Origin of the sequence: Synechococcus lacustris Maggiore-St4-Slac (assembly GCF_024345595.1) — a bacterium.
GTDB classification, from domain to species: Bacteria; Cyanobacteriota; Cyanobacteriia; order PCC-6307; family Cyanobiaceae; genus Synechococcus_D; species Synechococcus_D lacustris.
Window position 1 is genome coordinate 221,032 of record NZ_JAGQBK010000001.1, and the last position, 55,543, is coordinate 276,574.

60 protein-coding genes, 2 tRNA genes and 1 pseudogene (2 of these 63 running past the window's edge) are annotated in these 55,543 nt (G+C 49.3%); 33 read left to right on the plus strand and 30 right to left on the minus strand.

Annotation, left to right across the window (positions count from 1 at the left end):
* The 5 genes from htpG to KBY68_RS01235 form a co-directional block, all read right to left on the minus strand.
* Positions 1–157 carry the start of a molecular chaperone HtpG gene (gene htpG / locus KBY68_RS01215; protein WP_255095666.1) on the minus strand. Its footprint begins 1,769 nt before the window's first position, so the window shows 157 of its 1,926 coding nt (coding positions 1–157); its start codon is at positions 155–157; its stop codon lies beyond the left edge, outside the window.
* Between the two features lie 86 nt (positions 158–243).
* The gene (locus tag KBY68_RS01220; RefSeq protein ID WP_106498969.1) at positions 244–468 is read right to left on the minus strand and encodes a ferredoxin family protein; all 225 of its coding nucleotides are present in this window, start codon (positions 466–468) and stop codon (positions 244–246) included.
* Between the two features lie 81 nt (positions 469–549).
* On the minus strand, positions 550–1,731 hold the full coding sequence (locus tag KBY68_RS01225; RefSeq protein ID WP_255095593.1) for an ATP phosphoribosyltransferase regulatory subunit: 1,182 nt from the start codon (positions 1,729–1,731) through the stop codon (positions 550–552).
* Positions 1,732–1,758: 27 nt separating this feature from the next.
* Positions 1,759–2,580, minus strand: coding sequence for an inositol monophosphatase family protein (locus tag KBY68_RS01230; protein ID WP_255095594.1), 822 nt, complete (start codon positions 2,578–2,580; stop codon positions 1,759–1,761).
* A 3-nt stretch (positions 2,581–2,583) separates the two neighbouring features.
* The gene (locus KBY68_RS01235) at positions 2,584–2,952 is read right to left on the minus strand and encodes a 2Fe-2S iron-sulfur cluster-binding protein (RefSeq protein WP_255095595.1); all 369 of its coding nucleotides are present in this window, start codon (positions 2,950–2,952) and stop codon (positions 2,584–2,586) included.
* 54 nt (positions 2,953–3,006) lie between these two features.
* Here KBY68_RS01235 and KBY68_RS01240 point away from each other — a divergent pair.
* Positions 3,007–3,093 (plus strand) — tRNA-Ser (locus KBY68_RS01240).
* Positions 3,094–3,186: 93 nt separating this feature from the next.
* A complete protein-coding gene (locus KBY68_RS01245) occupies positions 3,187–4,218 on the plus strand; it encodes a PstS family phosphate ABC transporter substrate-binding protein (RefSeq protein ID WP_255095596.1) in 1,032 nt (343 codons plus the stop codon).
* Between the two features lie 60 nt (positions 4,219–4,278).
* Here KBY68_RS01245 and pstB read toward each other — a convergent pair whose 3' ends face one another.
* The 4 genes from pstB to pstS form a co-directional block, all read right to left on the minus strand.
* Positions 4,279–5,094 (minus strand): phosphate ABC transporter ATP-binding protein PstB, encoded by an 816-nt coding sequence (gene pstB, locus KBY68_RS01250; RefSeq protein ID WP_106498965.1) that lies wholly within the window; start codon positions 5,092–5,094, stop codon positions 4,279–4,281.
* Between the two features lie 45 nt (positions 5,095–5,139).
* On the minus strand, positions 5,140–6,033 hold the full coding sequence (pstA, locus tag KBY68_RS01255; RefSeq protein ID WP_255095597.1) for a phosphate ABC transporter permease PstA: 894 nt from the start codon (positions 6,031–6,033) through the stop codon (positions 5,140–5,142).
* Positions 6,034–6,071: 38 nt separating this feature from the next.
* On the minus strand, positions 6,072–7,028 hold the full coding sequence (pstC, locus tag KBY68_RS01260) for a phosphate ABC transporter permease subunit PstC (RefSeq protein WP_106498963.1): 957 nt from the start codon (positions 7,026–7,028) through the stop codon (positions 6,072–6,074).
* 181 nt (positions 7,029–7,209) lie between these two features.
* The gene (gene pstS, locus KBY68_RS01265; RefSeq protein ID WP_255095598.1) at positions 7,210–8,199 is read right to left on the minus strand and encodes a phosphate ABC transporter substrate-binding protein PstS; all 990 of its coding nucleotides are present in this window, start codon (positions 8,197–8,199) and stop codon (positions 7,210–7,212) included.
* Between the two features lie 116 nt (positions 8,200–8,315).
* Here pstS and dnaK point away from each other — a divergent pair, with 116 nt between their 5' ends.
* From dnaK to murQ, 4 genes are read left to right on the plus strand one after another with little or no spacing between them, the layout of a single operon-like run.
* Positions 8,316–10,271: a molecular chaperone DnaK gene (gene dnaK, locus KBY68_RS01270; RefSeq protein WP_255095599.1), complete on the plus strand. Its 1,956-nt coding sequence runs from the start codon at positions 8,316–8,318 to the stop codon at positions 10,269–10,271.
* A gap of 8 nt (positions 10,272–10,279) precedes the next feature.
* A complete protein-coding gene (locus KBY68_RS01275) occupies positions 10,280–11,134 on the plus strand; it encodes a DnaJ domain-containing protein (RefSeq protein ID WP_255095600.1) in 855 nt (284 codons plus the stop codon).
* A gap of 9 nt (positions 11,135–11,143) precedes the next feature.
* On the plus strand, positions 11,144–11,524 hold the full coding sequence (locus KBY68_RS01280) for a DUF3110 domain-containing protein (RefSeq protein WP_106498959.1): 381 nt from the start codon (positions 11,144–11,146) through the stop codon (positions 11,522–11,524).
* Positions 11,521–12,447: an N-acetylmuramic acid 6-phosphate etherase gene (murQ, locus tag KBY68_RS01285; RefSeq protein ID WP_255095601.1), complete on the plus strand. Its 927-nt coding sequence runs from the start codon at positions 11,521–11,523 to the stop codon at positions 12,445–12,447. The genes KBY68_RS01280 and murQ overlap by 4 nt, the downstream gene beginning before the upstream one ends.
* On the opposite strand, the gene mtnP is transcribed toward murQ, so the two are convergent.
* Positions 12,426–13,340 carry an S-methyl-5'-thioadenosine phosphorylase gene (gene mtnP / locus KBY68_RS01290; protein WP_255095602.1) on the minus strand — a complete coding sequence of 305 codons (915 nt, stop codon included), beginning with the start codon at positions 13,338–13,340 and terminating at the stop codon, positions 12,426–12,428. The genes murQ and mtnP overlap by 22 nt on opposite strands.
* A 44-nt stretch (positions 13,341–13,384) precedes the next feature.
* Between mtnP and KBY68_RS01295 the strand changes: the two genes are divergently transcribed.
* Entirely contained in the window at positions 13,385–13,822 is a 438-nt protein-coding gene (locus KBY68_RS01295; protein WP_255095603.1) for a peptidylprolyl isomerase, read from the plus strand.
* Between the two features lie 16 nt (positions 13,823–13,838).
* Here KBY68_RS01295 and ribBA read toward each other — a convergent pair.
* Positions 13,839–15,068: pseudogene (ribBA, locus tag KBY68_RS01300) on the minus strand (bifunctional 3,4-dihydroxy-2-butanone-4-phosphate synthase/GTP cyclohydrolase II); the annotation flags it as partial.
* A gap of 80 nt (positions 15,069–15,148) precedes the next feature.
* On the opposite strand from ribBA, the gene argC reads away from it, so the two are divergent.
* Positions 15,149–16,228: an N-acetyl-gamma-glutamyl-phosphate reductase gene (gene argC, locus KBY68_RS01305; RefSeq protein ID WP_255095604.1), complete on the plus strand. Its 1,080-nt coding sequence runs from the start codon at positions 15,149–15,151 to the stop codon at positions 16,226–16,228.
* Here argC and purN read toward each other — a convergent pair.
* Positions 16,219–16,800: a phosphoribosylglycinamide formyltransferase gene (gene purN, locus KBY68_RS01310; protein ID WP_255095605.1), complete on the minus strand. Its 582-nt coding sequence runs from the start codon at positions 16,798–16,800 to the stop codon at positions 16,219–16,221. The two genes, argC and purN, sit on opposite strands and share 10 nt — an antisense overlap.
* Positions 16,801–16,883: 83 nt before the next feature.
* Here purN and KBY68_RS01315 point away from each other — a divergent pair, with 83 nt between their 5' ends.
* Both KBY68_RS01315 and KBY68_RS01320 read left to right on the plus strand, forming a co-directional pair.
* A complete protein-coding gene (locus KBY68_RS01315; protein ID WP_255095606.1) occupies positions 16,884–18,587 on the plus strand; it encodes a M61 family metallopeptidase in 1,704 nt (567 codons plus the stop codon).
* Positions 18,566–19,444, plus strand: coding sequence for an N-acetylmuramoyl-L-alanine amidase (locus KBY68_RS01320; protein WP_255095607.1), 879 nt, complete (start codon positions 18,566–18,568; stop codon positions 19,442–19,444). The genes KBY68_RS01315 and KBY68_RS01320 overlap by 22 nt, the downstream gene beginning before the upstream one ends.
* Here KBY68_RS01320 and KBY68_RS01325 read toward each other — a convergent pair.
* Complete coding sequence (locus KBY68_RS01325) at positions 19,441–20,184, minus strand: helicase DnaB (RefSeq protein WP_255095608.1); 744 nt, start codon at positions 20,182–20,184, stop codon at positions 19,441–19,443. The two genes, KBY68_RS01320 and KBY68_RS01325, sit on opposite strands and share 4 nt — an antisense overlap.
* 235 nt (positions 20,185–20,419) lie before the next feature.
* On the opposite strand from KBY68_RS01325, the gene KBY68_RS01330 reads away from it, so the two are divergent.
* Complete coding sequence (locus KBY68_RS01330) at positions 20,420–22,027, plus strand: glucose-6-phosphate isomerase (protein ID WP_255095609.1); 1,608 nt, start codon at positions 20,420–20,422, stop codon at positions 22,025–22,027.
* Positions 22,028–22,060: 33 nt separating this feature from the next.
* Positions 22,061–23,485, plus strand: a complete 1,425-nt coding sequence (locus KBY68_RS01335; RefSeq protein WP_255095610.1) for an MFS transporter — start codon at positions 22,061–22,063, stop codon at positions 23,483–23,485.
* 22 nt (positions 23,486–23,507) lie between these two features.
* Here KBY68_RS01335 and KBY68_RS01340 read toward each other — a convergent pair whose 3' ends face one another.
* Positions 23,508–24,191 (minus strand): HAD family hydrolase, encoded by a 684-nt coding sequence (locus KBY68_RS01340; protein WP_255095611.1) that lies wholly within the window; start codon positions 24,189–24,191, stop codon positions 23,508–23,510.
* Between the two features lie 89 nt (positions 24,192–24,280).
* On the opposite strand from KBY68_RS01340, the gene acs reads away from it, so the two are divergent.
* Positions 24,281–26,251, plus strand: coding sequence for an acetate--CoA ligase (gene acs, locus KBY68_RS01345; protein WP_255095612.1), 1,971 nt, complete (start codon positions 24,281–24,283; stop codon positions 26,249–26,251).
* Here acs and KBY68_RS01350 read toward each other — a convergent pair.
* Together KBY68_RS01350 and KBY68_RS01355 are read right to left on the minus strand one after the other, a co-directional pair.
* On the minus strand, positions 26,230–26,946 hold the full coding sequence (locus KBY68_RS01350) for a DUF1350 family protein (RefSeq protein WP_255095613.1): 717 nt from the start codon (positions 26,944–26,946) through the stop codon (positions 26,230–26,232). The two genes, acs and KBY68_RS01350, sit on opposite strands and share 22 nt — an antisense overlap.
* A complete protein-coding gene (locus tag KBY68_RS01355; RefSeq protein ID WP_255095614.1) occupies positions 26,946–27,401 on the minus strand; it encodes a peroxiredoxin in 456 nt (151 codons plus the stop codon). Before KBY68_RS01355 ends, KBY68_RS01350 begins: the two co-directional genes overlap by 1 nt.
* Positions 27,402–27,491: 90 nt before the next feature.
* Here KBY68_RS01355 and KBY68_RS01360 point away from each other — a divergent pair, with 90 nt between their 5' ends.
* Entirely contained in the window at positions 27,492–28,220 is a 729-nt protein-coding gene (locus KBY68_RS01360; protein ID WP_255095615.1) for a 3'-5' exonuclease, read from the plus strand.
* Positions 28,221–28,243: 23 nt separating this feature from the next.
* A complete protein-coding gene (locus KBY68_RS01365) occupies positions 28,244–28,471 on the plus strand; it encodes a hypothetical protein (protein WP_255095616.1) in 228 nt (75 codons plus the stop codon).
* On the opposite strand, the gene KBY68_RS01370 is transcribed toward KBY68_RS01365, so the two are convergent.
* The 7 genes from KBY68_RS01370 to KBY68_RS01400 form a co-directional block, all read right to left on the minus strand.
* On the minus strand, positions 28,468–28,752 hold the full coding sequence (locus tag KBY68_RS01370; protein WP_106498944.1) for a 2Fe-2S iron-sulfur cluster-binding protein: 285 nt from the start codon (positions 28,750–28,752) through the stop codon (positions 28,468–28,470). The genes KBY68_RS01365 and KBY68_RS01370 overlap by 4 nt on opposite strands.
* An 87-nt stretch (positions 28,753–28,839) precedes the next feature.
* A tRNA-Pro gene (locus KBY68_RS01375) sits at positions 28,840–28,913 on the minus strand.
* Between the two features lie 31 nt (positions 28,914–28,944).
* Entirely contained in the window at positions 28,945–29,280 is a 336-nt protein-coding gene (locus KBY68_RS01380; protein ID WP_255095617.1) for a hypothetical protein, read from the minus strand.
* Positions 29,277–29,633: a hypothetical protein gene (locus tag KBY68_RS01385; protein WP_255095618.1), complete on the minus strand. Its 357-nt coding sequence runs from the start codon at positions 29,631–29,633 to the stop codon at positions 29,277–29,279. Before KBY68_RS01385 ends, KBY68_RS01380 begins: the two co-directional genes overlap by 4 nt.
* Entirely contained in the window at positions 29,605–30,276 is a 672-nt protein-coding gene (gene msrA, locus KBY68_RS01390) for a peptide-methionine (S)-S-oxide reductase MsrA (RefSeq protein ID WP_255095619.1), read from the minus strand. The genes KBY68_RS01385 and msrA overlap by 29 nt, the downstream gene beginning before the upstream one ends.
* A complete protein-coding gene (locus KBY68_RS01395) occupies positions 30,276–30,539 on the minus strand; it encodes a hypothetical protein (protein ID WP_106498940.1) in 264 nt (87 codons plus the stop codon). The genes msrA and KBY68_RS01395 overlap by 1 nt, the downstream gene beginning before the upstream one ends.
* Positions 30,540–30,634: 95 nt before the next feature.
* Positions 30,635–32,395: an ABC transporter ATP-binding protein gene (locus KBY68_RS01400; RefSeq protein WP_255095620.1), complete on the minus strand. Its 1,761-nt coding sequence runs from the start codon at positions 32,393–32,395 to the stop codon at positions 30,635–30,637.
* 55 nt (positions 32,396–32,450) lie between these two features.
* Here KBY68_RS01400 and KBY68_RS01405 point away from each other — a divergent pair, with 55 nt between their 5' ends.
* From KBY68_RS01405 to KBY68_RS01445, 9 genes are all read left to right on the plus strand, one after another.
* Complete coding sequence (locus tag KBY68_RS01405; RefSeq protein ID WP_255095621.1) at positions 32,451–32,792, plus strand: DUF3288 family protein; 342 nt, start codon at positions 32,451–32,453, stop codon at positions 32,790–32,792.
* A gap of 90 nt (positions 32,793–32,882) precedes the next feature.
* The gene (trpD, locus tag KBY68_RS01410) at positions 32,883–33,923 is read left to right on the plus strand and encodes an anthranilate phosphoribosyltransferase (protein ID WP_390634968.1); all 1,041 of its coding nucleotides are present in this window, start codon (positions 32,883–32,885) and stop codon (positions 33,921–33,923) included.
* Between the two features lie 31 nt (positions 33,924–33,954).
* Positions 33,955–35,100 (plus strand): glutamine-hydrolyzing carbamoyl-phosphate synthase small subunit, encoded by a 1,146-nt coding sequence (gene carA, locus KBY68_RS01415; protein WP_255095667.1) that lies wholly within the window; start codon positions 33,955–33,957, stop codon positions 35,098–35,100.
* Positions 35,101–35,114: 14 nt separating this feature from the next.
* A complete protein-coding gene (locus KBY68_RS01420; RefSeq protein ID WP_106498935.1) occupies positions 35,115–35,498 on the plus strand; it encodes an STAS domain-containing protein in 384 nt (127 codons plus the stop codon).
* A 13-nt stretch (positions 35,499–35,511) separates the two neighbouring features.
* On the plus strand, positions 35,512–35,883 hold the full coding sequence (locus KBY68_RS01425) for a Mini-ribonuclease 3 (RefSeq protein ID WP_255095668.1): 372 nt from the start codon (positions 35,512–35,514) through the stop codon (positions 35,881–35,883).
* 36 nt (positions 35,884–35,919) lie between these two features.
* Positions 35,920–37,278 carry a 23S rRNA (guanosine(2251)-2'-O)-methyltransferase RlmB gene (rlmB, locus tag KBY68_RS01430; protein ID WP_255095623.1) on the plus strand — a complete coding sequence of 453 codons (1,359 nt, stop codon included), beginning with the start codon at positions 35,920–35,922 and terminating at the stop codon, positions 37,276–37,278.
* 50 nt (positions 37,279–37,328) lie between these two features.
* Complete coding sequence (locus KBY68_RS01435; RefSeq protein ID WP_106498933.1) at positions 37,329–37,574, plus strand: DUF1816 domain-containing protein; 246 nt, start codon at positions 37,329–37,331, stop codon at positions 37,572–37,574.
* A 27-nt stretch (positions 37,575–37,601) separates the two neighbouring features.
* Positions 37,602–39,062 carry an Asp-tRNA(Asn)/Glu-tRNA(Gln) amidotransferase subunit GatA gene (gene gatA / locus KBY68_RS01440; RefSeq protein ID WP_255095624.1) on the plus strand — a complete coding sequence of 487 codons (1,461 nt, stop codon included), beginning with the start codon at positions 37,602–37,604 and terminating at the stop codon, positions 39,060–39,062.
* A 54-nt stretch (positions 39,063–39,116) separates the two neighbouring features.
* Positions 39,117–42,635: a DNA polymerase III subunit alpha gene (locus KBY68_RS01445; RefSeq protein WP_255095625.1), complete on the plus strand. Its 3,519-nt coding sequence runs from the start codon at positions 39,117–39,119 to the stop codon at positions 42,633–42,635.
* Here KBY68_RS01445 and KBY68_RS01450 read toward each other — a convergent pair.
* The 3 genes from KBY68_RS01450 to ruvA are packed head-to-tail and all read right to left on the minus strand — an operon-like array spanning position 42,586 to position 43,973.
* Positions 42,586–43,008 carry a PAM68 family protein gene (locus KBY68_RS01450; protein ID WP_255095626.1) on the minus strand — a complete coding sequence of 141 codons (423 nt, stop codon included), beginning with the start codon at positions 43,006–43,008 and terminating at the stop codon, positions 42,586–42,588. The two genes, KBY68_RS01445 and KBY68_RS01450, sit on opposite strands and share 50 nt — an antisense overlap.
* 5 nt (positions 43,009–43,013) lie before the next feature.
* On the minus strand, positions 43,014–43,283 hold the full coding sequence (rpsO, locus tag KBY68_RS01455; RefSeq protein ID WP_106499003.1) for a 30S ribosomal protein S15: 270 nt from the start codon (positions 43,281–43,283) through the stop codon (positions 43,014–43,016).
* Between the two features lie 54 nt (positions 43,284–43,337).
* Positions 43,338–43,973, minus strand: coding sequence for a Holliday junction branch migration protein RuvA (gene ruvA, locus KBY68_RS01460; RefSeq protein ID WP_255095627.1), 636 nt, complete (start codon positions 43,971–43,973; stop codon positions 43,338–43,340).
* A 21-nt stretch (positions 43,974–43,994) separates the two neighbouring features.
* On the opposite strand from ruvA, the gene KBY68_RS01465 reads away from it, so the two are divergent.
* Positions 43,995–44,423, plus strand: a complete 429-nt coding sequence (locus KBY68_RS01465) for a hypothetical protein (protein WP_255095628.1) — start codon at positions 43,995–43,997, stop codon at positions 44,421–44,423.
* Between the two features lie 34 nt (positions 44,424–44,457).
* On the plus strand, positions 44,458–46,482 hold the full coding sequence (gene dnaG, locus KBY68_RS01470; protein ID WP_255095629.1) for a DNA primase: 2,025 nt from the start codon (positions 44,458–44,460) through the stop codon (positions 46,480–46,482).
* A gap of 39 nt (positions 46,483–46,521) precedes the next feature.
* Here dnaG and KBY68_RS01475 read toward each other — a convergent pair whose 3' ends face one another.
* Positions 46,522–46,851, minus strand: a complete 330-nt coding sequence (locus KBY68_RS01475) for a hypothetical protein (protein WP_255095630.1) — start codon at positions 46,849–46,851, stop codon at positions 46,522–46,524.
* Position 46,852: 1 nt separating this feature from the next.
* Positions 46,853–47,338, minus strand: coding sequence for a pentapeptide repeat-containing protein (locus tag KBY68_RS01480; protein ID WP_255095631.1), 486 nt, complete (start codon positions 47,336–47,338; stop codon positions 46,853–46,855).
* Between the two features lie 57 nt (positions 47,339–47,395).
* Between KBY68_RS01480 and KBY68_RS01485 the strand changes: the two genes are divergently transcribed.
* The 7 genes from KBY68_RS01485 to secF all read left to right on the plus strand — a co-directional run bounded on the left by KBY68_RS01485 (position 47,396) and on the right by secF (position 53,441).
* Complete coding sequence (locus KBY68_RS01485; RefSeq protein ID WP_255095632.1) at positions 47,396–47,800, plus strand: YraN family protein; 405 nt, start codon at positions 47,396–47,398, stop codon at positions 47,798–47,800.
* A 29-nt stretch (positions 47,801–47,829) separates the two neighbouring features.
* A complete protein-coding gene (gene rsmA / locus KBY68_RS01490; protein WP_255095633.1) occupies positions 47,830–48,633 on the plus strand; it encodes a 16S rRNA (adenine(1518)-N(6)/adenine(1519)-N(6))-dimethyltransferase RsmA in 804 nt (267 codons plus the stop codon).
* On the plus strand, positions 48,630–49,568 hold the full coding sequence (ispE, locus tag KBY68_RS01495; protein ID WP_255095634.1) for a 4-(cytidine 5'-diphospho)-2-C-methyl-D-erythritol kinase: 939 nt from the start codon (positions 48,630–48,632) through the stop codon (positions 49,566–49,568). The genes rsmA and ispE overlap by 4 nt, the downstream gene beginning before the upstream one ends.
* Positions 49,552–49,857, plus strand: coding sequence for a DUF3082 domain-containing protein (locus KBY68_RS01500; protein WP_315855635.1), 306 nt, complete (start codon positions 49,552–49,554; stop codon positions 49,855–49,857). Before ispE ends, KBY68_RS01500 begins: the two co-directional genes overlap by 17 nt.
* A gap of 187 nt (positions 49,858–50,044) precedes the next feature.
* Positions 50,045–51,022 carry an alpha-ketoacid dehydrogenase subunit beta gene (locus KBY68_RS01505; protein ID WP_106498923.1) on the plus strand — a complete coding sequence of 326 codons (978 nt, stop codon included), beginning with the start codon at positions 50,045–50,047 and terminating at the stop codon, positions 51,020–51,022.
* Complete coding sequence (gene secD / locus KBY68_RS01510) at positions 51,019–52,476, plus strand: protein translocase subunit SecD (RefSeq protein WP_255095636.1); 1,458 nt, start codon at positions 51,019–51,021, stop codon at positions 52,474–52,476. Before KBY68_RS01505 ends, secD begins: the two co-directional genes overlap by 4 nt.
* Positions 52,473–53,441: a protein translocase subunit SecF gene (gene secF / locus KBY68_RS01515; RefSeq protein WP_106498921.1), complete on the plus strand. Its 969-nt coding sequence runs from the start codon at positions 52,473–52,475 to the stop codon at positions 53,439–53,441. Before secD ends, secF begins: the two co-directional genes overlap by 4 nt.
* A gap of 147 nt (positions 53,442–53,588) precedes the next feature.
* On the opposite strand, the gene KBY68_RS01520 is transcribed toward secF, so the two are convergent.
* Positions 53,589–54,656, minus strand: coding sequence for an AI-2E family transporter (locus KBY68_RS01520; RefSeq protein WP_255095637.1), 1,068 nt, complete (start codon positions 54,654–54,656; stop codon positions 53,589–53,591).
* On the minus strand, positions 54,653–55,543 hold the 3' portion of the coding sequence (locus KBY68_RS01525; protein ID WP_315855636.1) for an AI-2E family transporter. 138 nt of this gene lie beyond the right edge of the window; the window shows 891 of its 1,029 coding nt (coding positions 139–1,029); the start codon falls outside the window, past its right edge; its stop codon occupies positions 54,653–54,655. Before KBY68_RS01525 ends, KBY68_RS01520 begins: the two co-directional genes overlap by 4 nt.

Below are 55,543 nucleotides of genomic sequence, written 5' to 3' on the forward strand. Positions count from 1 at the left end.
CCATGGCAGCCATGCGCCTTTTGCTGATGGCATCGGTGCCATTACTAACTAATTCCCTAAGGAAAACCTCGTGGCCGCTATAAACTGCCTTCTTGATTATTGGAAAAATATTTTCGGTGTGAATCTGTATCTGACCTTTTTCTTCTAGCACCGTCATGGGTAGATCAATTAAAAACTTTTCAACCTTAGGCAGCTGCTCCTCCAAAGCTCAAGGCCCCTTGAGGGTGGGTTCTCCGAACCGGCTTAGCTGATTTGCTGTAGTTCAGGGCGTTCCTCAGGCAAAATTGCACCCTCAACCGGGCACACCTGCAGGCAAATGCCACAATCGATGCAGGTTTGAAAATCAATCCAATAAAAGGCTGTTCCCTTGGGATTTGCCCCTTTGCCGGGGTGTATGCAGGCAACGGGGCAGGCATCAACACAGTCGGCAATGCCTTCACACACGTTGCTGATGATCGTGTGGGCCATCGGATTAATCCTCGTTAATGAAACTCTAAAATCCCAAAAGCAAAAATGCTTGTTGGTTGATTAAAGATTGGAATCGAGCTTTTAGCTGAGCCAGTTGAGCAAGCTGATGCCTCGGGCCGCAGCATGATTTTCTGCCTCCTCTTTTGTGTTGCAGGGGTGAGGCCAAAGTTCAGCCTGTTCGCCGCGGCGGTGGCACTGCTGCTGGAGGTTTAGGGCTTGGTTCAGCAGCTCAGATCGCTGAAATGCCACGAGCCAACAGTTTTTGTTTGGAAGGGGGGCATGGCCGCTGGCATTGCCAAGCAAAACCCGCACCTCGCCAACGGAGAAACTAAAGCCCACCCCTGTGACCTCGGCATCTAGAGGGCTGAATTTTTTCAATAATTTGTTGTAGCGGCCACCGTTGGCAATGGCCACTGGTGCATGGGGCCCCTGGCACACCAATTGCATTACCAAGCCGTCGTAGAGGGCGAATTGGGGTTGAAAGGTTGGATCTAGTTGCAAGCGAATTCCAGCGCTGGCAGCAAGGGGCGCTATCGCCGAAAGCAACTCCTCAAGCTCATCCAGCAGTGCTGCAGGGCCAAGCAAGTTTTTAAGTTTTTCCAACACCAGCTTTGGCGTTCCCCTCAATTTGATTATTTGCAGCAGCAGTTGCAGTTGATTGTTGTTTATGGCTATTTGTTTTAAACCCAGCTGATCCCCATGGCAGAGGGCCCGGCGGCAATTTTGCTGAACAGATGGCTCAATTTTTTCAAGCACTAGTTCAAGCAGCCCTTGGTGACCGATTAATAAACAGGGGGCGTGCTTTTCGTTTAGGGGGAGATGCCCTGCGGCATCAAGCAAAAGCCTGAGCAATTCAGCATCCCCAGCTGGGCTGGCGCTACCCATTAATTCAACGCCGCTTTGTAGTTGCTCGTTGATTTTTGGATTTTCGCCATCAAGCCTTTCAGCCAAAAAGATCGAGCCGCTGTAATGCAGTCGTAAAGGCCTTTGCAGCGCCTCGAGCCGAGTGCAAGCGGCCCTGGCAATGCTGGCTGTCATCTCTGGCCGCAGGCCTAAGGGCTCATCTGCAACAACCTGTAAAACCTGGGCTGAGGCGATAGCCCCCCCAGCTTCAAGGGTGTCTAAACGTTCGATGCTGGGGGGTGTTACCTCGCTGTAACCCCATAGCTGATAAACCTCAGCGAGGCGATCACAAATCCATCGGTTTGCCCCCACATCCTGGGGCAAAAGATCGCGGGCGCCGCTGGCGGGCTGCAAGGCCATGGGTGCTTACGCAACATCGGCCAAATCCTATGCTTTGTAAATCTCTTTAGGCATCGGTTGGCAGCTAGATAAACCAGCCAATAAAGGCTCCATAAGCCCTGGGCTGGATGCCACAACCCTGCCACTAGCAAGATCCAGCCCTGAACCGTTGTAATCACACACAACTCCTCCGGCCGCCTCAATTAGGGCAACACCTGCTGCCAGGTCCCACGGCTGCAAACCCCTTTCCCAGTAGCCGTCTAGCCGCCCTGCTGCCACAAAGGCCAAATCAAGGGAGGCGGCGCCACCGCGTCTAACCCCATGGCTGCGGTGGGAGAAATAACAAAATTCGGTGTAGTTGTTGTTTTGCACTTCAAAGCGGTCGTAGGCAAATCCAGTTACCAGTAGTGATTCGCTTAAATCGTTGCAACCGGAAACTTGAAGCAGATCGCCGTTGCAATAGGCGCCTAGGCCATGGCCCCCCCAATAAGACTGCTGCAGGGCTGGGGCTTCAATGGCACCAAGAATTGGCTTGCCATTTTTTAGAAGCCCAACTGAACAGGCAAATAGGGGAAACCCATGGGCGTAGTTCGTGGTGCCATCAAGGGGATCTACGCACCACTGCAATTCGCCAAGGGGGCCTTGCAGGCCTGCTTCCTCGGCCAACACACCTATGAGCGGGCTGCGCTGATGCAGCACAGCAAGAACGGCTGCCTCAGCTGCTAGATCAGCTTCCGTAACCAGGTCGCCGGGCCTGCCTTTGCTACGCACTTGCTCAAGCTTTCCCCAGTGCTTCTCTAAGGCATTGGAGCCAGCGGCCGCCGCTTCTTTGGCTATTTCAAGCAGTTCTAAGGGGCTTTGAGTGGGCATTGATCAATGGTCCTCAAGGGGGATTGCTTTGCGCACCCTGCCGCGGGCGAAGGCTTGGCCAAATTGCAATAAATAAACCTCATCCTCGGCTTGGGTTTCTGCAACCAAGGCGCCGCTCACCTGGGCAACGCAAAGGAGGGCATAGCCCTTTTGCTTAAGAGCGCGCGAAAGGCCAAGGGCTTCCGGCTGCTCCAGGTTGCCCTCAAGCACCCTTACGGCGCAAGCGGTGCAACAGCCATTCCTGCAGCTGAAGGGCAATGGCGTGCCAAGGGCTTCAAAGCCCTGGAGCACGTAGGAACCCTCTGGCAGATTGGCACTATGGGTTTCCCCCCGTTGCCGGTCGTGGATGGTAACCCGATGAAGAACAGCCATGGGGAGTTAAGGGTTCAACTGCTAGGTTGCCACGGGCTATTCAAAGCCAGTTAAGGAGAGGTGGCCGAGTGGTCGAAGGCGCAGCACTGGAAATGCTGTATAGGGGCAACTCTATCGAGGGTTCGAATCCCTCCCTCTCCGTTTCAATTTGCAGCATGGCTACCTTGCCTTAAAGAAGCCACAAAGAAAGCTGCCCATTATTCGGATACAGATTTTGTGGGAATTGTGGTTCTAGTGAGCAGCCGATCCGGATCAGTTGTTTTTGGTGTGGCAATTGGTTTGTTGCTAGCCCCCCTATCCGCAAGGGCCCAAATCGGTTCAATAAGCAGCAGTGGCTCCAGCACCGTCGCCCCCATAACAGACCTGGCGATCAAGGAATATCGCAAAACTAGTGCTGCTGGCAAAGCATTATTCACGCCCGTAGTTGTTAATGGAACTGGGGCTGGTTTTAGGGATTTTTGCTCTGGAAAAACTGCAATTAGTAATGCATCACGGCCCATTAACACAAAGGAACTAAAAGCCTGTGCTGCAGCAAAAATTGATTTTTATGAACTGCCTATCGGCTTTGATGCGCTAACGGTAGTAGTTAATTCTGCAAACACCTGGGCAAAGGATATTTCCTTGATCGAACTTAAAAGACTTTGGTCCCGCGACGCCCAGGGCAAGGTGGAACGCTGGAATCAGGTGAATTTAGATTGGCCTGCAAAGCCAATTAATCTTTATGGACCTGGCAAGGATTCAGGTACATACGAATATTTTAACAAGGCTATTAATGGCGATGCTGATAATTCTAGGGCCGACTATAGCAGCAGTGAAGATGATAATATTATCGTAAAGAATATCAGCTCAGATCCCAATGGCCTCGCCTATTTCGGCTTTGCCAATTACAAGGCTAATCAAGCCAAACTCCGCGCCCTAGCAATCGAGGGAGCAAAGGGCAGTGTTCTGCCATCTATCAGAAATGTTCAAAATGAAACCTATCAACCACTTTCAAGGCCAATATTTATTTATATTAATGGCAATCAAATAAAAAATAATCCATCCCTTAGGGCATTCATTGGCTTTTATTTGAGAAATGCAGCTGGTTTTGTTGCCAAAGAAGGCTACATTCCCCTATCTAATTCGCAATATCGAATCGTAGAAAATAAGCTGTTCCGTGATGTTCGCGGTAGTTCTTTCGCTGGTGAACTCCCCGTGGGAGCTGGCATAGGTGAATTACTTAATAAAAGCATCGATAGCAATAAAAGGCCAGAATTCCGCAATTAAAAAACCTCCCCTTGGGGAGGTTTTTGTATCTAGCTTGTGGGGATAGCCTATATATTTAGATCAACCAAACCTACCGCTCACATATTCTTGGGTTGATTGTTGCTTTGGATTATTGAAGATGTTGGCTGTTTCATCAAATTCAACTAAGTAGCCCACCTTGCCACTGCCACCTTCAACGGCAACGGCATTGTAGAAGGCGGTCATGTCTGATACACGCACAGCCTGTTGCATGTTGTGGGTAACAATCACAATCGTGAACTCTTTCTTCAGTTCGTGCATTGTTTCTTCAACTTTTAGAGTTGAGATCGGATCGAGCGCTGAGCAGGGCTCATCCATCAGAATTACATCAGGTTGGGTGGCGATTGTGCGGGCAATACAAAGCCTTTGCTGTTGGCCACCAGAAAGGGAATAACCACTTTCTTGAAGTTTGTCTTTGCATTCGTCCCAAACTGCCGCCCGGCGCAGGGAACGCTCAACCAACTCGTCCATGTCGCCGCTGTAGCCGTTTATCCTTGCCCCAAAGGCAATATTTTCATAGATACTTTTTGGAAATGGGTTTGGCCTTTGAAACACCATGCCAATGCGCCTGCGCACTTCAACGGGATCCACCTTGGGTTCGTATAAATCCTGGCCTTCATAAATAATTCTGCCTTTTAGGCTAAAGCTTGGGATCAAATCATTCATCCGGTTAAAGCAGCGCAAAACAGTGCTCTTACCGCAGCCAGAGGGTCCGATGAATGCAGTAACCTTGCCGCGGGGCACCTCTAGAAAAACACTCTTAACAGCTTCAAAGGAGCCATAGCTGATCGTTACGTTGTCGCAGGTGATAGCAACCTGGTCGTCGGGAACGTCGGTGATGTGGGTGGTGAAGGTCATTTGAATTTCTTAGTGGAGATTTTTGTGTAGCTTGACAGTGGCTTGTTAACGCTGGGCAAAGCCAGAAATCCAGCGGGCAAAGATGTTCATTCCCAAGATCATAATTACCAAAACGAAAGAGGCCGCCCAAGCCAGAGTTATTTGAGCCTCGTAGGGCATGATTGCAAAATTAAATATCAAAACAGACATTGTGGCGAGCGGTTTGAAAATACCCTCTGGCCAGAAAGGTGAAAAGAGTGCAGTAAATATAAGTGGAGCTGTTTCACCGGCGGATCTGGCAATTGCTAAAACAATGCCGGTTGCAATGGGTGCTACCGCAGCGGGTAACACAACCTTCATTGTGGTAACAAACTTAGATGCCCCAACGCCAAGGGCACCCCATCTGAGTTCTTGGGGTACGAGCTTTAAACCTTCATCTGTGGTTTTAATAATTGTTGGGAGCATCAGCACAGATAGGGCCAAGCCGCCGGCTACAGCTGAATAACTATTACCAAACAAAACTCTTGTTGAAATTACCAAACCATAGATAAACACACCGGCGATAATTGAGGGTACACCCGCCAATACATTGGTACCAAATCTCACAAATTCTGCAAATTTATTGCCCTGGGAAAATTCAGCCAAATAAATGCCACCACCAACGCCTACTGGAACTGAAAATACAACCGAAATTAGGGTTACAAGTAGGGTGCCCAAAAGCGCATTTCCAATGCCACCGCCTTCAAGTCCTGGTGGGGGTGGCAATTGAACAAACATTAATGGCCTGATAACTGAAATACCCTTAAAGAGCACATAGGCAATAACAAAAATCAGCGGCAGAACGGCAATTGCTGCAAACGCGGAGGCCAGGCCAGTCATGAAACCGTTGGCCTGGTTCCTAAGTAGACCTGGTTTGCGGTGCAGTGACGTTGGACTGAAATTGGAAATTGATGATGTCATTTTAGTAAATTAAAGTTTTGGGTGAGATTGATTTGTTGTTACTCATATTTTAAGCTCAACCGCTTAACTATCCATTGGGCTAGCACATTAACAATAAAAGTTATTATCATTAAAACCAAAGCCGCATACATTAAAGCTGAAACCTGTACGCCATCAGCTTCGCCAAACTGGTTGGCAAGTAGTGCAGCAATAGTATTGCCAGGGGCAAACCAAGAAAGATTAAAGCTTGTTGAGTTGCCGATAATCATCGTTACAGCCATCGTTTCTCCCATGGCCCTGCCAAGGGCAAGCATGATTCCGCCGATAATTCCAGAAATGGCTGCTGGTAAGAGAACTTGAAAAATTGCAGTCCAGCGGGTTGCACCAATTCCGTAGGCGGCCTGGCGTAGATCAGGGGGCACTTGATTTAAGCAATCCCTTGAGATTGCCGTGATAATCGGCAGGAGCATAACCACCAAGATTAAAACGGCAGGCATAAAACCTGGGCCGTTGGCGGGCGTGCTGAAAAAAGGAATAAATCCCAAGTTGTTATGGATCAAGTTCAATACTGGCCTGATCGATGGCTCAAGAACAAATATCGCCCATAATCCCAAAACAACGGAAGGAATTGCAGCGAGCAACTCAACCATATTTGAAATGATCGTTCGATATTTCAAGGCGATAAAATTTTCAGTTAAGAATATTGCAGTGCCAACACCGAGAGGAACAGCTAAAACCAATGCCAACACAGAGGTTAAAATTGTGCCATATATGGCAGTGAAGGCACCAAATTTCTCTTCAACTGGATTCCAGGTGGTGCTGGTGAGAAAGTTAATACCAAATAATTTAATTGCCTCCCTCGCTTCCCAAAAAACAACAAGAAATATGCCAAAAAGAATAATTCCCACCAGAGCTGCCAGCGCAGTTACCAAAGAGCGGAAGCCGTTGTCTAGCAATTTGTCACTTGCTGGTCTGTGGCGCAGGGTGTAGAGCAGATCTCTGCGGGTTGCTTCCATAAATAAAATTGCAGAACCCTAAGCATGCTGGAGGATGCTTAACTGCAAGTTAAGCTATTTGGATAGAACAAAAAAAAGGGGGCATATGCCCCCTTTGGTAGAAAATTAAAAATTAAATTAAAACTAGATTTAAAAAACTAGATTTAAAAACTAGATTTAAATAATTAATTAAAAGACCTAACTATTTACCAATTTGCTTAACAGCAGCCTTTGCCTTGGTAAGAATGTTGCCTTCTAGGGGCACATAACCAAGATCATCTGCCAATTTCTGAGCCGCAGGGCTCAGGGCGTAGTTCAAAGCCTTTTGGATGGCTTGAGCTTTATCTTCGTTCCCGGTTTTGTAGGCCAGGATCCAAGTAAGAGTAACGATGGGGTAGCTCTTAGCACCAGCGGGATTGGGATCTTCGCCAGCATTCATCGCATCGAGCTTGATGTTGTCTAGGCCAGCGGCACCAGAAACAGCTGTGGGCTTAACGAATTGACGAGCTTTGTTTTGAACAGCCGCGGCTTTGATAACGCCACGAACATAGGATTGGTTGAGGTAACCAATTGAACCTGGGGTTTGTTGGATTACACCAGCAACTCCTTCGTTGCCCTTGCCGCCAACACCAACCGGCCACTGCACACTCTTACCTTCGCCAACTTTGCTCTTCCACTCAGGAGAAAAAGTTGAAAGGCTGTTGGTGAATGCAAATGTTGTACCTGAACCGTCGGAACGGTGGGCTACGGAGATGGGGCCCGCGGCACACTTAAGTTCCTTCCAGTCGGTAATGTTGCCAAGGAAGATATCAGCAACTTGTTTTTGGGTAAGCTTCAGCTCACAACCGGGCTTGTTGTAGGCAACGGCGATGGAGCCGCCAACCATGGGGATTTGAACAACGCCACGGCTAACTTTGGCAGCTTCTGATTCTTTGATTGGTTCGTCGGAAGCACCGAAGTCAACTGTTCCAGCTACGTACTGACGAACGCCAGCGCCAGAGCCAACAGACTGGTAATTAACCTGGCTACCGCCTTTTGTGTTGGCGTAGTCGGCAAACCAGCGTTGATAAATGGGGGCAGGGAATGTTGCTCCGGCACCACTGATGGTGGCTTGGGCAAGCACGGGCAAAATTGTGGCAGTGCTAAGGGCCGCAATGGCGCTAAAAGCAACCGCTTTCTTGGCGACAGGCATGGGAGCCAAATTTGGTTCAACCGATTCTTAAGTTCTTTTTCTTAAGGCTGAGTTATCGCCTCGGGGCTGACTGGTTTGCCATTGCCCGTTACCTTTGAATTCATTCGCTCAGGTCCATGGGGAGGATCGTTGGCATCGACCTCGGCACTACCAATTCAGTTTTGTCTGTTTTGGAGGGGGGGCGCCCAGTTGTTGTTGCCAATGCCGAGGGCTTGCGTACCACCCCATCGGTGGTGGGCTTCAACCGTGAAAAAGAGTTGTTGGTGGGCCAGGCCGCCCGTCGCCAATTGGTACTCAACCCACGCAACAGCTTCAGCAATCTCAAACGCCTTATCGGTCGTTTGTGGGTTGAGCTAGACGATGCCAGCCAGGCCGTTGCCTACACAATTCGCGCCAACGATCAAGGCCAGGTGCGGGTGGTATGCCCTGGCATGGAACGGGAGTTTGCTCCTGAAGAGCTAGTTGCCTGCCTGTTGAGAAAACTTGTAGACGATGCCACCACCTACTTGGGGGAACCGGTTGAAGCGGCGGTGATAACCGTTCCAGCCTATTTCGATGATGCCCAGCGCCAGGCCACCCGGGATGCGGGCCGCTTGGCTGGTTTCAGCGTTGAACGCATCTTGAATGAACCCACGGCAGCGGCCCTCGCCTACGGCTTTGATCGCAACCGTTCCCAAACGGTTTTGGTTTTTGATCTTGGTGGTGGCACCTTTGATGTTTCTGTTTTGAAGATTGCCAATGGTGTTTTTGATGTGAAATCCACCAGTGGCGACACCCAACTTGGCGGCAACGATTTCGACCAACGCATTGTTGATTGGCTAGCCGATGCCTTTCAGAAAAATCATCAGATCGATTTGCGCCGCGATCGCCAAGCACTGCAACGATTGTTAGAAGCGGCTGAAAAGGCAAAACAGGAACTATCGGGCACCCAGCAAACCCAGATCTCCTTGCCTTTTATCGCCACAGCTCCCGAGGGGCCCCTGCATCTGGAAATAAACCTGGATCGCCGCACCTTCGAGGGGCTTTGCCCAGATTTATTAGATCGTTTGCTCCGGCCTGTTCAAGAAGCGCTTCGCGATGCCGGTTTGGCCCCCGAAGACATCGATGAAGTTGTGCTGGTGGGCGGCGGCAGCCGCATGCCAATGGTGCAACAACTTGTGCGCACCTTGATACCTAAAGAACCAAGCCAAAACGTCAATCCCGATGAGGTTGTAGCCATTGGCGCCGCAGTTCAGGCCGGAATTCTCACCGGGGAACTGCGCGATTTAATGCTCAACGACGTAACCCCGCTTTCAGTGGGCCTTGAAACCATCGGTGGTGTGATGAAGGTGATCATCCCCAGAAACACCCCGATTCCGGTGCGCCGATCGGATGTATTCAGCACATCTGCAGCAAATCAATCAACGGTTGATATCCACGTGCTCCAGGGTGAGCGCCAAATGGGCAGTGATAACAAATCCCTGGGCCGTTTTCGTTTGGCTGGTATCCCCCCAGCCCCAAGGGGGGTACCCCAGGTTCAGGTTTCCTTTGATGTGGATGCAAACGGAATCCTGCAGGTTTCTGCCACGGATCGCACCACTGGAAGGCGTCAAAGTGTCACGGTTCAAGGCAGTTCCAACCTCAGCCAACAGGAAATCGACCAGCTTTTAGCCGAGGCAGCCAGCAAAGCCCTTGAGGATCGCCGCAAACGTTCGGAGGTTGATCGCCGCAACCGCGCTGAAACCCTTATCGCCCAAGCGGAACGGCGCCTGCGGGATGCCTCCCTTGAGTTAGGGCCCTACGGCGCAGAACGCCAGCAACGCAGTGTTGAGAGTGCCCTTAGGGATTTGCGTGATGGCCTCGAACAGGTGGATGAACGGGAGCAGGATCTTTTGGTAAGCCAGTTGGAGGAAGCCCTTTATGGCTTAAATCGCCGCTTGGCAGCTGAGCGCCGCGAGGGGGAGTCGGGGGGGCCATTACAGGGGCTACGCAGCACCCTTGGCTCGCTCAAGGATGAATTATTTGCCGACGACGACTGGGATGATTGGGATCGCTCAGGTAAAAGACCTGATGATCCCTGGGGGCGCTATTGAGTTCTTCCATGGTTTCGCCTAACCCCACCGACCACTGGGAAGTGTTGGGTTTAGAGCCCGGCGCCAATCAGCAGGCCCTAAAGCAGGCTTTTCGCCGCCTGGCGCGCCGCTGGCACCCAGATCTAAATGCCAATGATCCAGTAGCGGAAGAGCGTTTTAAACGAATAAACGAGGCCTACGCCGTATTGACTGACCCCAGCCGGCGTGGCTTGTGGGAAGGGGGCGAGCAGAAGGAAGAACAGGATCCCTTTGCCACTGGTTTTCCTGATTTTGAAACCTATTTGGAGGCCCTGTTTGGCAAGTTTCCTGAGCCTGAACCTGAACCCAGCGGCTGGCCCGCAACCACCCCAGGCCCACCGCCGCCACCAGTGCAGGCCCAAGGCAACCAGGAAACGCTGATAAAACTCACTCCCCAGCAGGCCCTTGATGGCACCACTGTTCAAGTGGCTTTACCCGATGACCTGGTGGTGGAGGTGCAAACCCCCGCTGAGGCCGGTGATGGGTGGCGACTGCGGCTAGAGGGGGTGGCTCCCGGAGGTGGCGACCATTTTTTGCTGCTGCAGGTGCGCACAGATGAAGATTTGCGCATCGATGGTTTGCGGGTGCTTTATCGGCTTGATCTACCCGCACCCCAGGGGGCCTTGGGTGCCCAGGCCGTGGTGCCCACCCTCACAGGACCGGTGCGGTTGAGGGTGCCTCCGGGCACATCAAGCGGCCAGTTGTTGCGCTTGCGGGGTAGGGGGCTTGAGCGCCAGGGCCGGGGGGGTGATCAAATAGTTGAGGTGAGGCTTGTGGTGCCGGATGCCTGCAGTGAAGCTGAAACAGCCCTTTATCGGCGTTTGGCTGAACTACTGGAAGAATGAGCTAAGTGAATGGGGGCTCAGTTGAGCGAAAAAGTGCACGTATTGCTTTTTGATGCTGGCAGCGATGCTGAAGGTATCCATTCCCTCGAACTAAATGGCCGCACTGTGGTGTTGTTATTTGCCGATCAAGACGATGCTGAACGCTATGCAGGCCTGCTCGAGGCCCAAGATTTTCCCTGCGCCACCGTTGAGATGATCCAGAGGGACGAGGTTGAAATTTTTTGCGCCCAGGCTGGTTACGAGGCCCGATTTGTGCCAACTGGCTTCCTACCAAAATCAGCTGAAGAGCGCCTACTGCTTGCCCCACCTGAGCACAACCTTGATACCAATAGTTGGAAGGAGCAAACAGATTTAGATGCCTTTCGCCGCTCCCTTGAAGGTTTGCTATGAACCTTGATCGAGGCCACCTTTTAACAGAACAGGCCAATGGTGCAAGCGAAAATCTTGATCAACTCAGTTCCCTAGAACTGGCGGCACTCTTTGCAAGCGAAGACAAATTGCCTCAACAGGCGGTTGAAGCAGCAGTTCCTCAATTAGCCCAGGCGATTGATGCCATCAGTTTGCGCTTAAAACAGGGCGGGCGTTTGTTTTATTTAGGGGCTGGCACCTCTGGCCGATTGGGGGTGCTGGATGCAGCTGAATGCCCGCCAACTTTCTGTAGCGATCCCAGCTTGGTACAAGGGGTTCTAGCCGGTGGGGCGGCCGCCCTGTTGCGCAGTTCTGAGGGGCTGGAGGATTTATTTGAAGGCGGCAAAGCTGATTTGCAAACCGCTGGATTCAATTCAAGTGATGCCTTGGTTGGCATTGCTGCTGGTGGCACCACCCCCTATGTGTTGGGGGGTCTTACTTATGCCCAAGAGATTGGTGCCCTTGCCATTGCCATGGCCTGTGTACCAGCAGAGCAAGCACCCATGCCTTGCCAGATCAACATTCGCCTGCTCACTGGCGCCGAATTACTCACGGGGTCTACAAGGCTTAAGGCTGGAACCGCCACCAAGATGGCCTTGAACATCATTTCCACTGGGGTGATGGTGCGGCTGGGCAAGGTGTTTGCTAACCGCATGGTTGATGTGGCTGTTACCAATGCCAAGCTTGAAGATCGGGCCATGCGCATACTGGCCCACCTGGCTGGCGTAGATCGCAGCCAAGGAAAACTGCTACTGCAACAGGCCGGTGGATCAGTGAAGGTTGCCCTATTGATGGCCGCTGCTCAGTTGCCAGCCGCAGATGCCGTTGCTCTGTTAGCCGCCTCGGCTGGAAATTTAAGGCTCGCTTTACAGGCAAGTGGCTTTCAATTGAACGGGCCCCAATAGGGAGTTGTGAATAGATCAAGCCGCTCCCGGGTTGGGGCGGGTACGTGTTCTTTAGCTGTCATCAAGGCATTGGCCAGGGCTGTGTGGGCTTTGCTGCTGGGCCTCAGCTGGTGGAGCTTTGCAGCCGCTTTTGCTACCACTTCTTGGGCAGTGGCAGCATTTGCCTTGAGATTTGCTATCACCATTTCCACGGTTACGGCATCGTGGTTGGGATGCCAGCAGTCGTAGTCGGTAACCATGGCAAGGGTGGTGTAGGCAATTTCCGCCTCCCGTGCTAGGCGAGCTTCCGTGTGGTTTGTCATGCCGATCACATCACAACCCAAGCTGCGATAAAAATTGGATTCTGCTTTTGTTGAAAAAGCAGGACCTTCCATACACAAATAGGTGCCGCCGCGGTGCAAATGCCGCTCGGTGGGCAACACCTCTTCAACCGCTTCGCACAGAAGTTTTGACAGCTCTGCACAGAAGGGTTCGGCCAAAGACACATGGGCCACAGCCCCCTCACCAAAAAAACTGCAGGGGCGCTGATGGGTGCGGTCTAGGAATTGATCGGGCACCACTAAATCAAGGGGCCGCAAAGCTTCCTGCAAAGAGCCAACCGCTGAACAGGAAATGATCCAGCGCACCCCAAGGGAGCGCAGGGCCCAAATGTTGGCGCGATAGGGCACCTCAGTGGGTAGAAAGCTGTGGTGGCGCCCATGCCTGGCCAAAAAAACCACCTGTGCATCGCCAAGGCGACCGCGGCGCAAACTATCCGACGGTTTGCCAAAGGGGGTGTTGAGCTGCAGTTCCTCCACATCACTCAGGCCCTCCATTGCATACAAACCACTGCCCCCCAATACGCCAATAAGGGCTTCGGGCATGGAGCTGGGGGAGGGGTTCGCAGAGGTCATCTCGATGTGCCAAGGTTCACCCATTCCACACTGGAACAGCACCAATGACCAAGGCTTTGATGGATACGGATGCGGGCCAACTCGAGATCGAGTTGTTCGACACCGATGCACCGCAAACAGTGGCTAATTTTGTGAAGTTGGCAAACGAAGGCTTTTATAACGGCCTTGCCTTCCATCGGGTGATCGATGGATTTATGGCCCAGGGGGGATGCCCAAATAGCAGGGAGGGGGCAAAAGGTGTTGCAGGCACAGGCGGCCCTGGCTACATGATCAACTGCGAGATCAATAAAAACAAGCATCAGGCAGGTAGTCTTTCCATGGCCCATGCCGGTAAGAACACCGGTGGCAGTCAGTTTTTTCTATGCCACGCCGCCCAACCGCATCTTGATGGGGTTCACACCGTTTTCGGTGTTACGGGTAATTTGGATGTGGTTCTTGCTATCAAGAATGGAGCACGTATTAATAAGGTAACTATTCAATAACTGCTAGGGTTTAACCCATTAAATGGCCCAGTTTTTTTGCTTTTGTACTTAGATAATCAGCGTTATGTTCCCCTGGATTTATCACCAGGGGGCAGCGCTCAACCACCTCGAGGCCATATCCGCCAAGGCCAGCGATTTTGCGTGGATTATTAGTAATAAGCCTTAGGCGATGCACTCCCAGATCAAAGAGAATTTGGGCGCCTACGCCATAGTTGCGTAGATCGGCCGCAAATCCCAAACTTTCATTCGCTTCCACCGTATCAAGGCCACCGTCCTGCAGGGAGTAGGCCTTTAATTTGTTGATCAAACCGATGCCGCGGCCCTCCTGGCGCAGGTAAACCACAACGCCACAACCTTCTGCTTCAATCATGCGCAAGGCAGCCTCCAGCTGGGGCCTGCAATCGCAGCGCAGGGAGCCAAAGGCATCTCCGGTGAGGCACTCGGAGTGCACCCTCACCAAAATAGGTGAATCAGATTCCTGAGGATTTCCCTTAACAAGGGCTAGATGGTCTTGTCCGTCAAGGCTATTGCGATAACCAATCGCTTCAAATTGACCAAATTGACTTGGTAAATTTGCAGATGCTTCGCGTACAACAAAGCGTTCGTTTTTCAGGCGATAGCTAATTAAATCTGCGATGGTTATTAAACATAATTGGTGCTCTTGGGCGTATTTGTGCAAGTCGGCTAGCCGCGCCATCGAACCATTGGCATTTTGGATTTCGCAGATCACCCCAGCTGGATATAGGCCCGCCAACCGCGCCAGATCAATTGCTGCCTCGGTGTGACCAGCCCGTTTTAAAACACCTCCATCTTTTGCCCTCAGGGGGAACACATGGCCAGGTCGGCGCAGGTCTTTGGGAAGGCTTTCAGGATGCAGAGCAACTTGAATTGTGCGGGCTCGATCTTCGGCGGAAATACCGGTGCTCACCCCCTGTTCAGGGCCCGCATCAATGCTCACGGTGAAGGCGGTTTGATTGGCATCGGTGTTGTTATCAACCATCAAGGGCAATTCGAGCTCATCTAAGCGGCGCCCCTCCATGGCTACGCAAATCAAACCCCGAGCTTCCGTTGCCATGAAATTGATCTGCTGCGGGGTTGCAAATTGAGCGGCGCAGATCAAATCGCCTTCGTTTTCACGATTTTCATCGTCTACCACCACCACGCAGGCCCCGGCCCGAATCGCATGCAACGCCTTTTCGATCGAATCGAATTGAATATCAAGGCCGTTGGCGGGTTGGGCAGCCATGGGAAGGGATAACTGATGTTTGTTATAAAGCTTCTTGCGTGCCTATCGATCACTAAAGTTTGCGCTAATCAAGTTGCTCCATGGCCGTAGCTAGTAGTTCCCCGCGGCGGGTTGCCGTTATTGGTGCCTCGGGTTATGGCGGTTTGCAAACCCTGAGGATTTTGCAAAATCACCCTGGCTTTGAGCTCAGTTTTCTTGGTGGGGAGCGCAGTGCAGGTAAAAGCTGGTTTGATTTATGCCCTTTTTTGCCACTGGCAGAAAATTTGGTGGTGCAGAATCCAGAGCCAGATGCCATAGCAGCTGCAGCAGATTTTGCTGTGCTCAGCCTCCCCAATGGTTTAGCCAGTGGCTTGGTGCCCCGGTTGCTCCAGTTAGGGGTAAGGGTTGTTGACCTATCGGCCGACTACCGATTTCCAAGCCTTAGCCAATGGGCGGCCACCTATAGCAACGAAGCAAAAGAGTTCGATCGGGCAGATCAAGAGTTTTGCTCCGAGGCGGTCTATGGCCTGGTGGAATGGGCCATGGAGCAATTACCTAAGGCTCGCTTAGTGGGGGCCCCTGGTTGCTTCCCAACGGCCAGTTTGCTGGCGCTGATGCCCCTGCTACAGCAGGGCTTAATTGAAGGGGAAGGAATTGTGATCGATGCCAAAACTGGCACCTCAGGGGGTGGTCGTGCCCCTAAGGAGCATTTGCTTTTGGCAGAAGCTGCTGAAGCGGTTGCCCCCTATGGGGTTGTGGGCCATCGCCACACCGCCGAGATTGAAATGCTTGCCAGCAAGGCAGCCGGTAGGAATATCCAACTTCAGTTCACCCCCCATTTGATGCCGATGGTTAGGGGCCTGCTGGCAACCGTTTACGGTCGCTTGCGGGACCCAGGTCTTACGGCAGAGGATTTAACTACTTTGTATCAAGTAACCTATAAGAATCATCCCTGTATAGATATATTGCCAGTTGGCACATATCCCTCCACTAAATGGGTTAAACATACAAATAAAGCGTTTATATCAGTAGCTGTTGATAAGCGCACTAGCCAGGTTATTGTTATGAGTGTTATTGACAATTTAATTAAAGGCCAAGCCGGCCAAGCGGTTCAATGCCTCAATGTAATGACAGGTCAAGCGGTTGATGCAGGCTTGCCAATGCTTCCATACTATCCATAAACCAATTGCCTTACTTTTGAAAATATCGCTGGGGCAAATATGAGATGTTCCTGTTCTTGTATTTTAAGTTTCAAGCTCTCTAATGTGTCGGATGCTTGGATCTCAACCTCCGCCTGGGCAATTATTGGGCCAGCATCAACATTGAGCACCACCTCATGGACGGTGCAACCACTTTTCTTTGCACCAGCGGCAAGGGCTGCTGCAATCGCAGCGCTCCCTTTAAATTCTGGCAGCAGGCTTGGATGAATATTTAGCAATCTTCCACTTGGAAATGCATCGATAAGTTTTGCTGTGATTATTCGCATCCAGCCAGCCAAAACAACCAAATCAATTTTTGCCAGCTGCAATGCTTTAAGTATGGCATCATCAAAATTTTCACGGCTATCAAAATCACGGTGATTAATCAGCAGCCAGGGTATGTTGTATTTTTCAGCCCGCTGCTGGGCACCACAACCTGGGTTGTTAATGATTAATAATTCAATGGTTGCTAAACCTTGCTGATGATCGCGGCAATAGTGAAGCAATGCCTCAAAATTGCTTCCAGATCCGGAGGCGAGTACCGCTATACGCATTGCTCTACTTCCATTGCTCTATTTCAATTAGTGAATTACGGCTATCATAGTTTAGGGCTAATTATCCGTTGAGGTATTTATTGGTGATCGGTCCCCATTATTGGCTTGATTTAAGCAATGCTTCAAGCCAGCGTTTCCAGGTGGAGCTCAAATGCACTCCCCAAACCAGTCGGATCAAATTGCAGCTTCCCGTTTGGACCCCTGGTTCCTATTTAGATCGAGCTTACGCAAGGCATCTTGAGGGTTTAGTTGTTTTTCAGGCGGATCAACAGTTGTGTGCAAGGCGATTAACCAGTAGCAGTTGGCTCCTAATTGTTCGCCCCGGCCTTGAGCTCAGCATTAGCTATGGCCTCCTGGCTGTGGAAGCAAGCGTGCGCAGCAATTGGCTTGATCAAGGGCAAGGCTTTTTAACAGCTGCTGCCTGGGCCCTGGAGGTGGAAGGCCAGCGCTGGTTTAGCCATACCCTATCTCTGAAGCTACCGCTGGGATGGCAGGTTGCCACATCGCTTAGCCAGCTTGGGGATGGCATATACAAGGCTGATAACTACGATCAATTGATCGATTGCCCCATCGCCTTAGGTGCGATGGAGGAGATAACTTTTGATGTGGGCGGAGTGCCCCACCGCTGGGTTTGGCAAGGTTTGATAAAACCAGCGCCATTGGATCAATGGCGCTGGCAATTGCCATTGATTTGCAGCACTGTTTGCCGCTTGATGGGAGTGGAGCATCCGCCGGCATCTGGTTATTTATTTATGATTCGATTTTGCCTTGATGGTTTTGGAGGTTTAGAGCACGATAACAATACGGCGCTTATGTTGAGTCGACATGAGCTAAATACGCCAGCAGGCGTACGCCGCCTTTTTCAACTTGTAGCCCATGAATATCTACACCAGTGGAATGTAAGAAGATTAAGGCCAAGGGAATTAACGCCTTGTAATTATTCAGCTGAAACAATCACAGCTAGCCTTTGGTTTGCAGAGGGAATTACCAGTTATTATGAATCCCTGCTTGTTTTGAGAGCAGGTCTTTGTAGTAATGCTGATTATTATGATGATTTAGGAAAAGATATTAATAGGTATCTATGCACTCCAGGTAAGGCGGTGCAAAGCCTTGTGGCAAGTAGCGAAGAAGCCTGGATTAAACTTTACCGAAGGGATGCCCATAGTGATAATCAGCAAATTAGTTACTATTTGAAAGGTCAATTAGTGGCCCTTTTGCTTGATATACATCTTCTATCTAAGGGCTTTTGCCTAGGGCAGCTTCTTCAGGAATTGTGGCAAAAATTTGGAATTTATCAGCGCGGCTACAGCCCTGAGGATTTATTAAATGCAGCCGCTAAATTTGATGATAAACTGCTATCAATTTTGCCAATATGGCTTAACAGTATTGAAGATCTACCGCTGGAAAGTAATCTTTTAATGGTTGGAATGCGCCTAGCTAGTGCCGATGCAAAGCATGCATTTAGTGGCATAGGTTTGGAGTTAAACAATGGTGAGTTGCGCATTTGCAAGCTCGCTCGTGATAGCCCTGGTGAATCTGCTGGTTTGTGTGTGGGTGACGAAATACTAGCCATCGATGGCGAGCGATGCAGATCGATTGATTTCTTTGATCAATATCTGCAGCCAAATTATAATCATCGCCTATTGATTAGCCATGATGGTTGCATATCTGAAATGCTGCTCTGCCCATCCATTATTAAGCCCCTAAGCTGGAGCTTGGTTGAGGATCCTGATGCAGCTTCAGATGCAATTAAGCTCCGCTGCCGTTGGCTTCAGGGGCATGGGTAATGTTCAGGCAACATTTTAGATCCAAAAAAATTAAACTCGCAGCCTGCTTTGCCTTGGCGTTTGGAAGCTATTGGCTTGCAATTTATGTGCAAAAAAAATATCTTATTAATAGGAATAGCAATGCTGTTGCTGGTATATCAATTCCAAGCATCAATGAGCAAAGCTCTAAAACACCGTTGCCGCCAACGCAGCCTGAGTGGAAATCACCTCTGATCATGAATTGCCCTAAAGCAAATCCTGATTTAAGATCTAGATTATTATCAATGGATCTTAAGTTAAGTGAGGTTAAGGCGCATCCTTCCAATTATGGCGAGCGTGTAAAAATTGACAGTTTTGGACAAAAACTAAACCCTAAGCCTGCTTTAATTGTATTACATGAAACAGTGTTTGATGTGAATTCAGCTATTAATACATTATTAACCCCCCATCCATCCGATGAAGATCAGGTTAGTTATCACACCCTGGTTGCTAGGAGCGGGGAGATAGTTCAATTGGTACCTCCATCATTTCGCGCCTATGGGGCAGGACATTCAGCATTTAAAGGCCGGTGGATTTTCTACAACAAAAATCTAAGCGGATCTATTAATAACTTTGCTTTGCACGTGAGTTTAGAAACCCCTGAGGATGGTTTTAATGATGATCTTAATCACAGTGGTTACAGCAGTGCCCAATATGACGCATTGAGCCGAGTGTTGGCTGATTGGATGATTCGCTACCAAATAGCGCCGGAGGCCATCACAACCCATCGCCACGTTGATTTAGCTGGCGCTAGGGCTGATCCGAGAAGTTTTAACTGGTTGCAATTGCAGAAGAGATTAACAGCTTTGCAACTAGTGTGTAAAAATCATAACAACTAGATCAGTGCACTTGCAGTTGGCTTTTGGTTGCCATATACCAAGCCATGCAAAGCAGGATCTTGCATATATTTGAGAATTCTGGTGGGGTAGTCGAGCTTGCCGTTGTGTAAATAGGCAAGTGTTGCCAGCAGATGGGCTTCTCGATAGCTTGTGCTGGAATTTGAATTATTTCCAGGTTTAGCATCAAGGGCGATGATTAACCGATGCATTTTTTCAGCAAGTATTGCGATATTTCGTTCTGGATTTAAGAGCTCACTCTTAGCCCAAGCCAATTGGTGAGGGCTGGGATTTTTTGGTAATAAGCCTTGATGGATCAGTTCCTCAACACCTAATTGAGCCAAACCATGGGTTTTAAACAGTCCCGATTGAACAGCTAAGGGCGTGTCTTCTCCAGGTTTTGCATGCTGAAGTTCGTCGTAGAGGATTGCAGCTAAAAACATTGGATTTATTCCTTTTGCCTTTGCCTCACGCCGCAAGGTAGGAGTTAGGGCCCCCAAACGATCCAGGGTTTGATTTCTTAAGGGCAGCCAGTGGTCTAGCCCAGCGGTGAAGAGCTGGGCTATGGGGGTTTGGGGACCGTGCACGCCAAAACGCTTCTGCAATAGTTGCAGCTCTTGAGCGCTGAAATCCGCTGGATCCGGTCTAGGTGATTCGGCCTGAGTTGATCTACTCAGATCGATTTGGTTTGAATGAATATCTCCGCTCGGATCTGCAAAGGAACCCGCTAAAAATAATGTCAAAGCAAAGCTCAAGCCAGTTAGGACGGGCTTTTTCAGCGGCTTTAGTTGTGGCAGGGCAGGTAGCTGAATGGCTAAAAACCAACCAAACCAATATTAAATGCTTTTTTTATTGATCCCCATGGTGGGTGCCAGTAGTTCAAATGCTTAAGCCCACTACGTGCCATAACCCCATCGTCACCAAAGCTGAATAGTCTGCAGTGCAGATCGTTTTGGGCATCAGATGGGCACCTCGAGCATGGCCGGCTCCCTTCCTGATCTAGACATATCCAACGGCGCTGGCCAGTGGCAGCGTTTTTGCAATTTGCTCTGGCACCACGAATCCCTTGGCATGTGGCTTGATGTAAGCCGCATGCAGCTGAATCAGCCCCAGCTTGATCAGTTTGAGCAGCCCTTTGCCAAGGCATTTGAGGCAATGGCAGCGATTGAGGCCGGCGCTGTTGCCAATGCCGATGAAAATCGCCAGGTGGGCCACTACTGGTTGCGAAATTCAGCATTGGCTCCAGATCAAGAAACCGCAGCTCACATAGGTGAAGAAGTTGCACGAATGCAGCAATTTGGTGCTGATCTTCTTGAGGGAAAAATCAAAGCCCCCAATGGCAGCACATTTAGCAATGTGCTTTGGATTGGAATTGGTGGTTCTGGCCTAGGTCCCGTTTTGATGATTCGGGCCCTGCAGGAAAACGGCAAAGGTTTGCCGTTTCATTTCCTAGACAATGTTGATCCCGATGGAATGAGCCGCCTGTTTAACGCAATCGGCCCATCTCTGCCAACCACTTTGGTGGTGGTTGTTAGTAAGTCTGGTGGTACACCAGAACCTCACATCGGTATGGTGCAGGCAAGGCACCGTTTTGAGCTTGCCGGTTGCCAATGGAGCCAGCATGCAGTGGCAATCACCATGCGCGATAGCAAATTAGACAAAGAAGCAGCAGAACAGGGTTGGTTGAATCGCTTCGATATGTTCGATTGGGTGGGTGGGCGCACTTCGATTACCAGTGCTGTTGGTGTGCTGCCGGCTGTTCTTGCTGGTATCGATAGCGCTGCCTTTCTTGCGGGAGCGGCGGAAATGGATTGTGCAACCCGGCTGCCAATTTTGTTGCAAAATCCGGCTGCCTTAATGGCTGCGAGTTGGTATGTGGCTGGCGATGGCAAGGGTAAACGCGACATGGTGGTGCTGCCCTATCGCGATCGCTTAGAGGTGTTTAGTAGATATCTACAGCAGTTGGTGATGGAATCCCTCGGCAAGCGTCTTGATAGGAAAGAACAGGTTGTTCACCAAGGAATCGCTGTATATGGCAATAAGGGTTCAACGGATCAACATGCCTATGTTCAACAACTTCGGGATGGGATCGATAATTTCTTTGCCACATTTATTGAAGTATTAGAAGATCCAACAGATATACCAATGCTTGAGGATTCCTACCCTGGTGATTTCCTTGATGGATTTTTACAAGGCACAAGAGCTGCTCTGTCTGAGGGGGGAAGGCAAAGCATAACGATCACTCTGGAAAAATTTAACGCAAAAAATCTTGGCGCCCTAGTGGCTTTATTTGAAAGGGCCGTTGGTTTATACGGTGAACTTGTTGATATCAATGCCTACCATCAACCCGGTGTTGAGGCGGGCAAGAAAGCTGCTGCCGAAATCCTTAGTTTGCAAAAACAAGTTGAATCATTGCTGCAGGATGGTGTGGAGCGTTCTGTGAAGCAGATCTGCGATGAATTAGCAAATCCCACTGCCCAGGAGCCAGTTTTCTTCATACTACGGCATCTATGTGGCAACGTCCGCGGAATAATAGCTAAGGGCAACTGGAGTGACCCCTTGAGCTTAACTTTTAAAAAAGTTTAATTTAAAAAGTTATTTTAAAACTATGTAATAACAATGAAAAAAACAGTTCAGGCTTACATCGAGGAAATTCCTAATTGGCAGGATGGATCCTCCCTTGGCAAAGCACCCCTATCTGGGATGCAATGGTTGGTTTGGAGCCTTGCCACTGCGGGCAAGTTTTTTGAAGGCCTGATTGTTTTCATGGGTGGAATAGCACTTCCTTTGGTTTCTGAGCAGTTTTCAATTGATCAAACAACAAAAGGATTCATTACTGCTGCTACATTGGCTGGAATATTAATAGGTGCTCTCTTTCTTGGCGGGCTGGCTGATCGCTTTGGCCGAAAGCCGGTTTTTATAGGAGAGATGGTTTTGCTATTGATTGGATTATTAGGTGCATCATTTAGCAGCAGTAGTGAATTGCTTATATTTTGGCTTTTTATAATGGGCTTAGCCCTTGGCGCTGATTATCCAACAGCCCATTTAGTTATTTCCGAGAGCATACCAGCCTCAATTCGCGGCAGGCTTGTATTGGGTGCTTTTAGTTTTCAGGCCTTGGGAGCTGTAATCGGTACGGCGATCTGTGCGGTTGTTTTGAGTTCTAAACCAGAACTGAGTACCTGGAGGATTTTCTATTTATTACCTGTTATCCCCGTTGCTCTTGTTGCTTGGGGGCGAATATTTTTGCCTGAAAGTAGCCATTGGCTCCTTAGTAAAGGGCATTTAACTAAGGCTGAAAAGCAGCTTCGCAAACTCTTAAATAGGCAAGATATAAGTTTATTGCAACTAGAAATTGCCGAGGAGGGAGTGGTTAAGTATAAATCAAGCAAATTTGGAGATCTTTTCCATGGTAAGCAGCTCAAATCTACAATACTTGCTTCTTTGCCATGGTTTCTCCAGGATATTTCTACCTATGGAATTGGTATTTTTACACCAATAATAATTGCAGCAGCCTTCGGCGCAGAGGCCCAAGAGCATAATCTTTCCGCTTTAATCCATAACGATTTACTTGGTGCCAAGGGAACTGCCCTAGTTGATATTGGCTTTTTAGTTGGCATTGCTTTTGCCATATGGCTTTCAGATAAGTTGGGTAGGATCCCTTTGCAAATAGCTGGCTTCATAGGTTGCGCCCTTGGCCTGTTAATTGCAGCGGCTGGAAATTTCAATGGTGCCAATAATATAGTTTTAATTGGAGTTGGCTTTTTCCTGTTCCAATTTATGACGAATCTAGGGCCAAATTCTCAAACTTACTTAATTGCTGGTGAAGTATTTCCTACTAAAATTAGAGGAGTAGGTGCTGGATTCGCTGCTGCATCTGGCAAGGTTGGAGCTGTAATAACCGCTTTCTTTTTTCCTGCTTTGCTAAGTGGTTTTGGGGCAGATCGCTTACTTCCATTGCTTGCCCTAACCTCGTTAATTGGCGCCTGGATTACTTGGCTTTATCGAGTGGAAACAAAAGGTGTTAACCTGGAAACGATATGATTTCACTATATTGAAACTCTTATTATATTGGCACATTAAATAAGGTTTCTAGGATAATTGATTTTTCTGGATAATCCTTTGCATTTAAACCTGGGGCTGGTAATACAAAAACTTCGCAACCGGCTGCAAAAGCTGCAGTTGCCCCTGCGGGAGAATCCTCAAATGCCCAGCAATTTTTTGGATCAACATTTAATTGTTTTGCGGCTTCAATAAATAAATCGGGGGCTGGTTTTCCCCTATCAATGTTTGCGTCATCTCCATGGACCCGCACTTTTATCGAATCCAACCATGGGTGTGGTTTTAGTTTTACCAATACCGCCTGCATGCCACTGCTAGTGGCAATGGCCATGGGTATATTTTTTTTGTGGCAAAGCTCAACCAGCTCCCTTGCTCCAGCCATGGGTTGGGCATTTGAAACCAGGGATTGAGATATTGGTTGTTGAATTGCCAAGAGCTCCTCACTGCTTATTTGTAGGTTTAATTTTTTAATTACCGCCGCCGCATTATCAAAACGATTGCGGCCCCTGAGCTCCAGCAATAGGCCTTCAGGCACGTGGGCGCCAAAATGCTCGATGCTTGCGGCCCATGCTCTGCTGTGCAGAGGTTCCGTATCTAGCAAAAGGCCATCAAGATCAAAGAGGCAGCCGGCGGGTTTGATTTGCCGCAGGTGTTGGAGCACAGCGTTGCTGGGTACATACACCTGCATCTTCTCCTGCTTTTTTGCTTTGACGACCGAGGGCTTGTCGGTTAGATAACTGTTTAAGCAACCTTGCAAGGGCGATTGCCCCCCCAGTGATGACAGACATGGCCATTGAATCTGTTCTCAAGGAAGAGCGCACCTTTGATCCCCCAGCAGAGCTCTCCCAAAGCGCTGCCATCGGTTCCATGGCCAGCTACAGGCAGCTTGTGGCGGAGGCAGAGGCAAACCCCGAGCTCTTTTGGGGAAGCCATGCCAAGCGGGAGCTCCATTGGTTCAGCCCATTTAGCCAAGTGCTCGATTGGACTAATCCGCCGTTTGCCCGCTGGTTTGAAGGGGGCACCACAAATATTTCTTACAACTGCCTTGATCGCCATCTGCAAGGCCCCAGGGCTGATAAACAAGCGCTTATTTGGGAAGGGGAACCAGGCGATAGCCGTATTTTTACCTACAGGCAACTCCACCATGAGGTTTGTAAAGCTGCAAATGCCCTTAAAGCCCTTGGTGTTGAGCGGGGCGATTTAGTTGCTCTTTACATGCCAATGTTGCCAGAGGCCGCCATCGCCATGTTGGCCTGTGCGCGCATTGGAGCTGCCCATTCGGTTGTATTTGGTGGTTTTTCAGCTGAGGCCCTTAGGGATCGCCTCAATGATGGCAAAGCAAAATTAGTGATCACAGCTGATGGTGGATTTCGCAAAGATAAAGCCGTAGGGCTCAAGTTAGCCGTTGATGACGCCCTTTCCCAGGGCTGTGAATCTGTGCAAAAAGTATTAGTTGTGCAACGCACTAAGCAAGAGGTTGGTATGCAGAACGGTCGTGACCATTGGTGGCACGATTTGGTTGATTGCCAATCATCAGCTTGCGAGGCTGAACCTATGAATAGTGAAGATAGATTATTTGTACTTTATACATCAGGTTCCACTGGGAAACCAAAAGGGGTTGTTCACACCACAGCTGGTTACAATTTATGGGCTCACTTAACATTTAAATGGATATTTGACCTGAAGGAAAATGATATACACTGGTGTACTGCCGACGTTGGATGGATTACAGGTCATAGTTATATTGTTTATGGTCCACTCTCTAACGGCGCCACAACATTGATGTATGAAGGAGCTCCAAGGGCTTCTAATCCTGGTGCTTTTTGGCAGATCATTGAGAAGCATAAAGTTAGTTTGTTTTATACAGCGCCAACGGCTATTCGGGCGTTTATGAAAAGTGGTAGGCAGGTGCCAGATCAATTTGATATGAGCTCATTGCGTATTTTAGGCAGCGTTGGTGAACCTATTAATCCTGAGGCATGGATGTGGTACAGGGATGTTATTGGCTCAAATAAATGTCCAATTGTTGATACTTGGTGGCAAACTGAAACCGGTGGCGTGATGATCAGTCCCCTTGCGGCTGCAACCCCAACTAAACCTGGTTCTGCAACATTGCCCCTACCTGGGATTACCGCTGCAGTAATGGATGCCAATGGTAATTTATTAGCTGCAAATCAAGGTGGTTATTTAGTAATCCTTAAACCATGGCCGGGCATGATGCGAACATTGCAAGGAGATCCAGAGCGATTCCGTTCAAATTATTGGTCGTATATCAAGCCGGCTGATGGTTCCACTATTTACTTTGCTGGCGATGGTGCCCGCAGGGATGAGGCTGGTTATTTCTGGGTGATGGGTCGTGTGGATGATGTGATCAATGTTTCCGGCCATCGTTTGGGTAGCATGGAAATAGAATCGGCCCTTGTTAGTCACCCTGCAGTAGCCGAAGCGGCAGTTGTGGGGCGTTTTGATGATTTAAAGGGAGAGGCAATTGTTGCTTTTGTAACCCTTCAGGTTGATCGGCTTGGTAGCGAAGAATTAGTGGCTGAATTAAGGGCCCATGTGGGCAATGAAATTGGCCCTATTGCAAAACCAGACCAGATTAATTTCACAGATTCATTACCTAAAACCCGTAGCGGTAAAATCATGCGACGGATTCTTAGGGCTTTGGCATCTGGTGAAGAGATAAGTGGTGATACAAGTACCCTTGAAGATCGTTCTGTTCTTGATCAGTTGCGTAATGATGCTTGAGTATTCCACCATTCTGTAATCGCTGCTGCCAAACGATTTAATTGCCGCTGGCGTGAACCGTCTGTGATTCCCGCTAGAAATTGCTGCCTTAATCCAGCGCTTGCAGGGGTGAGATGATCACCGCTAAGTTCCAATTGTTTAACATTACTAGATGGATTTTTGTTTAGGCATTTAAGCAACAGGTTGCTCTGGTCTAATTCGTCGCTCTTAAATTTAATAATAAGTTGATTTTTTGGTGCTTTAATATCGCTAATAATCTGCATTGTTTCATCTGGGCCTGGGCTGAATTCACTTGTTATACCTAGCCTTGGTGCCAATTCATTGAAAAATGGAATTGAGCGGCCAGCTGAAAAATTATTAAAGCTCATGTGGGCCTGGGCTTTGCAGCCCCGCCCTTGGTCGGGGGCCAGTAGATGCAGTTTGCAGCCCATGCTGTGGCCAAGTCTTAGGCAAGCTAAATTCTGTTGACCTGCCCTAAAAGAACGCCAAGCATTAACAGCTAGGTATTGATGATCAAAATTTGGTACGAATGGCCAGCAGTGGATAAGCCAACCCTGTTCAGCTAGAGCTTCTAACAGCCTGCGGTAACTCAACTGGGGTGTTGCTCCTAAGCCGCTGCCGCCAATAAACTGAATTAAGGCCTTTGGTTCCCTTGGGCGATATACCCATAGTTCACCTAATTGCTGCCAGCCCATTAAGAATTAAGCATTTCCAGGGTTGTTTTTGCCTTGGCAACATGGGCATTTGCGTCAAGCATTGCATTAAACACAAGTTTGACTATTTTATATTTGTCAATAACATATGTTACTCTTCCTGGTAGTAAAATCAGTGAATTGGGTACGCCAAATTGTTGGCGTAGTTTATTTTGTTCATCCACTAGAAGTGGATAGGGAAGTTGATGGCGTTCGGCAAAGCGTCTGTGGCTCGATGCACCGTCGCCACTCACACCCCATACCTCTGCTCCCAACTGTTGGAGTGTTGCATATTGATCTCTGAAGGAACATGCCTCAATGGTGCAGCCGGGGGTGTCGTCTTTTGGGTAGAAAAACAGCACTAATGCCTTTTCACCAATGTTGTTTAAGCATCGCTCTATTCCATTTTGATCCTTCAGGCTGAAGGCCGGAGCCTTGTCTCCAACGGCAATAGACATGGCATTACTGCATTGGCGCCCCCAAACCCTAGACAGATTCTTGCTGGCTTAGTGTTTTGCTGGGACGATAGAACCAGTGAATCCCCATAAATGGCTGCAGCATGGCAACAACCCAGTTTGTTAACTGCGTTGCCCCAACAACTTTTGATCATCGACACTGAAACCACTGGTTTAGAGCCAACCTTGCACCAGTGCCTAGAAGTTGGCGCAATCCTTTTTTCCGTTCCCCATCGCTGTGTTTTAAGCCAACTCTCCTTTCTATTGCCGGCAACTAGTAACCCGGCCATTGCCGTTAACGGCATCGATCCAAAGGCCACCCAGCTATCCCAGCCCTGGCACCAGAGTTTGCAGTTGTTTGAAGCGATGGCCGCTGCGGCCGATGTGGCTGTTGCCCACAACGCTTGTTTTGATCGCCGCTGGTTTGGTTGCGGCCAGCTTCCCTGCCTTGATATGCCTTGGGTTTGCAGCATGGAGGATCTGGCTTGGCCAAAGGCCCTTGGTTTGAAAGCAAGGCCATCGTTGAGGGATTTAGCCCTTGCTTTTTCAATTCCCGTTTGGGCTGCCCACAGGGCCCTAACGGATTGCATCTACATAGCCCAAGTATTTGAGCGTTGTGATGATTTAGAGGCTCTGCTTTTGGAAGCTCTCGAACCTCGCCAGCTTTATCAAGCTCAAGTTAGCTACGCCCAAAGGCAATTAGCTAAGGATGCTGGTTTTCGCTGGAATGAACCAATTAAGGGGGCTTGGACCCGTCGCCTCAGCCAAAGGCAACTGCAAACCTTGGAATTACCATTTGAAGCAAAACCGTTGGCGGGTTAATCATTGGCTTTTATGCTGGAGCCATGGCAGCCAGCACTTTGCTAAACCTGCAACTTTGCACCTGGCAAAGGGCCCGCACATGGGCAAGGCTCATCCGTGAGGCGGAAAATCTTTGGCATGGCGAGATTCGTGATCTGCAACGGCTTGGCGCCCTTGAATTAGATCAGCTGTTACACGAAATCCCCCAAAGTTTAAAACCAAGGATTAATCGTTGGTTGCAGGTATACAGAGCGGCAACTCGCTTGGTTTAACTAATTTCTTCCGCTGCATTACTTTTGATTGTGCAATCCGAGGTGGGATAACTAACGCATAGCAGCGCATAACCCTGGGCCATTTGCTCATCATCTAAAAAGCTTTGATCTGCTTGATCAACCGCTCCACTAATCAACTTGCCCGCGCAGGTGGAACAGGCCCCTGCCCGGCATGAATAGGGCAGATCTACCCCGGCGGCATCAGCTGCATCGAGTATGTAGCTGTCGTCTGCACAGCTAAAGCTCTTTCCAGCTTCGATGGTGATTGTGTAGCTAGCCATGATTGCTGAATCTTTATTCCTTGATAGCAGTAGCAATGCTTAAAGGCAAAAAAAAACCGGCAATTGCCGGTAGTTTTTAATGATCAATCGGAGCGGCGGGATTTGAACCCACGACCCCCACTACCCCAAAGTGGTGCGCTACCAAGCTGCGCTACGCCCCGAACCTTTGAAAAGTAACACAGCAGCAAGTGCCTAGCGTTGTTTGCGCAATTGCTTTAGCAAGCGCAGGGTTAGGTGTTCTCGCAATTGCCTTTGATATCCATACAAACGGCGGCTGCGGGCAAGGGCCCTCAACTCCAGCATGCTTAGGGAGGCAAGCATCAATTCCGGCACTCGCTTCCAGGCCGCAGATGTGGCCGGTAACGAGGCTTCCGAATTGGAATCCTGTAGCTGGGCAAGGGCATTGCCAGCTAGCCATTCAGGCACCAAAACAAAGAGCACCGCAAGCAGTCCATAGAGCTCCACAAGGCCCTTTGGCAGGGGGTGAAGGGGCTTGTTTGGTTGTTTAGGAGAAGGGTTGTTGGTCACACCTGTTCCGTGCGATGGCAGCGGGTTTTGCTGAGTAGGTCTTCGATGGTTAGTTCATCACCACTGAGCACAACGCTCAATCTTTCATTGGCATAACGGGTTAAGGCAAAGGCCTTCTGATCTCGAAACAGATTTGTTTTATAGCCCCTGTGGTACATCGAGGCTTGGCTGTCGTTGCGTTCCAGCAGTAATTCACTGCTATCGGCGCAGCGATAGGTTTGCTTCAGCTCATAGTGTTCCCACCAGGGGGAAGGACCTGAGTGAGCCGAATTTGCTGTAAAAAACAGTGGTGCAGCAAGGGCTAGAGCCCAAAGCCTCACCTTGTTAAAGCTCGATTGGGCTGTTCTCACCACGCAGCACACAGTGGCTCACCGACCAGTCGTAATGGCTCCAAACCTTTTCTGGCAGGAGGTAGTGGCAGCCTGGAAAGGGGCCAAGGCTCACCCTGGTTGGTTGTGCTGAGCAGTAAGGGCGGCTTCCAGGCTTGGCCAGGTACTGCTGGTGGTATTCCTCAGCGGCATAGAAGATTTGATTCAGTTTAATTTCAGTGCTGATGGCAGCAAAACCCTTTTCGGTTAATAAATTTTGATAGGCATCACAGCTTGCCTTTGCAATCGCATCAAGGTTTGGATCGTTTGTGTAAATAACCGATCGATACTGACTGCCGCGGTCATTGCCTTGGCGATCACCCTGGGTGGGATCGTGGCATTCCCAAAAGAGCTTGAGTAGATCGCAGAAATCAACAATTTGCTTGTTCCAAACCACCCTCACCACCTCAGCGTGGCCAGTGCGACCACCACAAACTGCTTCGTAGCTAGGTGAAGCGCCATTGCCACCGGCATAACCAACGGCGGTAGTAACAACCCCTGGCAATCGCCAAAAGCCTTTTTCTGCACCCCAAAAGCAACCGCAGCCGAAGATCGCCTCAGCTTGGTTCGGTTCCGCCTCGGCATCGATAAAACTGCCAAGCACAAAATGTTTGGTTGATTCGGCCATTAGGCGTTGCTGCTGCTTTGCTCCCTTGGTTCTAATGCAATGTGATTAAGCAGCGTTGTGGTGAAAGCAAAAACCAAAAATGGCAGCGATAGCACCAGGATCAAACCCACGGCCACCAAGGCAAACAGGGGTCTGCTGGCACCCATCAAGCTCAATGCTGTTGCAAGGCTGATAAAGATCAAGCCAACCCATGCCAGCACCTGGCCGTATATGTCCCCAAATGTGAGGGTGCAGCTCATGCGGTAGGCGTGAATGTTGCCCATGGCGGCCTTTGCTATTTGTTCAACTATGGACAATCAACTGGCTGGAAATGAAAAAAATGGCACTTCTTAAACAACTGCTTAGCGAGAACAACTGTTTAGCGAGCAGCCACTTCTAGATCAGTGCTGGCCTTTTCCCTTTCCCACAGGCGCCGATAGGTGCCCTCCTGGCCCACTAATTCCCGGTGGGTGCCCTCTTGAACCAACTGGCCATCAACTATCACCAATACCCGATCACAGGCGGCAGCCGCAGATAGTTGGTGGCTTATGAACAACACCGTGCGATGTAGGTCGATGGTTAGGGATTGCAGAATTGCTGCAGCGGTGCGGTTATCTACGCTGGCAAGGGCATCATCAAGCACAAGAAGTGGAGCATCAACAAGTAAGGCGCGGGCAAGGGATGATCTTTGCCTTTGGCCACCACTAAGGGTGATACCTCTCTCACCCACAAGGGTTTGATAACGATCTGGAAAGCTTTCAACATCGGCCTTGAGTTGTGCTTGCTGAACAACTCTCTCTAGCTGCAGAATTTCAGCATTTGGATCACCATAGCAAAGGTTTTCTGCAAGGGTTGCTGAAAATAAATAGCCCTCCTGGGGCACCATTGCAATCTGTTTGCGAAGGTCGGCGAGTTTTAGGCAAGTGATGTCTTGTCCGTTAATAAATAGTTGACCGGAAGGAACCTCCAACATGCGCCCTAAGGCTCTTGCCAGGGTTGTTTTACCGCTGCCTACAGGGCCAACCACTGCCACCAACTCACCGGGCTTAACGCAAAAACTAAGCTTGTTTAAAGAATTTTTGCTAGCGCCTGGATATCGCACACACAGATCCCTTGCTTCGATACTTGCCCCTGTGGAATTTTCTTGCAACTCATCTGCCCTAATTGGATCTTGAATGCTTGCCTCACGGCTAAGTAGGTCTTCAACTCTCTCAAGACTCACCTGTCCTGTTTGGAATGAACTGAGGGTGAAACCCAGTAGCGCGGTGGGAAATACAAGGCGTTCAATATAAAGAATAAGGGCAATTAATCCGCCTAATGTGAGGCTGCCGCGCTCCAGTTGACCACTACCAAGAGCTAAAAGTACGAGCAGTGATAGTGAACTGATGCCTTCTAGTAATGGAAAAAGAGTGCTGCGGGTGCGGGCGAGGGCAATGGCGGCATCGCGATAGCGTTTGCTTAGAGATGCAAATGCACCTACCTCTGTGGGTTCTTGCCCATAGATTTTGATTGCACTAATTCCTGAGAGATCCTCTTGGATTAAATCGCTTAATTGGGCAAGATTCTGCTGTTGTTGGCGTTGTTGGCTCATCATGCGTCCCCCCGAGGCGCCCACCACCACCAGCATCAATGGGTAGAGGATGATTGCCGCCAGGCTTAGCCAGGGGTCTATGGCCAGCATTGCTGGCAGGGTGAACGCATAGGCAAGGGCTGTGTTTGCAAGGCTTAATACCGCGAATCCAAGCAGCCGCCGTACATTTTCCACATCACTTGTAGATCTGCTAATCACTTCGCCGCTGCCAGCGGTTTGTACCCAGCCGGGCTCCTGTTTCAACAAATGATCAAAAATACGTTGACGCAACAAGATTTCCACCTGCCTGCCGGCGCCAAAAACCAATACCCGCGACCAAAGCCTTACCCCGGCCATGGCGCTAGCAAGCAGGGCAATCCAAAGGGCTTGGTGGAGTAGATCGCCAAGAGAAAAGCCTGGCTTGAGGCTGTTTACGGTTCTTTGCACCAACAAAGGCAATGTGGTGCCGAGCAAATTCACCACCAAAAGAGCCAACGCCCCCCGCAAAAGTTGCTTGCGTTGGGGCCGTAAATAACGGGCAATCAAACCCAGTTTCAACGAAGCAAACATCCAATCCCTCCCCTCACACCCAAACTACGTAGCAATCAACCCCAATGGAGGTGCCATGGCGATTGAGTCCCCCCAGTCCCATCCCCTGTATGCCCTAGATCGCAACATTGTTGATGGTTTGCTGGCTGCTAAGGAGCCAACCAGTGGGCAAATGGTTGATGCCGCAAGGCTTTTTAATCGCTATCAGGGTTTTCCAGGTGCCACCGACCTTAAAGAAGACCTGGAAAAAACCCTGAGGCTCTGGGGTTTTGATCGCAATGAACTCAACCGTCGCTGTAGGGAGCTCTGGAGCTCTGGTTATCTGCCTGGTGAACAGCTCAATGCTCAACCTGGCAGTGAGGTGGGATCGCAAGTGGGCAGTGGCTTTGATTCAACCGATAGTGAAAATGACGCCTAGATCACCCGAATTGGCCACTTCTTAGGCGATTATTAAGAGGTCCCCATCACCTGGCCCGCGATGCTTAGCATCCGGGTCTTTTTTTTAGCTATGCAAGTGGTTCAGCAGCTCCCCGCCTTGTTGGAGCGCCTTCTCCAAGGGGAATGCTTGGCTGAAGAGGATGCGGCCGGGTTGATGCAGGCCTGGTTGGAAAACAGTCTTAGTGCGGTTCAAACCGGTGCTTTTCTAGCTGCCCTGCGCTGTCGCACCCCCTCAGCAATTGAGCTATCAGCCATGGCCTTGGTGCTGAGGGCAGCGGCACCGCTGCCCTGCAAGCGCCCCGATGGGCCTCTGCTCGATAGTTGCGGCACCGGTGGTGATGGTGCCAATAGTTTCAATATCTCCACAGCCGTTGCCTTCACCGCCGCCAGCTGTGGGGTAAAGGTGGCTAAGCATGGCAACCGTAGTGCAAGCGGCAAGGTTGGTTCAGCAGATGTGCTGGAGGGGCTTGGCATTCAACTAACAGCTCCTTTGGAATCAGTTGTTGGTGCAATCGATCGAGCCGGCGTTAGTTTTTTGTTTGCCCCTGGCTGGCATGGCTCCCTGGCGGCGCTTGCCCCCCTGCGCCGCAACCTTGGCGTGCGCACCATATTTAATCTTTTAGGCCCTCTTGTTAATCCACTCGCCCCCGAGGCCCAGGTGTTGGGGGTGGCGGACATTAATTTGTTGAAACCCATGGCTGGGGCCCTCAAAAATTTGGGTTTACAGAGGGCTGTGGTTGTTTATGGCCATGGTGGTTTGGATGAAGCGAGCCTCGCTGGAACAAATGAATTGATTGTTTTAGATGCAGGTGAATTGCACGCCCAGCAATTAGATCCCACCGCTTTTGGCTTGAGCCTTGCGCCCCTTGCTGAAATTGAGGGCGGTGATCTCGTAACCAATCAAGAAATTCTTGAGCGGGTGTTGCAAGGCAATGGCAGCAAGGCCCAACGGGAGGTGGTAGCTCTTAATACAGCTCTGGCGCTTTGGTGCAACGGTTCAGTGCAGCATTGGGGTGATGGTGTGGAACGTGCCCTAGCGAGCCTTGATAGTGGGGAGCCATGGCAGCGTTTACTAGCCCTCCGCACTGCCCTAAACCCCGTTGCGGGATGATCCTCGTAATTCAAAAATCGTGCCGCAGTTGATGGAAGCCCAGCTTGTGCTCGCCGATGGCACCGTACTGAGGGGCAAAAGCTTTGGTGCTAGAGGAACAGCCATTGGTGAAGTGGTTTTTAACACCGGGATGACCGGCTACCAAGAGGTGCTCACCGATCCAAGCTATGCGGGTCAATTAATTACTTTTACTTATCCAGAATTTGGCAACACCGGCATAAACGAATTTGATATGGAATCTGATAAACCTGCTGTGCAGGCTGTTATCAGCAGGGAATTGTCGCCGGTTGCCAGTAGTTGGCGCGCAACCGCAAGCCTTGATCAATGGCTGCAGCAGCACGGGGTAGTGGGTTTATTTGGTGTAGACACCCGCGCTTTGGTGAGGGTTTTACGGGAGGGTGGCGCCATGAATGGGGCCGTGAGTAGCGATGGCACATCAGCCAAAACACTCCATGAAATGGTTTGTTCTGCCCCATCAATGGAAGGTTTAAATCTGGCCCAGCAGGTTTCAACCCCTAAGCCCTACAGCTGGCAACAGCTATCACCGGTTGGCTTTGATCAACGCTTGAAAGCGCAACCAAGCAAGCCCTATCAAGTGGTGGCCATTGATTTCGGCATAAAGCGAGCAATTCTCGAACGCTTGGCGGCCCACGGCTGTGAACTCAGAGTGTTGCCTGCAAGCTGTTCCTTGGAGCAGGTTCTGGCTTGTAAACCCGAGGGAGTGTTTCTTTCAAATGGGCCTGGAGATCCCGCTGCAGTGAGTTCAGCCATTGGCTTGGCGAGGGGATTGCTGCAAGAAAAAAACCTGCCTGTTTTTGGCATTTGCCTGGGGCATCAAATTCTTGGTTTGGCCCTTGGTGGCAGAAGCTTCAAACTTGGTTATGGCCATCGCGGCCTTAACCACCCCTGTGGCGCAGCGGGGATTGTGGAAATTACAAGTCAAAACCATGGATTTGCCATTGATGCGGCAAGCCTTGATCCTGATCGGGTGAAGATCACCCATAAAAACCTGAATGATGGAACCGTTGCCGCCATTGAGCTTTTGCATCAGCCCGTTTTTGGGGTGCAGTATCACCCGGAGGCATCCCCAGGACCCCATGACGCTGATCATCATTTCGCCAAATTTGTGGCATTGATGGCAGATAGGCGATCTGTGGATAAGATTGAGCGCCCATAGGGGCCCATCAGCTGTTGAGGACTGGAGCCATCACCGAATTGCAGCGACTCACCGTCTCTCTCCGTGGTGGATTTGAACCCCAGGAGCGCTACCTGCTGTTCCATTTCACTGGTCAGCTGGATGCCTACTCGGAACGTCAATTCCGCGATTTTGTAAGCCAATACGTGGCTAAATCCAAGCTTCCTTTGGTACTAGATCTGAGCAAGGTTGATTTCCTTGATTCATCTGGCCTTGGCGCCCTCGTGCAAATTGCCAAGCAGCGCAATGAGGCAAAACTCAAATTTTTTGTAGTTGGAAATAGCCGTGTTGTGCAAACGGTGAAGCTGGTGAGATTGGAAGCTTTCCTTAATCTTCAACCGGATCTCACCACTGCCCTAAGTGGTTTTGCTGCCCAGTAAAACTCCAATTGGCATGGCCTTGCCGGGCCCCGCCCAGTTGGCATGGCTTGGAGATGCCGTGTGGGAACTTCACCAGCGCACCAGGTTGGTGCGCCACCAAGCCAGTTCCCACCGGCTTCATCAAGCTGGTGTTGAGCAAGTACGCGCCGAAGCCCAAAGCGCCGCTTTGTTTTTTTTAGAGCCCCACCTAACCGAATCTGAGCTGGAATGGGTGCGCAGGGGGCGTAATTCAGCGGGTAGAGGGCCGAGGCGTGTGGATCCAGCCATCTATGGCAGGGCCTCAGGGTTTGAGACAATGGTTGGCTGGCTCTATCTCTGCAATCCGGAGCGACTTAATGAGTTGCTTTGCCTTTTTCAGGATTTACCCCTGGATGGCCCGGTGTGAAATTGTTTGAGCCTGGTTCCCTTTGCTGCCTCCGCCATGGCTCCCCGTCCCGATCGCCCCAAAGGGGAGCGCCCTAGGCGACCCTTCAGCCGTCCCGACGGTCCAGCTAGGGGAGCCTCTAGCCGGCCGGAGCGTCCGGTGCGCCTTGGTCGCTCCGATAGGCAGGATCGCAGCAAGTCTTACGAATCTCCGGAGCGGGCCGACCGATCTGATCGATACCGAACGAATAGATCTGAGCGACCAAGTTTTGATCGAACAAGCTCAGATCGAGCAAGCTCAGATCGACCAAGTTTTGATAGGCCAAGATCAGATCGACCCAGTTTTGGAAGGTCTACTAGCGACCGTTCTCGCTCAGATAGAAGCCGTGCCGGTCAAACACGTTTTGAGAGAACACGTCTAGAGAGAACAAGTTTTGATCGACCCAGTTCAGAGAGAACAAGTTCTGATCGCAGAAGTTTGGATCGCAGAAGTGATCCAAGATCCAATCAAGATTTTGAACCAACCGCCGATAGCAACACAAGCCCCGAGATTGATGATTTGGTTTGGGGCCGCCACGCGGCCATGGCAGCCCTAGAAAGCGGTCGCCCAATTCATCGCATCTGGTGTACGCCAGAGATGCGATTCAGCAGTCGTTTTTTACAGCTACTTAGGGAAGCAAAGGGTTCTGGTGTTTTGGTTGAGGAGGTTACCTGGGCTCGCCTGGCCCAACTCAGTGGCGCAGCTGTTCACCAGGGAATTGTGCTGCAAACGGCAGCGGCGGAAACCCTCAACCTGAAAACCCTTGTGGAAGGTTGTAGTCAATTGGGGGAGGCACCCCTTTTGATGGCTGTAGATGGGCTCACCGATCCACAAAATCTTGGTGCGATCGTGCGCAGTGCGGAGGCCCTTGGTGCCCATGGTTTAGTGCTGCCCCAGCGGCGCAGTGCAGGGTTAACAGGTTCTGTGGCAAAGGTGGCAGCCGGAGCGCTCGAGCATCTACCCATTGCAAGGGTGGTGAATTTGAATCGGGCTCTGGAATCCTTGAAAGAAAATGGCTACCGCGTGGTTGGTTTAGCCGAGGAGGGCAGTGTTCCTCTTATGGATGCTGATTTAGAGGGCCCCTTGGTTGTTGTTACCGGTTCCGAGGGAAATGGCCTTTCGATGCTTACCCGCCGCCATTGCGATCAATTAGTTCGTATCCCCTTGCGCGGGGTTACCCCAAACTTAAATGCAGCAGTAGCAACTGCTTTGCTGCTTTATGAGCTGGCTCGCAGGGGTTGGATGGCAGGTATTCATGGCCAGGATCCCGCCCCACGACTGCAACGGGTGCAGTTGCAATCGTCGCCAGCCGTAGCTGTTGAAACCCCAAATGAGGAGCAAATAAGTGACGGATTCAGCGCAGAGATCCGCCTATAGGCCCCAGAGGGGCCTATGTGAGGTCAAAATAACGGCGCATGAGCTTTCTGATGGGTCTTTTTTCCGCTCCCCTCCGCGCCACTGCCAATGCCCTAGGCCTGGCCTGGTGGGCGAGGGTTGATACCCGCCAACCAGATGTCACCTATTGGTTCGGCCCCTATGTGCGTCGCCATACGCTCGAATGCAAGCTACCTGCTTTCTTGGCAGACCTGCGCAGTGAGGGACCAGCGGTATTGGAACATCGTTTAGTGCGAACCCGTCGCGGTGAACCATTCACCATCGAACATCAGGGCTGATAGCGTCGCAACAGTTTTGTTTCGCACATGGTGATCAGCCGGGGGCGTGCTGCCTTTGATCAAGGCTTGCAATCGGCCAGTGCCCACACCCAGGCAAGTTTTGATCGCATAGCTGAAACCGAACCGCAGTTGCACTCATTCGTAACGCTTACCCAAGAGCGGGCGAAGTTAGATGCAGAGCGAATTGATAAGGCGAAGGCAGCCGGTGAAAAGTTGGGACCCTTAGCCGGAGTGAATCTGGCAATTAAAGACAACCTCTGCACTAAAGGTATAAAAACCACCTGCTCAAGCCGAATGCTCGAGCACTTCATCCCCCCCTACGAATCCACAGTTACCCAAAGGCTTTGGCAGGCAGGGGCTGTGCTGGTGGGTAAAACAAACCTCGATGAGTTCGCCATGGGCAGCTCAACTGAAACCTCAGCATTTGGTGCCACTGCCAATCCATGGGATCCCACCAGGGTGCCGGGGGGAAGTTCCGGGGGCAGCGCCGCAGCTGTAGCCGCTGGCCAATGCGATGCAGCCCTTGGTTCAGATACCGGTGGATCAATCCGACAACCGGCAAGTTTTTGTGGTGTTGTGGGCTTGAAACCCACCTACGGCCGGGTGAGCCGTTGGGGACTTGTGGCCTTTGCCAGCTCCCTTGATCAAGTGGGTCCATTTGGCCGCACGGTTGCTGATGTGGCGGCTGTTTTACAGGTGATTGCCGGCCACGATCCCTTTGATGCCACAAGCCTTGACCTACCCGTTCCTAATTACCTTGAGGCTTTGGATCAGCCAGTTAAGGGTTTGAGGGTAGGAATATTGAAAGAGGCCTTTGGCGCTGGTTTAAACCCTGAAGTTGAGGCTTCGGTGCGTGGGGCTGCAAACCTGTTGCAATCCCTTGGCTGCACCATGGTGGATGTGAGTTGTCCCCGTTTTAAAGACGGTATCGCCACCTACTACGTGATTGCCCCTTCTGAGGCATCGGCCAATTTGGCCCGTTATGACGGTGTTAAGTATGGCCAGCGCCATCAAGCTGGCGAAAGCCTCGGTGCCATGACGGCACTCACTAGGGCCAATTGTTTTGGCGCAGAGGTTCAAAGGAGAATTTTAATTGGTACCTATGCCCTATCTGCTGGCTACGGAGATGCCTACTACCGCAAAGCACAACAAGTGCGCACATTAATTAGGGAGGATTTCAATAGGGCTTTCCAACAGGTTGATTTATTACTTACGCCCACCTCGCCTACAACTGCCTTTAAACCTGGGGAGCATAGTGATAATCCAATAGCTATGTACTTAGCCGACTTGCTAACCATTCCAGCAAACCTAGCTGGTATTCCTGCCATCAGTGTTCCCTGTGGTTTTGATAGCAATGGCCTCCCCATTGGCCTGCAATTGATGGCACCGGTGCTTGAGGAAGCGAGATTGCTTCAGGTATCCCATCACTATGAGCAGGCCGCTGCGGTGATGAAAGATCGGCCCGAAGCTGCACTGGCCATTGGTTAGCACCATATCTAGTGCCCCTAGCTAGGGTGGGTGCACTAGGGCTGGTGGAAAGCTTTGTCGTTTGTTCCCCTTCATAACCACAGCGATTACAGCCTGTTGGATGGGGCAACCCAGCTTCCCGCCATGGTGGCGCGAGCCGTTGAATTGGGGATGCCAGCTGTTGCCATAACGGATCATGGTGTGATGTATGGCGCCATTGAACTACTTAAGTTGTGCACAAAGGCTGGGATAAAACCAATTATCGGCAATGAAATGTATGTTGTTAATGGCAGCATTGAAGATCCCCAGCAAAAGAAAGAGCGTAGATATCATCTGGTTGTGTTAGCAAAAAATCAAATTGGTTATAAAAATCTAGTAAAATTAACAACAATTAGTCATCTCCAAGGGATGCGAGGTAAGGGAATTTTCTCACGGGCTTGTATTGATAAACAGATATTGAAAAAATATAGTGAGGGTTTAATTGTTGCCACCGCTTGCATGGGTGGTGAAATACCCCAGGCGCTTTTAAAAGGAAGATATGATGTGGCTAGGGACATTGCCATTTGGTATAGGGATGTATTTGCTGAAGATTTTTATCTGGAAATTCAAGATCATGGCTCCCCTGAGGATCGGATCGTAAACACTGGCATAGCAAAATTGGCGGCTGAACTTGATATTGAAATAATTGCAACTAACGACGCTCACTACTTAAGCGGATTGGATGTGGAGGCCCATGACGCCCTTTTATGTGTATTAACAGGAAAACTCATTAGCGATCAGAAGCGCCTCCGCTATACCGGCACTGAATTTATTAAAAGCAGAGCTGAAATGGAGTTGTTGTTTGCTGATCATTTAGAAGCTAGCGTTGTTGAAAAAGCCCTTGATAATACGGTTAAAGTTGCAAATAAAGTTGAGGAGTATGACATTCTTGGACGGTATCAAATGCCAAATTTCCCGATCCCTGATGGCCACACCTCAGTTAGTTACTTAACGGAAGTTTCTGAGCAAGGATTAAGGGCCAGACTGGCAATAACAGATTCGGAAGTAATTGAAAAAATCTATGCAGATCGCCTCTATTTTGAACTGGAGGTTATGGAGCAGATGGGTTTTCCCACCTATTTCCTTGTGGTTTGGGATTATATTCGTTTCGCTCGAGATAATGGTATTCCTGTGGGGCCGGGTAGAGGTTCTGCCGCAGGATCCCTGGTGGCCTATGCCCTCGGAATAACAAATATTGATCCCGTTAAGAATGGTTTGTTATTTGAACGCTTTTTGAATCCTGAGCGAAAGTCTATGCCGGATATTGATACCGATTTTTGTATTGAGCGCAGGGGGGAGGTAATTGAATACGTAACCAAGCGCTATGGTGAGGATAAGGTGGCACAAATAATTACATTTAACCGCATGACTTCAAAGGCAGTTTTGAAGGATGTGGCCAGAGTTCTGGATATTCCCTATGGGGATGCAGACAGACTGGCAAAATTAATTCCTGTTGTTCGAGGCAAGCCAGCAAATCTAGATGAAATGATAAGTGAGGAATCTCCAGCGCCTGATTTTAGGGATAAATATAATAACGATCCCGCTGTTAAGCATTGGATCGATCTTGCTCGCCGCATTGAGGGTACAAACAAAAGTTTTGGCGTTCATGCAGCAGGTGTTGTTATCGCAGCTGAACCCCTAGATGAACTTGTGCCACTACAGCGAAATAATGATGGTCAAATAATAACTCAATATTTCATGGAAGATGTTGAATCAATGGGTTTACTTAAGATGGACTTCTTGGGCCTTAAAAACCTAACCATGATCGATAAAACCCTGCAGTTAGTACATCAGCATTCTGGTATTCGCATAGATCCAGATGATCTGCCAGCAAATGATTCAGCAACCTATGCCCTATTGGCAAGGGGGGACCTGGAAGGAATTTTCCAATTGGAATCCAGTGGCATGCGCCAGATCGTAAGAGATTTAAAACCATCCTCCCTTGAGGATATTTCTTCGATATTGGCCCTCTATCGTCCCGGACCTCTTGATGCAGGGCTAATACCTAAATTTATTAATCGCAAACATGGTCGTGAATTAATCGAATTCGTTGATCCCAAACTTGAGCCGATTCTGCAGGAAACCTATGGAATTATGGTTTATCAAGAGCAGATCATGCGCATCGCCCAGGATTTAGCTGGCTATTCACTTGGTGAGGCTGATCTGTTGCGGAGGGCCATGGGTAAGAAGAAGGTGTCAGAAATGCAAAAACATCGCAGTCAATTTGTACAAGGGGCAACTGCTCAGGCGGTTCCTGAAAAGGTAGCAGATACATTATTTGATCAAATGGTGTTGTTCGCAGAATATTGTTTTAATAAAAGCCACTCCACTGCCTATGGCGCCGTTACCTATCAAACCGCATATTTAAAAGCCCATTATCCGGTTGCCTACATGGCAGCTCTATTAACAGTTAACTCTGGTATTACAGATAAGGTGCAGCGCTACATCTCAAATTGTAATTCCATGGGCATTGAGGTTTTACCCCCTGATTTAAATAGTTCAGGCATTGATTTTACCCCACAAGAGAATAAAATATTATTTGGTTTGTCGGCAATTAGGAATTTAGGCGAAGGTGCCATTCGCGGCTTGTTACTTTCACGGCAAAAAGATGGTCCGTTCCAATCCCTTGCCGATCTCTGCGATCGCATGGCAACTGCTAGCTCCTTAAATCGCAGAGCCCTGGAATCATTGATCCATTGCGGTGCGCTTGATTGCCTAGAACCAAAGGCAAATCGTGCCCAATTGATGGCTGATCTTGATCTGCTGCTTGATTGGGCTAACTCAAGGGCAAGGGATCGCGTAAGTGGTCAGGGTAGTTTGCTTGATTTATTAACAGTTGATAGCTCTGCAGGAACAAATACTGCTGTTAGTACAGCGCCAAAGGCTGCGTCTGTTGCCGATTATGCCCCTACGGAAAAATTGCGTCTCGAAAAGGAATTGGTTGGTTTTTATCTATCAGATCATCCGTTGAAGCAATTGAAATCCACCAGCCATTTGCTTTCACCAGTTGGGTTGGCTCAACTGGAGGAGCAGGCCGACCGCAGCCGTATCTCTGCACTAGTGATGGTTCCAGAAATAAAATTAGTAACCACCCGCAAGGGCGATCGCATGGCAATTTTGCAGCTTGAAGATCTCACCGGTAGTGCAGAAGCGGTTGTTTTTCCAAAAACCTATGCTCGGCTTGCTGATCATTTGATGGTTGATGCCCGTTTATTGTTGTGGGCCCAGGTAGACCGGCGCGATGATCGAGTGCAGTTAATTGTTGACGATGTTGCTTTGGTTGATGACTTGCGCCTGGTGATGGTAAAATTAAATCAAAAGCAGGCGGGAGATATTACGGTTCAACATCAACTAAGAGAATGTTTACAGCAGCACCGTGTTGATAATGAATCAGTTGGTGCAAGGATTCCAGTTGTTGCAGAAATAGAGAGCCTTGAAGGCCATTGCTTTGTGCGCCTTGGTCATCAATTTTGTGTAAACAATGCTGATGCCGCAGTGGCAAGCCTTAGCGCTGCTGCTTTTCAGGTGAGCTTGCGCCACTGCGCAGCCGCTTGATATTAGGTTTAATTTGCTCAAAACCAAATAGAGAACCAGGTTCTTCTAACCAACTGCTTGAGAAGATTCCATAGCTAAGCCCAACTAAGCCTAGTAAGAAACATCCACCAGAACTTATTAAGGTGATTCCAGTTGGGATATCCAGGATCTTTTTAGTGATTAATAGATAACTACCAACAAAAACTGCCATCCCCATAATTGTTGGTATGCCAGTGGCGATAGCAACCCTTCGAGCCATGCGGTTAGCAACCGTTTGGGGAATTGCCTTTTTGCTATCGCTAACTTTTAGCTTTTTAACGGGTTTAGGAGCTGCGGCTGCTTTTGCTGGTGATGATGTTGGCTGATTGCGCTCGTGAGCGAAGCCATCCGCCATGGTGCCTAGCCTCGGATGCCCAGTTTAGCGATCAGGGTTTGATACCGCTCGTTGCTTTGGCTTTTCAAGTAGCTCAGCAGGCTTTTGCGGCGACCAAGCATTTTCAGGAGGCCTTGCTTAGAAGAAAAATCGTGTTTGTTGGCCTGTAGGTGGCCGGTGAGCTGGCTGATGCGCTCACTCAACATGGCCACCTGCACTTCCACCGATCCGGTGTCTGTGCCATGGGTTTGGTGGCTGTTAATCAGCTCTTGTTTCTTTTCTGTGTTGAGCGGCATGCGGGAGATCGGCCCGAATCGGTGCAATCAACCACCATAACTCCCCGAGGGGCCTTATTTGGCAGTTTGGCCAAGCCAGCGCAGGCTTTCCCGCAACCAGGCATCACTATTTTCCGCATCATCCCCGGATAGCAGGGGATTCACGGCCTTAAGGGCCTCGTGAATTTCCAAGGGGCCATATCCCAAACTGGTGAGCATCTGCTCAAGTTCTGGCCGTAGGTTTGTTTCGAGTGCAGCCAAGCTGGCTTCTTGGTTGTGGCTGATCACATAACTATCGAGTTTCTGCCTCAGTTCAAGCGAGAGGCGCTCAGCGGTGCGTTTGCCCACACCCTGGGCACTGCAAAGCAGGTTTAGGTTTCCCTGCTGGATAGCTTCAATAAGAACTGGCGCCTCCATCGCTCCCATCAATGCCATCGCAACCTGGGGGCCAACCCCGCTAACTCCAATCAGTAGTCGAAATAGATTGCGCTCCTGCTGATGGCTGAAGCCGAAAAGCACACTGCCATCTTCCCTATGAAGATGATGGATCCAAAAACTGAGCGTTGCAGCCCCAGGGCTAAGCCGATGCACAGCCCACAGCTCTTTACTAATTTGAACCTCGTAGCCCACACCGGCGCAAATCAAAAGCAAACCGCAGCGATTTCCCTCCTGCCAGGTGTGGCCCAGGTGTCCTTCAAGCCAACCGATCATGCTGTGCTCAGATTTGAACTAATGGTGCCGTTGCTGCCAACCCTGCGCCGGCTGGCTCGTCTGGGGGCTTTGCTTAGCTTGCTGATCAGCCTTTCTGGCTGTGTTTCCTTCAATCAACCGCCGCGTCAGGCCCTGCTATCGGCTTTAAATCTGCAAGTTCAATTGAGTGAGGTTGAACTGGCTGATGCCCTGCAGCTATCGCCAAGGGAGGATGTGCCTAGCCTGCAGCGGGTGCGGTTGGATCAACAACGGCTGGAACGGATTCAAAATCAAAAGGTATGGCTGCTCCATGGCCGATTTGATTGGCGCTGGCCTGGAGAATCGCTGAATGTGGCAAGCCCCTTTGAATTGCGTTTGATACGCGGTGAAAAAGGTCAAACCTGGCGACTGCTAAAGCCACCAAGCTCCCAGTCTCCCCAGTGGCGGATATATCCATTGCCCCTGGCCTAAAACCAGCAACAATGGGAAACCCTTACGGTTAACAGTGAGCAGCCCCCGTCTCCACCCCCGCACAATTGAGGCGGTAAAGGAAAGGGCAGACATTGTTGAAGTGGTTGGTGAACACGTAGTACTAAAGAAAAAAGGCAAAGAATTTGTTGGGATTTGTCCATTTCACGATGACAAATCACCATCGATGACAGTATCGCCAGCAAAGCAATTTTATTATTGCTTTTCCTGTGGGGCTGGTGGTAATAGTTTGAAATTCCTGATGGAATTAAAGCGTCAGAGCTTTAGTGATGTGGTGCTTGAGCTGGCAAGGAAATATTCATTACCAGTTGAAACACTAGACGCTCCTCAGCAGGAACGCCTAAAAGAACAATTAACGCGACGAGATAAAATTCATCGAGCACTCGCTTTGGCGAGTGGTTGGTTTCGAGCAAATTTGCGCAGTCCAATCGGTGCAGCAGCTCTGAACTATTTGCAAAAGGATAGGGGCTTAAATAACGGCACGATCGAATTATTTGAGTTGGGCTACGCACCCAATAAGTGGGATGCGCTTATCAGCCATTTGCAACAGGTTGAAAATATTGATATTAATTGTTTAGAAATGGCTGGCTTAGTTGTTGCCCGCAAGGGGGGCGATGGATTTTATGATCGCTTTAGGGAGCGATTGATGGTTCCTATTCACGACCGTCAAGGCCGAATCATTGGTTTTGGTGGCCGTAGCCTTGAGGGGGTAGAACCAAAATATTTAAATTCACCTGAAACTGAAGTATTTGAAAAGGGTAAGCACTTATTTGGTTTGGATAAGGCTGCAGATCCAATTCGCCGCGCTGATTGTGCAATTGTTGTTGAGGGTTATTTTGATGTAATTGCCCTCCATGCCGCTGGAGTGCGCCACTCGGTTGCAGCATTGGGTACAGCGCTTGGTAGTCAGCAAATTACCCAGTTATGCCGCTGTTGTGATAGCAGGAGGATCGTACTTAATTTCGATGCTGATGGGGCTGGTATTAGGGCAGCTCAAAGGGCAATTGGTGAAGTTGAGCAACAAGCGTTGCAGGGGCAGATTGAATTGCGGATTTTGCCTTTGCCCGAGGGGAAGGATCCGGATGATTTTTTAAAACTCCAGGGCTCTGCCAATTATTTAGCCCTCGTTGAACAAGCACCCCTCTGGCTTGATTGGCAAATTGAGCAGGTATTGATCGGCATGGATTTAAACCGTGCCGATCAATTTCAGCAAGTGGTGAAGGCCCTTGTGGAGCTGCTTGGCAAATTGCCCCAATCGGCCCTGCGCAGCCACTATTTGCAAAGGGTGGCTGAACGTCTATCCGGCGGTCAATCGCGCATGGCGTTACAGCTGGAGGAGGATCTCCGTCAACAGGTGAAAGGCCAACGTTGGCATGGGCGCTCCAGTCGCCATGGTCAACCAGGGGAAGCTGGGATCAGAGAACGGGCAGAGGCAGCTTTGCTCCGTCTTTATTTGCATGCACCGGCGGTGCGCGCCGAAATTCGCAGGGAGTTGCGAACAAGGGACCTGGAGGATTTTGGGATTCCACACCACCGCAAGCTGTGGCTTGTTATTAGTGAATTAGAAGAATCAAAACTTGGCATTGTTGAAATTGAGGATATTTGTAGGGGCAGTAGCCCTGGGGAAGCCCTTATGGATATAGATATTGCTAAACTACTAAGTGATCATCTTTTAGAAACAAATACAGCCCTGCTTCAACGGCTGAGTGAACTGCTTGAGCCCAGTGAACTTCAAGATCTTAATTTAATCAATCCCACTCAACACTTGCGGGGTACCACAGCTAGCTTGGAACGCCAGCGAGTAATACGTAGATGTCGCCATTTAATTGAAGCTTGGGGTAGCCAACGCCTACAAAGTTTAGAACATTGTATTTCTTTACTGCTTGAGGCAGATCGCATTCAACCGGCTAACAATGACGATGGCGAACAAAGGATTGATTTACTATTTAATGAATTAAATGCAGATGCAATCCGATTTCAGGAACTTTATTACAATGAAAGGCGTTACCTAACCGAGCTGGACGCCCAGCGTTGCGCTTAATTCTTGTAATTTATCTTACACTTTGTTTTGAACTTTGTTTTAAACTTCATCCTGCTCCAGGAGGAGCTGTTGAAACTCGGTGTATAGGGTATCCTTTTCAATGATCTGATTATTTTTTTGTTTGATTTTTGTGGTTTCTGATTTCTTGGCTTCCATGGATTTTAACCTCGCTAGTAAATGGTCTGGCACATTACCGTCTGGGCTTACTTGCATTAGTTGACGGAACAATTCTTCGGGATTTTGTTCAGTTTCTACCGGATGTAATTTTCGGGTTGGTGTTGCTTCTGTTTTCTCAGGAGTTGCTAGCGGTTGGGGCAATCGCCTTCCTAGTGCTTCTAAACGCTCTTTACTTTTAGGATCAAGGGCCATATTATTCACATTGCAAGCTGTTAAAGGTGCTGCGACCAGTGCTGTTGTTTGTTCCGCTCGCAACTGCGCATAAAATCTTGAGTGAATCGCCCCGCAAAGGCACATTGGTAAAATCAGCACCAATAATACTCACATTCTTGAAGCGTGTATTAAAGGCAAATGCATCTTCAAGGATTGCTTGGTCGAGTTTTGTGCCATCAAATACTGCAGAATCCAAGGTTGCTCCGCGTAAATTTGCATCACTCAAATCTGCATCCTGAAGCTTTGCACCGAAAAGGCTTGCCCCTTCCAAGTTTGCCCCTTTGAAATTAGCCTCCCGCAAATTTGTGAGGCTAAATGTGGTGGCTCTTAAATCAGCTCCATGGAAATCCGCCCCGATCAACACCTGCTTATTAAATTCCTTCGCAGCAAACACAGGCAAGGCCATCCCTAAGCCGCAGCCCAGCAGGGACAGCGCTAGCACTAGGGAAGCGATTAATCGTGCCATTGCTTCATAGCTGAGTTTGGGTGGAACCCTAGATCTATTTCGATCCCTTTAGGTTTGTTGCCACCATCTCAACCAGATAGCTATCCAAGGAATAGAAGAGATATTGAGGGCCTTGGCGCTGAATTAGAGGCTCTGCAGCTGCTTAAGCAACGGGGCTGGGCATTGCTTGAACATCGCTGGAGCTGCCGCTGGGGAGAATTGGATCTACTGGTTTCCAAGCCCCAGAGGTTGCTGCTGGTGGAGGTGAAGGCCCGCAGCCGTTGTGGCCCAGACAATTGGGGGCTCGGGGCCTTTGGTCCCCAAAAGCGGCGCAGGTTAGAACGCAGTTTTTCCTGTTGGTTGGCGCTAAACCCCAATTGGCATGGGGCATCGGTTCAGATTGCCCTTGCCCTAGTGCCCTTGGGTTCGCGGCCCCGCTTGAGGCTCTCTCGGCCCATTCGCTGGTTGGTGCTCCACAGTTAGGAGCAACCCTCTGCAAATAGCTTCAATTTATGGGCTTCTCAGGCCACACCGCCCGCAAACGATTTGGCCAACACTGGTTAATCGACGCTGCTGTGCTCAACAGCATTGTTGGGGCGGCAAAGCTGCAAGCCACAGATAGGGTTTTGGAAATAGGCCCAGGGCGTGGTGCCCTCACCGAAAAAATTCTTGAGCAACCATTGCAAAGGCTAGAGGCCATTGAATTAGATCGGGATTTAGTGGTTGGTTTACAGCAGCGCTTTGGCAAAGATCCAAGATTTAACTTGCACCAGGGGGATGCCCTCGCCATGGCGCTCCCAACGGCAAATAAGGTTGTTGCAAATATTCCTTACAACATCACAGGTCCCCTGCTGGAGATTTTGCTTGGTCGGCTTGATCACCCGCGCTCAAATGGTTTTGATTCCCTTGTGCTGTTGTTACAGCAGGAGGTTGCCCAGCGAATCACGGCTGCACCAGGAAGTAGCAGCTTTAGTGCCTTGAGCGTACGTTTACAACTTCAGTGCTTTTGCGAAAAGGTTTGTGAGGTGCCTCCCCGTTGTTTCCAGCCACCGCCCAAGGTGAACTCTGAGGTGATTTGTTTAAGGCCCCTGGCTGAGCCGCTGCAATTGAATATTGCGATAACAGTTGAAAAATTGCTGAAATCAGCCTTTGCAGCCCGTCGCAAAATGCTTCGCAATACCCTTTGCCAATTTGTACCGGAGGGGGAGCTTCAAAATTGGCTTAACCAGGCGGATGTTTCAGCTCAACAAAGACCCCAAGAAATAGGTCCCAACAAATGGGTAGCGTTGGCAACTGCTCTGTTAGCTGAGTTTTGATTAAGCAAACTGCAATCCTGCAAAAGAAGGCCCCTGCCAAGCTCAATTTGCACCTGGAGGTGTTGGGAATCAGGCCAGATGGTTTTCATGAGCTTGCGATGGTGATGCAAACCGTTGATCTTTTCGATCACATCAGTGCTTCAGCCGGGGTTACTGGTGTTGTTTCGCTTAGCTGCTCCGATTCAAGCCTTGGCGTGGATGAAAGCAATTTGATAGTGAAAGCAGCCGTTGCACTTAAAAGCCATTGCAACCGCCCCGATCTCGGGGCTCAACTGCAGTTGCAAAAAAATATACCGATCGGGGCTGGCTTGGCTGGGGGATCTAGTGATGCCGCTACAACGCTGTTATTGCTTAATGAATTTTGGCAACTTGGTTTAAGCATGGCTGAGTTGGAGCAAATCGCAGCCCAGCTTGGTTCAGATGTGCCTTTTTGTTTAACAGGGGGCAGCCAATGCTGTTTCGGGCGTGGCGAACGCCTGCAGGCCCTGGCCGATCTTCCAAGCCTTGGGGTGCTTCTTATCAAGGATCCCAGCGCCCAGGTGAGTACCCCATGGGCCTATGGCCAATGCAAGCAAATGCGGGGCGATTTTTACCTCACCAACGAACAAGACTTTGAGCAGCGCCGTGAGCAACTGCGCCAAGGCCCCCTGTTGCGATGGTTTAAGGGCACAAGGGAACCACCCATGCCAATGCTGCGCAACGATTTACAAGCGGTTGTTGCCCCTGCCGTGCCCTCTGTTTCCAAAGGATTGAGCCTGCTTAAGGAAGCACCGGGTTTACTTGCTGCAGCCATGAGCGGTTCGGGCCCCAGCTTGTTTGGCCTATTTCCCAATCGCGCAGGGGCTGCTCTGGCGGAACAACAGCTCTTGCCCGCCCTGCGGGAGAATGGTTTTAGCCATTGGGTATGTGGATTTGAGTGTGCCAGAACCTACTAAGCAGCTGTTGCCGGCCAAGAAAGGTCCCCTCAGTTATTTGAGTGGCAGCCTCACCAGCGCCCTGTTCTGTGGTTTAGCCCTGAGCATCACCTGGAAAATCATTGGCTACTACAGCGATCGGCCGCCCCACTACAGCCAAAGAATTGCCCAATCAATTGCCACTGCAGTGAAAACCTTGCTTGTGGGCACAGGCTGCTTAGCAACTTTTACCTTTGGCTTGATCAGCATCGGCCTATTTCTGCTTTTAATTCGCTCCCTTATCCCTGCCGGGCCCGCTGCTGCCGATTAACCTGGCTTTAGTTTGATTAGTTCCATGACTCCCCATGACTTGGGGTTACTGGCCCTTCTGCTTTCGCCAGGCCTTTTGCTATCGGTTTTATTACTCACAACCTTTGCGGCAGGTGGCTAGGGCTCTTATCCGCTGATAGGTTGGCTCCCAGCCGAAATTTTCCGGCTTTCTACGTGCCCTGAGTTCTGTGGCTGAGACCCTTCTTTTCAATGCCTTGCGCGATGCCATCGATGAGGAGATGGCCCTAAACCCATATGTATGTGTGATGGGTGAAGATGTGGGCCAATACGGGGGCTCCTACAAAGTTACAAAAGATCTATACGAGAAATATGGCGAATTAAGGGTTCTTGATACGCCGATTGCAGAAAACAGCTTCACGGGCATGGCCGTGGGAGCTGCGATGACTGGGTTGCGACCAATAGTGGAAGGCATGAATATGGGTTTCTTATTGCTTGCCTTTAATCAGATTTCAAACAACATGGGGATGTTGCGCTACACCAGTGGCGGTAATTTCACGATCCCCACAGTTGTTAGGGGACCGGGGGGCGTTGGTAGGCAATTGGGGGCGGAGCACAGCCAACGCCTAGAGGCCTATTTTCATGCAGTTCCTGGCATAAAGATAGTTGCGTGTAGCACTCCAACCAATGCGAAGGGCCTAATGAAAGCTGCCATTCGCGACAACAATCCAGTTCTATTTTTTGAACATGTATTACTATATAATTTAAGTGAGGATATACCTGAGGGTGATTATACCTGCGCCTTGGATAAAGCGGAACTTGTTAGAGAAGGGGAAGATATTACAATCCTAACCTATTCGCGCATGCGCCACCATTGCTTGGCTGCTGTTAAGCAGTTGGAGGAGGCTGGCTACAACCCAGAACTCATTGATTTAGTTAGCCTAAAACCCTTTGATATGGATTTAATCAAGAAATCCATTTCAAAAACCCACAGGGTGGTTATTGTTGAAGAATGCATGAAAACTGGCGGCATCGGTGCCGAGCTGATTGCATTAATTATTGAAAATTGTTTTGATGAATTAGATGCAGCCCCAGTGCGCTTATCAAGCCAGGATATTCCCACGCCCTATAATGGAAAATTAGAAAATCTAACTATAATTCAACCCCATCAGATTGTATCTACGGTTAAATCGATGGTACAGCGATGACTAAATCGCAAGGCTGGCTCGCTCTAATTCTTGCCCTTGCAATAGGAAGCGTATTGGTTTTACGTAGTTTACCACTTTCACTTGGTCTTGATTTAAGAGGCGGCACACAATTAACACTTCTGATAAAACCTGCAGGTACGATTAAAAAAATTGAGCCAACAAAACTAGAAGCTGTTAAAGATGTGCTTGAAAGGAGGGTTAATGGCCTAGGTGTTTCTGAAGCCACGGTTACAACCTCCGGCGATGATCGCATTGTGGTTCAACTTCCAGGGGTCCAGGACCCCCGTAGGGCAGCCGAAGTTCTTGGCACAACAGCGATGTTGGAGTTCAGAGCTCAAAAACCTGGCACTGAACAAGAAATGACTGGTTTGATGAGATTGAAGCGTTTGCTTGAAGCTAAAATTGAACAATTAACAGGCACTGGTAAAGCAGAATCCGTTCAGGATGATTCCCTAAAGGATTTGCTGAAAACCTTAGATATAAAAAGCTCCGCCGAAGCATCAGAACTAGATCAACTAAAGGCAATACTATTAGATACTAATCGCAGGATTGTTAGTCTATTTGAGCCACCAGCTTTCACCGGTACCCACTTGATTGATGCTGGTAGGCAGCAACAACCTAATAGCCAGGCTTGGGAAGTAACCCTGAGGTTTGACAGGGTTGGTGGTGATGAATTCGCAGCATTAACAAAATCTATTGCAGGCACTAATAGGCTTTTAGGGATAATGCTTGATGGTAGGTCTATCAGTGAAGCAAGCGTTGGTCCGCAATTTGCCACCGCTGGAATCACAGGCGGTGCCGCAAGTATCACAGGTCAATTCAGCGCTGAACAGGCCAGAGATTTGGAAGTGCAATTAAGGGGTGGTGCTTTGCCCTTACCAGTTGAAATAGTTGAAAATCGCTCCGTTGGTCCCACGCTTGGTGCGGAAAATGTTCGCAATAGTTTAGTTGCAGCAATTTTAGGTATAGTTTTGGTTGGTATATTTATGGTTGTTATTTATAGGTTGCCTGGTTTTGTTGCTGTTCTTGCGTTGTGTTTGTATGCACTTTTCAATCTTGCCGTTTATGCACTTATTCCAGTAACTCTAACCCTGCCAGGTATCGCTGGTTTTATACTTTCAGTGGGCATGGCTGTGGATGCAAATATTCTTATCTTTGAACGTACAAAAGAAGAACTCCAAGATGGTAATAGTTTGTTTAGATCAGTTGATGTTGGATTTTCTAGGGCCTTTTCATCAATATTTGATGGCCATATAACCACCTTGATCAGCTGCGCTGCCCTCGCTTGGCTTGGTACGGGCCTTGTTCGAGGCTTTGCAGTAACCCTCGCAGTTGGTGTACTGCTTAGTTTGTTTACTGCCCTCACCTGTAGCCGTACCCTTTTACGCCTTGTACTTAGTTATCCAGCCCTTCGTCGCCCTGAATTTTTCTTGGGCTCCCCAACTCAGCCATGACATCTTCCAGCGGTGCTCTGCTACGTGAGCCATCTTTCCGAATAAATAGATACCGGCGTTTCTGCATGGTTCTAACTGTTTTCCTGCTATTTATTAGCTTGCTGGGCTTGATGTTGTCTTGGCTTTCGCCGATCCATGCCCCATTAAGGCCCGGCTTGGATTTTACAGGTGGCACATTAATCCAAGTTGAAAGGATCTGCAGCCCTGCTTGTAAAAGTTTTTCCACTGAGGAATTGCGAAAGGATCTACCAAGCGGCGCTGTTGTGCAAAGCCTTGATTCAGGAAAAGCAATCAGCGTACGCACTGCGGCCCTTAGCCCAGCTGAGAGCGGAGCAGTAGTTGAAAGCCTTGATCGCCTGCTCGGACCAATACAAGCCAGCGGTACCCAAATAAATACAATTGGACCATTATTGGGATCTCAGCTATTGCGCAGCAGTTTACTAGCATTAATAGTAAGTTTTGCTGGCATAGCTATTTATATCTCTTTGCGTTATGCCCGCCTCTATGCTGCAATGGCATTGATGTGTTTGACCCATGATGTTATTTTAACCACGGGATTATTTGCTTGGCTTGGATTATTGGCTGGGGTAGAAGTTGACAGTTTATTTGTAGTTGCGCTTCTTACAATAGCTGGCTATTCAGTAAATGATACCGTGGTTATTTTTGATCGTATTCGCGAACAACAACAGGTGCTTCCCAATCTTAGCGTTGAGGATCAAGTAGACCGAGCGGTTGCCGGCACACTTAAAAGGTCTTTCTATACAATAACTTCAACAATACTACCAATAATAGCCTTGATATTATTTGGCGGTGAAAGTCTTTACTGGTTTGCTGTTGCCTTACTTGTTGGTGTTCTAATTGGTGGTTGGTCGAGCATTGGTTTGATTCCACCATTGTTGCCCCTGCTTGGCGGCAAGCTTCCGAATAGGGGTTCTGCTGCCAATACTGCAGAGCTTCAAGCGTGAGTTTTAGAAAACTTTTTGCCACAACATTATGGTTGCTGGCTTTGTTAGAACTTCGTTCTGAAATAATTTTGCTCTACCAGCATTTCACCTGGACAAGTTTTTTCTATGCTATTTTTACTCATAAACTTGCATCCTTAGTTCTAATAATTATTCCCTATTGGTTCTTTCATGCACAAGTGACCTTAAAGTCCAGCGATCCATAATCTCTTTAACAAATATTTCCTCTAGTAGAACTTGTAAAACCACAACTGATGGTAGTGCGAGCAGCACACCCGGCAGTCCGAGGAGAGCACCAAGGCTCAACTGTGCCATCAGGGCAACTGTGGGTAGAAGATTTACAGTGCGCTTTAAAAGTATTGGTGTTACCAAAAATGCTTCAGCATTTTGAATAACAAGCCTCATGATAATTACCTGCAAGCTAAGTAAAGGTGATATTAAAAGTGCAACAGCAGCCGGCACAAGGGTGGCTACAGTTGGACCAATGGTGGGTACAAAAGTGAGAATCCCGCAAATTAAGCCGCTAAGTAACGCTAGGGGGACCTTTAGCCATACCAGGCCTGCCCATGTAACAACAAATACCAATGAAGCCGAAATTGTCATGCCCGCCAACCAGCCGCCAAGGGCCTCTCTGCATTCTGCTAAAAGTCTTTTGGTGTGTTGCCGGTAAAATCTTGGGCTTGATGAAATTATTAGTCGTGTATGACTTGAAGGATCTAAACAAAGCAAAATAGCTAGTAATGTCATTAATATCAGCTGAATTGAACTATTTGCTGCGCCTCCAGCCAAACCTAGTAATTGACTACCCAATGGCTGTAAACGTTGCAAGCTTGCGATTGAACCTAGGGAGCTAAATGATTTTTGGATATCATTAAGGCCTTGTATGTCCCCTGTGAGTAGAAAAAGCCTTTGCACTAGTATTGGCACTAATTGGTTAAGTGTTTTTATTTGCTCAAGCAATTCTGGCAAAAGAAGCGTGCCTAGTTCCCAACTGATAAAAGCAATCAGAACCACTACAACTGCAATGGCTAAAGGTCTTTTTAGTTTTAAGCGTTTAATAATGAATTGAACTGGCACATCTAAAGCAACTGCCATTACAATTGCACCAAATAATACGAGTAACACCCAGCGCAGCTCCCAGGCAAGCACCCCAAGGCAAATCAGGGCAATGCTTCCAAGCAGAGCTGGCCAATTAAAACTCCGTTGATTATTTTTCACGCTCCCAAGGGCCTTTTTAGGCCATCAAGAAAATCATTGATGAGTAGATCCCTGATCAAAACTTGCATACAAACGGCAAGGGGTAAGGCAAGTAATAAACCGATCGGGCCAAAAATTAATGTAAATGCCACTTGTGCAGCAAGGGTTAGCCCTGGCAATAATTTAAGTTGATGATGCATTACCGAAGGTGTTATCACATAGCTTTCCATATTTTGAATAAACACATAAAGAACTAACACTGCCACAGCTTTCCAGGGGGATTGCAGTATGGCTACAGCCATGGGGAAAATTGTACCTATTGTTGGGCCAACGTTTGGGATTACATTCAACATCCCAGCAAGGATTGCATTGGCAATTGTAAGCTTTATACCAAGTAAACTTAAGCCAATGAAGGCTAGAATAGCTACGCATATTGAACTAATAAGAACGCCAAACATCCAGCTTTTCAGCGCTTTTCCGCAGCTGATTAGCACAAGGCTGAAACGTTTTCTATAGAAGGATGGCGCTAAGGAAACAGCAACTTGGAGATAGCCACTGGGTTGGGCGGTAATCATCACTGCCACGGCAAGCACGAAGAGGGTTTGCAGCGCTGCGGCCCCTAGATTTCCGGCAAATCCAAGCAATGGTTTAACGCCACCACTAATATTGAAATCATTGCTTTGGCCAATACGCAGCAAAAATGTGTTGCTTAATTTGGCTAGATAGGAAAGTGCTTTTGGTAATTGTGTAAGCAGTTCGCTAAACTGTTCAACAAATGGTGGTACTAATAGAGCCGTAAGTAGAATCGCTAATGAAAAAATTACAAATAAACTAATTAACAGGGCTTGCCATCGTTTCAGGCAAAACTGCTGCTCCACTTTTGACACCAAGCCACACAGAGCTACGGC

Excerpts from the sequence above, each read along its gene's own strand:
- KBY68_RS01220 (WP_106498969.1), bottom strand. The coding sequence starts at position 468 with ATGGCCCACACGATCATCAGCAACGTGTGTGAAGGCATTGCCGACTGT.
- KBY68_RS01225 (WP_255095593.1), bottom strand. The coding sequence starts at position 1,731 with ATGGCCTTGCAGCCCGCCAGCGGCGCCCGCGATCTTTTGCCCCAGGAT.
- KBY68_RS01230 (WP_255095594.1), bottom strand. The coding sequence starts at position 2,580 with ATGCCCACTCAAAGCCCCTTAGAACTGCTTGAAATAGCCAAAGAAGCG.
- KBY68_RS01235 (WP_255095595.1), bottom strand. The coding sequence starts at position 2,952 with ATGGCTGTTCTTCATCGGGTTACCATCCACGACCGGCAACGGGGGGAA.
- pstB (WP_106498965.1), bottom strand. The coding sequence starts at position 5,094 with ATGACCTTCACCACCCACATCACCGACGTTCCCGACGACCAGGTTGCT.
- pstA (WP_255095597.1), bottom strand. The coding sequence starts at position 6,033 with ATGACATCATCAATTTCCAATTTCAGTCCAACGTCACTGCACCGCAAA.
- pstC (WP_106498963.1), bottom strand. The coding sequence starts at position 7,028 with ATGGAAGCAACCCGCAGAGATCTGCTCTACACCCTGCGCCACAGACCA.
- pstS (WP_255095598.1), bottom strand. The coding sequence starts at position 8,199 with ATGCCTGTCGCCAAGAAAGCGGTTGCTTTTAGCGCCATTGCGGCCCTT.
- dnaK (WP_255095599.1), top strand. The coding sequence starts at position 8,316 with ATGGGGAGGATCGTTGGCATCGACCTCGGCACTACCAATTCAGTTTTG.
- KBY68_RS01275 (WP_255095600.1), top strand. The coding sequence starts at position 10,280 with ATGGTTTCGCCTAACCCCACCGACCACTGGGAAGTGTTGGGTTTAGAG.
- KBY68_RS01280 (WP_106498959.1), top strand. The coding sequence starts at position 11,144 with ATGGGGGCTCAGTTGAGCGAAAAAGTGCACGTATTGCTTTTTGATGCT.
- murQ (WP_255095601.1), top strand. The coding sequence starts at position 11,521 with ATGAACCTTGATCGAGGCCACCTTTTAACAGAACAGGCCAATGGTGCA.
- mtnP (WP_255095602.1), bottom strand. The coding sequence starts at position 13,340 with ATGACCTCTGCGAACCCCTCCCCCAGCTCCATGCCCGAAGCCCTTATT.
- KBY68_RS01295 (WP_255095603.1), top strand. The coding sequence starts at position 13,385 with ATGACCAAGGCTTTGATGGATACGGATGCGGGCCAACTCGAGATCGAG.
- argC (WP_255095604.1), top strand. The coding sequence starts at position 15,149 with ATGGCCGTAGCTAGTAGTTCCCCGCGGCGGGTTGCCGTTATTGGTGCC.
- purN (WP_255095605.1), bottom strand. The coding sequence starts at position 16,800 with ATGCGTATAGCGGTACTCGCCTCCGGATCTGGAAGCAATTTTGAGGCA.
- KBY68_RS01330 (WP_255095609.1), top strand. The coding sequence starts at position 20,420 with ATGGCCGGCTCCCTTCCTGATCTAGACATATCCAACGGCGCTGGCCAG.
- KBY68_RS01335 (WP_255095610.1), top strand. The coding sequence starts at position 22,061 with ATGAAAAAAACAGTTCAGGCTTACATCGAGGAAATTCCTAATTGGCAG.
- KBY68_RS01340 (WP_255095611.1), bottom strand. The coding sequence starts at position 24,191 with ATGCAGGTGTATGTACCCAGCAACGCTGTGCTCCAACACCTGCGGCAA.
- acs (WP_255095612.1), top strand. The coding sequence starts at position 24,281 with ATGACAGACATGGCCATTGAATCTGTTCTCAAGGAAGAGCGCACCTTT.
- KBY68_RS01350 (WP_255095613.1), bottom strand. The coding sequence starts at position 26,946 with ATGGGCTGGCAGCAATTAGGTGAACTATGGGTATATCGCCCAAGGGAA.
- KBY68_RS01355 (WP_255095614.1), bottom strand. The coding sequence starts at position 27,401 with ATGTCTATTGCCGTTGGAGACAAGGCTCCGGCCTTCAGCCTGAAGGAT.
- KBY68_RS01360 (WP_255095615.1), top strand. The coding sequence starts at position 27,492 with ATGGCTGCAGCATGGCAACAACCCAGTTTGTTAACTGCGTTGCCCCAA.
- KBY68_RS01365 (WP_255095616.1), top strand. The coding sequence starts at position 28,244 with ATGGCAGCCAGCACTTTGCTAAACCTGCAACTTTGCACCTGGCAAAGG.
- KBY68_RS01370 (WP_106498944.1), bottom strand. The coding sequence starts at position 28,752 with ATGGCTAGCTACACAATCACCATCGAAGCTGGAAAGAGCTTTAGCTGT.
- msrA (WP_255095619.1), bottom strand. The coding sequence starts at position 30,276 with ATGGCCGAATCAACCAAACATTTTGTGCTTGGCAGTTTTATCGATGCC.
- KBY68_RS01395 (WP_106498940.1), bottom strand. The coding sequence starts at position 30,539 with ATGGGCAACATTCACGCCTACCGCATGAGCTGCACCCTCACATTTGGG.
- KBY68_RS01400 (WP_255095620.1), bottom strand. The coding sequence starts at position 32,395 with ATGTTTGCTTCGTTGAAACTGGGTTTGATTGCCCGTTATTTACGGCCC.
- KBY68_RS01405 (WP_255095621.1), top strand. The coding sequence starts at position 32,451 with ATGGCGATTGAGTCCCCCCAGTCCCATCCCCTGTATGCCCTAGATCGC.
- trpD (WP_390634968.1), top strand. The coding sequence starts at position 32,883 with ATGCAAGTGGTTCAGCAGCTCCCCGCCTTGTTGGAGCGCCTTCTCCAA.
- carA (WP_255095667.1), top strand. The coding sequence starts at position 33,955 with ATGGAAGCCCAGCTTGTGCTCGCCGATGGCACCGTACTGAGGGGCAAA.
- KBY68_RS01425 (WP_255095668.1), top strand. The coding sequence starts at position 35,512 with ATGGCCTTGCCGGGCCCCGCCCAGTTGGCATGGCTTGGAGATGCCGTG.
- rlmB (WP_255095623.1), top strand. The coding sequence starts at position 35,920 with ATGGCTCCCCGTCCCGATCGCCCCAAAGGGGAGCGCCCTAGGCGACCC.
- KBY68_RS01435 (WP_106498933.1), top strand. The coding sequence starts at position 37,329 with ATGGGTCTTTTTTCCGCTCCCCTCCGCGCCACTGCCAATGCCCTAGGC.
- gatA (WP_255095624.1), top strand. The coding sequence starts at position 37,602 with ATGGTGATCAGCCGGGGGCGTGCTGCCTTTGATCAAGGCTTGCAATCG.
- KBY68_RS01450 (WP_255095626.1), bottom strand. The coding sequence starts at position 43,008 with ATGGCGGATGGCTTCGCTCACGAGCGCAATCAGCCAACATCATCACCA.
- rpsO (WP_106499003.1), bottom strand. The coding sequence starts at position 43,283 with ATGCCGCTCAACACAGAAAAGAAACAAGAGCTGATTAACAGCCACCAA.
- ruvA (WP_255095627.1), bottom strand. The coding sequence starts at position 43,973 with ATGATCGGTTGGCTTGAAGGACACCTGGGCCACACCTGGCAGGAGGGA.
- KBY68_RS01465 (WP_255095628.1), top strand. The coding sequence starts at position 43,995 with ATGGTGCCGTTGCTGCCAACCCTGCGCCGGCTGGCTCGTCTGGGGGCT.
- KBY68_RS01475 (WP_255095630.1), bottom strand. The coding sequence starts at position 46,851 with ATGGCCCTTGATCCTAAAAGTAAAGAGCGTTTAGAAGCACTAGGAAGG.
- KBY68_RS01480 (WP_255095631.1), bottom strand. The coding sequence starts at position 47,338 with ATGGCACGATTAATCGCTTCCCTAGTGCTAGCGCTGTCCCTGCTGGGC.
- rsmA (WP_255095633.1), top strand. The coding sequence starts at position 47,830 with ATGGGCTTCTCAGGCCACACCGCCCGCAAACGATTTGGCCAACACTGG.
- secD (WP_255095636.1), top strand. The coding sequence starts at position 51,019 with ATGACTAAATCGCAAGGCTGGCTCGCTCTAATTCTTGCCCTTGCAATA.
- secF (WP_106498921.1), top strand. The coding sequence starts at position 52,473 with ATGACATCTTCCAGCGGTGCTCTGCTACGTGAGCCATCTTTCCGAATA.